The sequence below is a fragment of the Acinetobacter sp. V115_6 genome (genome assembly GCF_031799025.1).
GTDB classification, from domain to species: Bacteria; Pseudomonadota; Gammaproteobacteria; order Pseudomonadales; family Moraxellaceae; genus Acinetobacter; species Acinetobacter pittii.
The window spans coordinates 56,155-113,825 of the sequence record NZ_JAVQNO010000017.1 but is presented as its reverse complement, the minus strand read 5'-3'; the positions used below and the strand labels follow the sequence as shown (position 1 = coordinate 113,825).

The 57,671-nt window shown below is 40.0% G+C and carries 47 protein-coding genes and 1 riboswitch (2 of these 48 only partly in view); of the genes, 33 read left to right on the top strand and 14 right to left on the bottom strand.

Translation table 11 applies throughout. From position 1 onward, the window contains the following. The 3 genes from ftsA to lpxC all read left to right on the top strand — a co-directional run. Positions 1-1,205: the 3' portion of a cell division protein FtsA gene (ftsA, locus tag RMA94_RS05255; RefSeq protein WP_002122057.1), read on the top strand. 58 nt of this gene lie to the left of the window's left edge; the window shows 1,205 of its 1,263 coding nt (coding positions 59-1,263); its start codon lies off the left edge, out of view; it ends in the stop codon at positions 1,203-1,205. A gap of 164 nt (positions 1,206-1,369) precedes the next feature. Further along, positions 1,370-2,545 (top strand): cell division protein FtsZ, encoded by a 1,176-nt coding sequence (ftsZ, locus tag RMA94_RS05250; protein WP_002121912.1) that lies wholly within the window; start codon positions 1,370-1,372, stop codon positions 2,543-2,545. A gap of 110 nt (positions 2,546-2,655) precedes the next feature. Next, a complete protein-coding gene (gene lpxC, locus RMA94_RS05245) occupies positions 2,656-3,558 on the top strand; it encodes a UDP-3-O-acyl-N-acetylglucosamine deacetylase (RefSeq protein WP_311082122.1) in 903 nt (300 codons plus the stop codon). 97 nt (positions 3,559-3,655) lie between these two features. Here the strand turns inward: lpxC and RMA94_RS05240 are convergent, their stop codons facing one another. Beyond that, the gene (locus RMA94_RS05240) at positions 3,656-4,102 is read right to left on the bottom strand and encodes a DciA family protein (protein WP_005804431.1); all 447 of its coding nucleotides are present in this window, start codon (positions 4,100-4,102) and stop codon (positions 3,656-3,658) included. Between the two features lie 100 nt (positions 4,103-4,202). Between RMA94_RS05240 and RMA94_RS05235 the strand changes: the two genes are divergently transcribed. The 5 genes from RMA94_RS05235 to RMA94_RS05215 all read left to right on the top strand — a co-directional run bounded on the left by RMA94_RS05235 (position 4,203) and on the right by RMA94_RS05215 (position 11,076). Next, entirely contained in the window at positions 4,203-4,895 is a 693-nt protein-coding gene (locus tag RMA94_RS05235; protein WP_002121983.1) for a M23 family metallopeptidase, read from the top strand. A 248-nt stretch (positions 4,896-5,143) separates the two neighbouring features. After that, complete coding sequence (gene aceE, locus RMA94_RS05230) at positions 5,144-7,861, top strand: pyruvate dehydrogenase (acetyl-transferring), homodimeric type (RefSeq protein WP_002121885.1); 2,718 nt, start codon at positions 5,144-5,146, stop codon at positions 7,859-7,861. Between the two features lie 2 nt (positions 7,862-7,863). Further along, entirely contained in the window at positions 7,864-9,846 is a 1,983-nt protein-coding gene (locus tag RMA94_RS05225) for a 2-oxo acid dehydrogenase subunit E2 (protein WP_311082119.1), read from the top strand. 146 nt (positions 9,847-9,992) lie between these two features. Then, positions 9,993-10,271, top strand: coding sequence for a hypothetical protein (locus RMA94_RS05220; protein ID WP_213689144.1), 279 nt, complete (start codon positions 9,993-9,995; stop codon positions 10,269-10,271). A 28-nt stretch (positions 10,272-10,299) separates the two neighbouring features. Further along, positions 10,300-10,485, top strand: a riboswitch (yybP-ykoY riboswitch). A gap of 15 nt (positions 10,486-10,500) precedes the next feature. Continuing rightward, positions 10,501-11,076, top strand: a complete 576-nt coding sequence (locus RMA94_RS05215) for a TMEM165/GDT1 family protein (RefSeq protein WP_005804434.1) — start codon at positions 10,501-10,503, stop codon at positions 11,074-11,076. A gap of 60 nt (positions 11,077-11,136) precedes the next feature. On the opposite strand, the gene RMA94_RS05210 is transcribed toward RMA94_RS05215, so the two are convergent. Beyond that, entirely contained in the window at positions 11,137-13,302 is a 2,166-nt protein-coding gene (locus tag RMA94_RS05210; RefSeq protein WP_311082117.1) for a TonB-dependent siderophore receptor, read from the bottom strand. Between the two features lie 227 nt (positions 13,303-13,529). Between RMA94_RS05210 and RMA94_RS05205 the strand changes: the two genes are divergently transcribed. The 6 genes from RMA94_RS05205 to recJ all read left to right on the top strand — a co-directional run bounded on the left by RMA94_RS05205 (position 13,530) and on the right by recJ (position 20,240). Further along, on the top strand, positions 13,530-14,327 hold the full coding sequence (locus tag RMA94_RS05205; RefSeq protein WP_161282666.1) for an MBL fold metallo-hydrolase: 798 nt from the start codon (positions 13,530-13,532) through the stop codon (positions 14,325-14,327). 90 nt (positions 14,328-14,417) lie between these two features. Further along, on the top strand, positions 14,418-14,783 hold the full coding sequence (locus RMA94_RS05200) for a YkgJ family cysteine cluster protein (RefSeq protein ID WP_086264723.1): 366 nt from the start codon (positions 14,418-14,420) through the stop codon (positions 14,781-14,783). 135 nt (positions 14,784-14,918) lie between these two features. Continuing rightward, positions 14,919-16,385: an IMP dehydrogenase gene (gene guaB, locus RMA94_RS05195; protein WP_002121951.1), complete on the top strand. Its 1,467-nt coding sequence runs from the start codon at positions 14,919-14,921 to the stop codon at positions 16,383-16,385. Between the two features lie 149 nt (positions 16,386-16,534). Next, on the top strand, positions 16,535-17,872 hold the full coding sequence (gene glmM, locus RMA94_RS05190) for a phosphoglucosamine mutase (RefSeq protein ID WP_032004989.1): 1,338 nt from the start codon (positions 16,535-16,537) through the stop codon (positions 17,870-17,872). Positions 17,873-17,882: 10 nt separating this feature from the next. Continuing rightward, on the top strand, positions 17,883-18,539 hold the full coding sequence (gene pdxH / locus RMA94_RS05185) for a pyridoxamine 5'-phosphate oxidase (RefSeq protein WP_130173093.1): 657 nt from the start codon (positions 17,883-17,885) through the stop codon (positions 18,537-18,539). Further along, positions 18,540-20,240 (top strand): single-stranded-DNA-specific exonuclease RecJ, encoded by a 1,701-nt coding sequence (gene recJ, locus RMA94_RS05180; protein ID WP_311082112.1) that lies wholly within the window; start codon positions 18,540-18,542, stop codon positions 20,238-20,240. Positions 20,241-20,286: 46 nt separating this feature from the next. On the opposite strand, the gene RMA94_RS05175 is transcribed toward recJ, so the two are convergent. After that, complete coding sequence (locus RMA94_RS05175; RefSeq protein WP_005078653.1) at positions 20,287-21,054, bottom strand: putative porin; 768 nt, start codon at positions 21,052-21,054, stop codon at positions 20,287-20,289. Between the two features lie 336 nt (positions 21,055-21,390). Further along, positions 21,391-22,248: a putative porin gene (locus RMA94_RS05170; RefSeq protein ID WP_068614271.1), complete on the bottom strand. Its 858-nt coding sequence runs from the start codon at positions 22,246-22,248 to the stop codon at positions 21,391-21,393. Positions 22,249-22,456: 208 nt separating this feature from the next. Here RMA94_RS05170 and prfB point away from each other — a divergent pair. The 5 genes from prfB to RMA94_RS05145 all read left to right on the top strand — a co-directional run bounded on the left by prfB (position 22,457) and on the right by RMA94_RS05145 (position 27,317). Continuing rightward, positions 22,457-23,552 (top strand): peptide chain release factor 2 gene (prfB, locus tag RMA94_RS05165; protein ID WP_311082111.1). Its coding sequence is split into 2 segments (ribosomal slippage): positions 22,457-22,528 and positions 22,530-23,552, totalling 1,095 coding nucleotides; the frame shifts between segments, so codons are not numbered across the junction. Between the two features lie 221 nt (positions 23,553-23,773). After that, complete coding sequence (locus RMA94_RS05160) at positions 23,774-24,076, top strand: helix-turn-helix transcriptional regulator (RefSeq protein ID WP_002121891.1); 303 nt, start codon at positions 23,774-23,776, stop codon at positions 24,074-24,076. Between the two features lie 28 nt (positions 24,077-24,104). After that, positions 24,105-25,163 (top strand): alkene reductase, encoded by a 1,059-nt coding sequence (locus RMA94_RS05155; RefSeq protein WP_311082109.1) that lies wholly within the window; start codon positions 24,105-24,107, stop codon positions 25,161-25,163. Between the two features lie 157 nt (positions 25,164-25,320). Further along, positions 25,321-26,613, top strand: a complete 1,293-nt coding sequence (locus tag RMA94_RS05150; protein ID WP_311082108.1) for a 3-deoxy-D-manno-octulosonic acid transferase — start codon at positions 25,321-25,323, stop codon at positions 26,611-26,613. Then, the gene (locus RMA94_RS05145; RefSeq protein ID WP_311082107.1) at positions 26,610-27,317 is read left to right on the top strand and encodes a 16S rRNA (uracil(1498)-N(3))-methyltransferase; all 708 of its coding nucleotides are present in this window, start codon (positions 26,610-26,612) and stop codon (positions 27,315-27,317) included. The genes RMA94_RS05150 and RMA94_RS05145 overlap by 4 nt, the downstream gene beginning before the upstream one ends. Here RMA94_RS05145 and RMA94_RS05140 read toward each other — a convergent pair. Both RMA94_RS05140 and RMA94_RS05135 read right to left on the bottom strand, forming a co-directional pair. Further along, entirely contained in the window at positions 27,297-28,277 is a 981-nt protein-coding gene (locus RMA94_RS05140) for a mechanosensitive ion channel family protein (protein WP_311082105.1), read from the bottom strand. The genes RMA94_RS05145 and RMA94_RS05140 overlap by 21 nt on opposite strands. Positions 28,278-28,389: 112 nt before the next feature. Beyond that, positions 28,390-28,965 carry a DUF805 domain-containing protein gene (locus RMA94_RS05135; protein ID WP_311082103.1) on the bottom strand — a complete coding sequence of 192 codons (576 nt, stop codon included), beginning with the start codon at positions 28,963-28,965 and terminating at the stop codon, positions 28,390-28,392. Positions 28,966-29,259: 294 nt separating this feature from the next. Here RMA94_RS05135 and acs point away from each other — a divergent pair, with 294 nt between their 5' ends. Next, the gene (gene acs / locus RMA94_RS05130) at positions 29,260-31,209 is read left to right on the top strand and encodes an acetate--CoA ligase (RefSeq protein ID WP_017399832.1); all 1,950 of its coding nucleotides are present in this window, start codon (positions 29,260-29,262) and stop codon (positions 31,207-31,209) included. Positions 31,210-31,250: 41 nt separating this feature from the next. On the opposite strand, the gene RMA94_RS05125 is transcribed toward acs, so the two are convergent. Then, entirely contained in the window at positions 31,251-31,793 is a 543-nt protein-coding gene (locus RMA94_RS05125) for a cysteine hydrolase family protein (RefSeq protein ID WP_311082100.1), read from the bottom strand. 105 nt (positions 31,794-31,898) lie between these two features. On the opposite strand from RMA94_RS05125, the gene RMA94_RS05120 reads away from it, so the two are divergent. Further along, positions 31,899-32,312 carry an Lrp/AsnC family transcriptional regulator gene (locus tag RMA94_RS05120; protein ID WP_002121872.1) on the top strand — a complete coding sequence of 138 codons (414 nt, stop codon included), beginning with the start codon at positions 31,899-31,901 and terminating at the stop codon, positions 32,310-32,312. 94 nt (positions 32,313-32,406) lie between these two features. Here RMA94_RS05120 and sfnG read toward each other — a convergent pair whose 3' ends face one another. Continuing rightward, the gene (gene sfnG / locus RMA94_RS05115; RefSeq protein WP_046811789.1) at positions 32,407-33,519 is read right to left on the bottom strand and encodes a dimethylsulfone monooxygenase SfnG; all 1,113 of its coding nucleotides are present in this window, start codon (positions 33,517-33,519) and stop codon (positions 32,407-32,409) included. Positions 33,520-33,563: 44 nt separating this feature from the next. After that, the gene (gene msuE / locus RMA94_RS05110) at positions 33,564-34,301 is read right to left on the bottom strand and encodes an FMN reductase (RefSeq protein ID WP_005066848.1); all 738 of its coding nucleotides are present in this window, start codon (positions 34,299-34,301) and stop codon (positions 33,564-33,566) included. Positions 34,302-34,677: 376 nt separating this feature from the next. Between msuE and RMA94_RS05105 the strand changes: the two genes are divergently transcribed. Further along, positions 34,678-35,328 (top strand): response regulator transcription factor, encoded by a 651-nt coding sequence (locus tag RMA94_RS05105; protein ID WP_002122041.1) that lies wholly within the window; start codon positions 34,678-34,680, stop codon positions 35,326-35,328. Positions 35,329-35,371: 43 nt separating this feature from the next. On the opposite strand, the gene RMA94_RS05100 is transcribed toward RMA94_RS05105, so the two are convergent. Then, on the bottom strand, positions 35,372-36,139 hold the full coding sequence (locus RMA94_RS05100; RefSeq protein ID WP_068564529.1) for a hypothetical protein: 768 nt from the start codon (positions 36,137-36,139) through the stop codon (positions 35,372-35,374). 389 nt (positions 36,140-36,528) lie between these two features. Next, a complete protein-coding gene (locus RMA94_RS05095; RefSeq protein WP_311082095.1) occupies positions 36,529-40,026 on the bottom strand; it encodes a PAS domain-containing hybrid sensor histidine kinase/response regulator in 3,498 nt (1,165 codons plus the stop codon). Positions 40,027-40,208: 182 nt separating this feature from the next. Here RMA94_RS05095 and RMA94_RS05090 point away from each other — a divergent pair, with 182 nt between their 5' ends. From RMA94_RS05090 to RMA94_RS05075, 4 genes are all read left to right on the top strand, one after another. Continuing rightward, entirely contained in the window at positions 40,209-40,541 is a 333-nt protein-coding gene (locus RMA94_RS05090; RefSeq protein WP_016142785.1) for a DUF485 domain-containing protein, read from the top strand. A 1-nt stretch (position 40,542) separates the two neighbouring features. Then, positions 40,543-42,258: a cation acetate symporter gene (locus RMA94_RS05085; protein ID WP_005078627.1), complete on the top strand. Its 1,716-nt coding sequence runs from the start codon at positions 40,543-40,545 to the stop codon at positions 42,256-42,258. 172 nt (positions 42,259-42,430) lie between these two features. Further along, positions 42,431-43,123 carry an ion channel gene (locus RMA94_RS05080; RefSeq protein ID WP_032004975.1) on the top strand — a complete coding sequence of 231 codons (693 nt, stop codon included), beginning with the start codon at positions 42,431-42,433 and terminating at the stop codon, positions 43,121-43,123. A gap of 166 nt (positions 43,124-43,289) precedes the next feature. Then, the gene (locus RMA94_RS05075) at positions 43,290-45,257 is read left to right on the top strand and encodes a choline BCCT transporter BetT (RefSeq protein WP_130173084.1); all 1,968 of its coding nucleotides are present in this window, start codon (positions 43,290-43,292) and stop codon (positions 45,255-45,257) included. A gap of 59 nt (positions 45,258-45,316) precedes the next feature. Here the strand turns inward: RMA94_RS05075 and omp33-36 are convergent, their stop codons facing one another. Then, positions 45,317-46,198, bottom strand: a complete 882-nt coding sequence (omp33-36, locus tag RMA94_RS05070; RefSeq protein WP_130173083.1) for a porin Omp33-36 — start codon at positions 46,196-46,198, stop codon at positions 45,317-45,319. A 1,010-nt stretch (positions 46,199-47,208) separates the two neighbouring features. Here omp33-36 and RMA94_RS05065 point away from each other — a divergent pair. Continuing rightward, positions 47,209-48,918, top strand: a complete 1,710-nt coding sequence (locus RMA94_RS05065) for a GGDEF domain-containing protein (protein ID WP_311082090.1) — start codon at positions 47,209-47,211, stop codon at positions 48,916-48,918. A 39-nt stretch (positions 48,919-48,957) separates the two neighbouring features. Here the strand turns inward: RMA94_RS05065 and uvrA are convergent, their stop codons facing one another. Next, on the bottom strand, positions 48,958-51,789 hold the full coding sequence (gene uvrA, locus RMA94_RS05060) for an excinuclease ABC subunit UvrA (RefSeq protein WP_032004969.1): 2,832 nt from the start codon (positions 51,787-51,789) through the stop codon (positions 48,958-48,960). Between the two features lie 296 nt (positions 51,790-52,085). On the opposite strand from uvrA, the gene RMA94_RS05055 reads away from it, so the two are divergent. The 4 genes from RMA94_RS05055 to RMA94_RS05040 all read left to right on the top strand — a co-directional run bounded on the left by RMA94_RS05055 (position 52,086) and on the right by RMA94_RS05040 (position 54,480). Beyond that, positions 52,086-52,688, top strand: coding sequence for a TetR/AcrR family transcriptional regulator (locus tag RMA94_RS05055; RefSeq protein WP_017387551.1), 603 nt, complete (start codon positions 52,086-52,088; stop codon positions 52,686-52,688). Between the two features lie 3 nt (positions 52,689-52,691). Then, entirely contained in the window at positions 52,692-53,669 is a 978-nt protein-coding gene (locus RMA94_RS05050) for a zinc-binding dehydrogenase (RefSeq protein ID WP_311082088.1), read from the top strand. Positions 53,670-53,733: 64 nt separating this feature from the next. Next, positions 53,734-54,087, top strand: coding sequence for a DUF1304 domain-containing protein (locus RMA94_RS05045; protein WP_311082086.1), 354 nt, complete (start codon positions 53,734-53,736; stop codon positions 54,085-54,087). A gap of 51 nt (positions 54,088-54,138) precedes the next feature. Next, the gene (locus RMA94_RS05040) at positions 54,139-54,480 is read left to right on the top strand and encodes a GlpM family protein (RefSeq protein ID WP_005804458.1); all 342 of its coding nucleotides are present in this window, start codon (positions 54,139-54,141) and stop codon (positions 54,478-54,480) included. A 50-nt stretch (positions 54,481-54,530) separates the two neighbouring features. On the opposite strand, the gene tenA is transcribed toward RMA94_RS05040, so the two are convergent. Further along, the gene (tenA, locus tag RMA94_RS05035) at positions 54,531-55,205 is read right to left on the bottom strand and encodes a thiaminase II (RefSeq protein ID WP_005066884.1); all 675 of its coding nucleotides are present in this window, start codon (positions 55,203-55,205) and stop codon (positions 54,531-54,533) included. 262 nt (positions 55,206-55,467) lie between these two features. On the opposite strand from tenA, the gene RMA94_RS05030 reads away from it, so the two are divergent. Continuing rightward, entirely contained in the window at positions 55,468-56,550 is a 1,083-nt protein-coding gene (locus RMA94_RS05030; RefSeq protein ID WP_005066886.1) for a DUF475 domain-containing protein, read from the top strand. 146 nt (positions 56,551-56,696) lie between these two features. Further along, a protein-coding gene (locus RMA94_RS05025) for an MFS transporter (protein WP_005078603.1) crosses the window boundary here: on the top strand, positions 56,697-57,671 show its 5' portion. Its footprint extends 390 nt past the window's final position; only the first 975 of its 1,365 coding nucleotides appear in the window; its start codon is at positions 56,697-56,699; the stop codon falls past the right edge of the window.

The window sequence follows — 57,671 nt, the reverse complement described above, 5'->3', positions numbered from 1 at the left end:
TTTTGATTGGAAAAATTCATGCGCCGGATAACATTCAAGTTATCGGTATGGCAACTGCTCGCAATCGAGGCATGAATAAAGGAAAAATTGTAAGCCTCGATAAAGTCATTGCTGCGATTAAAAATGCTGTTGCTGAAGCGGAAAATATGGCCGAATGTCGCATTCATAGCGCATGGGTATCTATTCCGAGTACCGAGTTGCAAAGTTTTTATGCCTCTGGTCGAACACCAGTATCTAATCCAGCACATGTGATTACAACAAATGAAGTCGTGCGCGCGTTAGAATTGGCAAAAGCAAGTCATGTGACTTCTGATTACTATTTAGCAAGTGCAGTGCCGTTAGGCTTTGAGTTGGGTGATTCTGCTGAATGGGTGCAGAATCCAATTAATATGACTGCCCATAGTATGACTGGACATTATCAGTTAATGATGATGCCTATAGCGACTATGCAAAACCTTGATCGTGCCATGAAAGGTGCAAATATCGGGGTTGAAAAAATGGTGGTGTCTTGTCTGGCAACCGCTGAGGCAAGCTTGCTGAAAGATGAAAAAGAATATGGTGTTTGTCTGGTTGATATTGGCGCAGGCATTACCAATCTTGCTGTTTATCTAGATGGCCGTTTAGCTCTAGCACGTACATTGCAACGCGGTGGTGAGCACGTTACGCGTGATATTGCTGCTGTATTGCAAACTACGACAGAAGAAGCTGAACGAATTAAAATTCTGCATGGTTGTGTCGATTTAAGTGCTGTTAAGCCAGATCACATGATTCAGGTAGAAGGAATTGATGGCCCTCAAACAATTAGCCGAATTGAGTTGTCAGAAATTATTATTGCCCGTTATGAAGAGATCTTTAGCCAGATTCGCGATGAACTCGAACAAAGCGGTGCAATTCATGGTTTATACCATGGGGTAGTATTGACAGGGGATGCTTGTCAAATAGAAGGTATGGTGAGTTTAGCTCGTCGTATGTTGGGTGTATCTGCACATTTGGGTAATCCGCCGTTACAGGTTTATGCTGATGATCAACATCAAGCAGCCTTACGTCGTTCTATGTATGCAACAGCAGCTGGTTTGCTCATGTTTAGCCAAAGTGAGTTGCAAGATGCTGTTGAAGAGCCTGAAGAGGCAAATGACCGTTCGGTATGGGAACGAATGGTAAATGGCTGGAATGCGTTTAATAGCAAGTTAAAAGCCATTTTTTAGGATGTATGTATTTATTGGTAGAATTGTTAGGAAGTTGTAAGAGAAAACCGCTGTACTTGACAAGGTTGGTATTGCACAGCATTCTTAAAATTAGTTATTTTTGAAAATCAAGGCAGTATACGGGCTGAAGTGACTGCCATAATGTATTAGGAACCCTAAAGGTCATGGCCTCATTTGAATTTATAGAAGATGAACTAAACGATGGCAACGGTCAAGCCCGTTTCACTGTATTTGGTGTAGGTGGTGGTGGCGGTAATGCCGTTCAACATATGGTGCAGTCTGATATTCAAGGCGTTAAATTCGTTTGTGCCAATACAGACAAACAAGCACTGGACTGTATGAATGCACCTTTCAAAATTCAGTTAGGCGAGCAAAGTACACGTGGTCTAGGTGCTGGTGCTAACCCTGAAGTAGGGCAAGTTGCAGCAGAAGAAAGCCGTGAAATCATTCGTCACCACCTTGAAGGTACGGATATGGTTTTCGTTACCGCTGGTATGGGTGGTGGTACGGGTACTGGTGCAGCGCCTGTTGTGGCTGAAGTTGCCAAAGAAATGGGGATTTTGACTGTTGGTGTAGTTACAACTCCATTTAACTTTGAAGGCCGTCGTCGTTTAAAATCTGCTGAACGCGGTATTGAAGCACTTGAAGCACATGTTGATTCATTGATTATTATCCCTAACCAACGCTTATTGAGCGTATATGGCGATATTTCAATGAAAGATGCTTATAAAAAAGCTGATGATGTATTGTTAAACGCTGTACGTAGTATCTTTGACTTGGTTGTTAACCGTGGTCACATTAACCTTGACTTCGCCGATTTGAAAACTGCAATGAGTACTCGCGGTTACGCAATGATGGGTGCTGGTTTAGGTCGTGGTGAAGATCGTGCGCGTCAAGCTGCTGAACAAGCGATCCGTAGTCCATTACTTGATAATGTTAATATTATTAATGCCAAAGGTGTGTTAATTAACATTACGGGTGGTGATGATATTACGTTACGTGAAACAGAAATCATTACTGATGTTGTGAACCAGATTGTTGACCTTGATGAAGGTGAAATCTTCTACGGGACAGTATTTGATCCAGATGCACGTGATGAATTACGTGTAACAGTGATTGCAACTGGTTTAACTCGTAATGCAGCAGACGCTGAACCAAGAAAACGTAATACGGTAAGTCATGCATCGTCTCAATCAGCTCAATCTGTTGATGAAGATGACGTTCCTGCAATTAATAAGCGTCAAAACGCCGATAATGAAGTCAGTAGCACAGCAAGTTCTACTCCGCGTTCTTCTCCAATGAGTATTCAAGATTACTTGAAAAATCAGCAACGTAAGTAAATTATCATTAGATTTAATGAAGGGCAGTGTTTAAACACTGCCTTTTTTTATTTTTGATCAATGACTAAATATGCTAACGTATAGCGGTTTTAAAAAAGAAGTTACAAAGCATGGTGAAACAGCGTACTCTCAATCGTGTGGTAAAAGCGAGTGGAATAGGTCTTCATAGCGGTCAAAAAGTGATGATCAATTTCATTCCACATACCGTGGATGGGGGTATTGTATTTCGCCGTATCGATTTGGATCCGCCAGTCGATATCCCTGCTAATGCATTGCTCATCCAAGAAGCTTTTATGTGCTCCAACTTGGTAACCGGAGATATAAAAGTAGGCACAATTGAGCATGTAATGAGTGCGATTGCAGGTTTAGGAATTGATAACCTAATTGTTGAGGTATCTGCTTCTGAAGTTCCAATTATGGATGGTAGTGCCGGTCCATTTATTTACCTTTTAATGCAAGGTGGATTGCGTGAACTTGATGCACCGAAAAAATTCATAAAAATATTAAAACCAGTTGAAGCACTTATCGATGATAAGAAAGCAATTTTCAGCCCTCACAATGGTTTTCAATTAAATTTCACGATTGATTTTGACCATCCGGCATTTGCTAAAGAATATCAATCTGCGACGATCGACTTTTCGACCGAAACTTTTGTTTATGAAGTCAGTGAAGCACGTACTTTTGGTTTCATGAAAGATCTGGATTACCTGAAAGCAAACAATTTAGCACTAGGTGCAAGCTTAGATAATGCAATTGGTGTAGATGATACAGGGGTCGTCAACGAAGAAGGTTTACGTTTCGCTGATGAATTTGTTAGACATAAGATTTTAGATGCAGTTGGTGATTTGTATTTGCTTGGTCATCAAATTATTGCCAAGTTTGATGGTTATAAATCAGGACATGCTTTAAATAATCAGTTGTTACGCAATGTTCAAAGTGATCCGAGTAATTATGAAATTGTAACATTTGATGACGAGAGTCAATGTCCAATTCCATATGTGAGCGTGACATAAGTCCTTGTCTTTACTTGGCTACGTTATAATGTAACATTTAAAAGTGTGATTATAATCACATAATAATAATGATTCTAATTAAGAAATAGAAAGCTCGTCATTTTTTATTGCTTGCCAAACGTAGTAAAGCTTGGCTAAGCTTAGGGTCGCTCACGAAGTCGGCTGCACTACGTAACATTTCTTGTGTTTCCGGGGGAATGGGTTTAGATGGCTCAGATGAGGGTGCATTTGGAATATTTTTATTTCTCAATCGGACCTGAATTCGTTGTAAGTCTTTTAACCCTTCAAGCTGAGATAATTTAGATACATATTGGTTCTGTAAATAACTGAGTTGACTAATCATCGCTTGATTTTCACCAGTAATGATTAAAGAGCCATTTTGATAACACACGACCTGCCATTGTTCCGGTTGGGGCAATAAGGGTTGGATAATTTTCGTAAGTCTTTGCCATTGCGCGACTTGCGTTGTTAGAAACGTAAGGTTTCCTGTTTTTATGTGTTTTCCGGTTTGTTGAAAAACGTTATCGGGTTTAGACATGGTCATTCTCGGATGGATTCTTGTCTTAATCTTAAGCGTTCATTTCAATCGATATCAAGGAAGAGATCATAAGGAACTTGAGTAAGAACAGTTTCAAGAGGTTTTTATGCACACGCGTCGTATTTTATTAGCGTTTTCACTTGCCGCTTCGGCAGCATCAGTTGCTTTTGCAGATTATCAAACAATTAACCAATCTACTGATTCAGATCGATTGGAACAGCTATCAAAAACATTATCTCAAGGTTCATATACTCATCCCGATGATTTAGATCTTCCGGCGAGTGCGAAAGTTTCAGTGACCTTACGCCAAAAAACAGTTGAACTCAACAATGAGTCGCTCGCAAAGAAGTACGGTAATACAACCGCAAAAAATTCTTTTAATGCTTCTTCTTCAAATTCTTACTCTTGGTTAGTTTCTCACCCTCTTCCTGATACTGTACGAGTTTCTTCAAACTTTGGTGGTCGTACCATGGGTGGCCGTGCAGAACATCATGGCGGATTAGATATGGCTGCTCCGAGTGGCACGCCAATCTATGCTACAGGCCCAGGTATTGTAACTAAATCTGGCTGGGGCACTGGCTATGGTCAATATGTTGAAATTAACCACGGCAATGGTTATTTAACGCGTTATGCTCATGCTTCACGTCTAATGGTGCGTGTAGGCGACCAAGTATCTGCAGGTGAACATATTGCTAATGTAGGGTGTACAGGTCGCTGTACTGGTCCACATTTGCATTATGAAGTAGTAAAAGACGGTCAACGTAAAAACCCAACTACTTACTTGGCGATGCTTCCATAAAAGCATAGTTAAAAAGTAAGGTTATTAAATTTATGAATCTAAAACTAAGCTAAACCTTTTTTAACGCAAAGATTGTATAAAAAAACGCCATTATTGGCGTTTTTTTGTTATTTTGTTTACTGCTCGGTCAATGACTATTCATTCAGAAAATAATAGGGCCCCCTCACATTCACCCGAGGCAATAACTTGAAAGGGGTAAAACGTGGTAAAAATACAAAGTAGATTAGAGAACAAGGAACAGGTGAATTATGGCGTTTTACGGTGACTCCGACGCACAAGAAACCCAAGAATGGCAAGATGCATTCGATTCAGTTTTACAACATATGGGAACTGAACGAGCGGCATTCTTGTTGGAAAAACTTTACCAACAAGCAATTGCTAAGCATGTTCCAATTCAACGTCTCAATACACCTTACTTAAATACAATTTCTGTTGAAGAGCAACCTGCAATGCCAGGCGACCAAGATATGGAACGCCGTATTCGTGCATTGATTCGTTGGAATGCCTTAGCAATGGTACTTCGTGCGAATAAAACAGGTGACGATTTAGGTGGACACTTGGCGAGCTTCGCATCAAGTGCAACATTATATGACGTAGGTTTTAACCATTTCTTCCGCGCAAACAGCAATAGCTTTGGCGGAGATATGATTTATTACCAAGGGCACTGTGCTCCTGGTATTTATGCACGTTCATTCCTTGAAGGACGTTTAACTGAAGAACAGTTAAGTAATTTCCGCCGTGAAGTTGGCGGTAACGGTTTACCAAGCTATCCGCATCCATATTTAATGCCTGACTATTGGCAATTCCCAACCGTATCAATGGGTCTTGGTCCAATCATGTCGATTTATCAAGCACATATTCAAAAATATTTGATGAACCGTGGCTTGATCAAAGAAGAAGATCGTAAAGTTTGGGCTTATCTTGGCGATGGCGAGATGGATGAGCCGGAAAGTACTGGTGCTATTTCACTTGCTGGTCGCGAAAAGCTTGATAACCTTATCTGGGTTGTTAACTGTAACTTACAGCGTTTAGATGGTCCTGTACGTGGTAACGGTAAAATCATTCAAGAACTAGAATCTTTATTCCGTGGTGCGGGCTGGCGTGTAATTAAAGTGGTATGGGGCCGTCATTGGGACCCACTACTTGCAAAAGACAGCACAGGCGCTTTAAAAGCGGTAATGGAAGAGACAGTTGATGGTGAATACCAACGCTATCAAGTGAAAGGTGGTGCATATACACGTGAGAAATTCTTTGGCAAGTACCCAGAAGCTGCGGAACTTGTAAAAGATTTAAGCGATGAAGACATCGATAATCTCAACCGTGGTGGTCACGACCCTTACAAAGTGTTTGCTGCATATGCAGAAGCAATGAAAGCTAAAGGTCAACCAACAGTTATTCTTGCGAAAACTGTTAAAGGTTACGGTTTGTCTGAAGAAATTGAAGCGGTAAACAAAACTCACCAAATCAAAAAAATGCAGATTGACTCTTTGAAATATGTACGTGACCGTTTCAATCTTCCATTTACAGACGATAAGTTAGAAGAGCTTCCATTCTACCGCCCAAGTGAAAACTCTCCAGAAATGAAGTATATGAAGGCGCGTCGTGAAGCGTTAGGTGGTTACCTACCTGCACGTCGTAAAGAGAGTGAAATCTTAGCGATTCCTGAATTATCTGTATTTGATGCTGTATTAAATGGTTCAGGTGGTAAAGAACAATCTACCACTATGGTGATGGTTCGTTTAATTGCTTCTTTACTCAAAGAAAAAGCAATTAAAGACCGCGTAGTACCAATTGTTCCAGATGAAGCACGTACTTTTGGTCTGGAAGGTATGTTCCGTCAGCTCGGTATCTATGCTGCTCACGGCCAAAAATATACCCCAGAAGACCAAGAACAATTAATGCATTACCGTGAAGCAAGTGACGGTCACATGCTTCAAGAAGGGATTAACGAAGCTGGTGCAATGAGTGCATGGGCTGCGTTGGCAACAAGTTATTCAACGAATAACTTACCAATGATTCCGATGTACATGTACTACTCAATGTTCGGTTTCCAACGTATTGGTGACATTGCATGGGCTGCGGGCGATGCACAAGCTCAAGGTTTCTTGTTAGGTGCAACAGCTGGTCGTACAACGTTGAATGGTGAAGGTCTACAGCACCAAGATGGTCATTCACATATCTTGGCGAACACTATTCCAAACTGTGTATCTTATGATCCATGTTTTGGTTATGAATTAGCTGTAATCGTACATGACGGTTTGCAACGTATGTATGTGAACCAAGAGCGTGTGTTCTACTACTTAACTGTAATGAACGAAAACTACGAGCATCCTGCAATGCCTGAAGGCGCTGAGGAAGGCATTAAACGTGGTATGTACTTGTTCGAAAAAGATGAAAAAGCAACTGTCCAATTACTTGGTTCAGGTGTAATTCTTCGTGAAGTAATCAAAGCTGCGAAAATCTTACGTGATGAATATCAAATCCACTCAAACGTTTGGAGTGTAACAAGCTTCAATGAGTTGTCACGTGATGGTATGGCATGTGAAGAATACAACCGTTTACACCCACTTTCTGAAGAAGTGAAAGAGTCTTGGGTATCTAAACAGTTACGTGGTACAGAAGGTATCGTTGTTTCAGCAACAGACCATATGCGTGCTTACAGCGAACAAATCCGTGCTTATCTTCCAGATGGTCGCCCATTTGTTGCATTAGGTACAGATGGATACGGTCGTTCAGATACACGTGCTAATTTACGTAGTTTCTTTGGTGTTGATGCTGCACATATCGTTGTTGCTACTTTGAAAAAATTAGCTGACGAAGGTGAAGTGGACGCACGTTTAGTTAAAGACGCAATTTCTAACTTTGAGTTAGATACTGACCGTCCAGTGGCATGGGCTCCTCAAGCGCATCCAGAAGTTCAGGCAGTTGCTGAATATAATGAAACGCAAACAGGTGAGGGGAACTAAGCATGCAAATTAAGACCCCTGATATTGGTGTAGATAAAGCAGTTGTTGCTGAAATTTTAGTAAAAGTTGGCGACAGTATTGCAGAAAATGACAGCCTTGTTTTGCTTGAGTCAGATAAAGCCTCTGTTGAAGTGCCTAGCACTTCAGCAGGGGTGGTAAAAAGCATCTTAATCAAAGAAGGTGATAGCGTAACTGAAGGTACGGTATTGCTTGAACTTGAAGCTGAGGGTGCTGCACCAGTAGCTCAAGCAGAAGAAGCTCCAAAAGCTGCACCAGCAGCTGAACAAACAGCAGCACCGGCAGCGGCTCAACAGCCTTCAACTGCTGCTCAACCAGCAACGGCAACAACTAGCCAAGTGGTTGAAGTTCAAGTTCCCGATATTGGTGTTGAAAAAGCACTAGTTGGTGAAATTTTAGTAAAAGTTGGTGAGCAAATCGATGTTGAACAAAGCATCGTTGTGGTTGAGTCTGACAAAGCAACTGTAGAAGTACCAAGCAGTGTTGCAGGTACTGTAGAAAGCATTCAAGTTAAAGAAGGCGATACAGTTAAAGAAGGTGTTGTGCTCATTAAAGTAAAAACAACGTCTGCATCTAGTGCACCAGCTGAGGCACCTGCTTCTACAACAGCAGCTCCAGCGGCAGCACCTGCACCAGCTCAAACTGTAGCATCGACTGCTACTCAATCTGGACCGGTTGATATTAACGTTCCTGATTTGGGTGTAGATAAAGCAGTTGTTGCTGAAATCTTGGTTCAGGTTGGTGACAAAGTTGATGTAGACCAAAGCCTTGTTGTTGTTGAGTCAGATAAAGCAACTGTGGAAGTTCCAAGTACTGTTGCTGGTGTTGTGAAAGCAATTCACTTGCAAGCAGGCCAACAAGTTTCACAAGGTGTATTGCTGGCAACAATTGAAGCTGAAGGCCAAGCATCTGCTGCTGCACCAGCGGCGAAAGCAGAATCAGCTCCAGCTTCGCAGGCAGCAGCGCCTAAAGCAGCAGCTCCTGCTGCGACTCAGTCTGCGCCTGTAGCGTCAACATCTGGTGCTGATAAGTTAACGAAAGAGCAAGAAGCTGAAAATGCTAAAGTATATGCAGGCCCTGCCGTTCGTAAGCTTGCTCGTGAACTTGGCGTGATTTTGTCACAAGTTAAAACTTCTGGTGAGCATGGCCGTGTTGTTAAAGAAGATATCTTTGCGTATGTGAAGACTCGTTTAACTGCACCGCAAGCGGCACCAGTTGCTGCGGCTGCACCAGCGGTTTCGGGTTTGCCAAAGCTTCCTGACTTCACTGCATTTGGTGGCGTAGAAGAAAAAGTACTGACGCGTTTGCAGCAAGTATCAATTCCGCAATTGTCGTTGAACAACTTTATTCCGCAAGTCACCCAGTTTGATTTGGCTGACATTACTGAGTTGGAAGATTGGCGTAATGAGTTGAAAGGCAACTTCAAAAAAGAAGGTATCAGCCTGACGATTATGGCATTCATTATCAAAGCGGTTGCGTACTTGTTGAAAGAAGAGCGTGAATTTGCAGGTCATCTATCTGATGACGGTAAATCAGTGCTCTTGCGCAATGAAATCCATATGGGTATTGCTGTTGCAACACCTGATGGTTTAACTGTGCCAGTACTTCGTAACCCAGACCAAAAATCAATTAAGCAAATTGCAGTTGAATTGGGTGTGTTAGGTCAAAAAGCGCGTGATAAGAAATTAACACCGAAAGATTTGCAAGGTGCGAATTTCACCATTTCAAGTTTAGGCGCAATTGGTGGTACAGCATTTACACCTCTTGTGAACTGGCCACAAGTTGCAATTTTAGGTATTTCACCTGCAACAATGCAGCCAGTATGGAATGGTAAAGACTTTGATCCGCGCTTAATGTTGCCGTTGTCATTGTCTTATGACCACCGTGTAATTAATGGTGCAGATGCAGCTCGCTTTACAAATAAACTTACGAAACTTCTTAAAGATATTCGTACTTTATTAATCTAATATTTTAAAATGAATCATTAAAACCTCGCTTCGGCGGGGTTTTATTTTGATATTTAATTTAATTGGTTTTAAGTTAATCTAAAGACGAAAAATGAAGTGTCGAGAGAGGAGAAATTTCTCGTTATTAAGCAAAGGAGAAATACTAAATGACGGGTTTTTTAAAAATCATGGTACCCATCCTATTGATTGTATTTTTATTGATGGGGGTATGGGTGAGTGTTTTACACTTTCCTTGGGGATGGATGACCTACGTTGCAATGGGTTTGGAAGTATTTGTGGCTATGCTTATTTTGCCGTTTGAATTTCAATCTCAGCACGTAACTGGCATTAATCATTTTGGATTTATTAACTTAAGTATTTGTTTAGCTTTACTATTGGGTCTAGGACGCTTGTTGGTTTGGGCATGGATAAAATTTTTTATTTGAAAAATAGAATTGCTCGAATATAATAAGCACATACTTCATTGGGGAGTAGCCGCTATTCATTTCTGAATGAATAGGTGATGATCAACATAATTGTTCAGCAGAACATGGTCATCATAGCTTAAACGTCTCATCGTTTCCGAGTTGGCAAGACCTTTGATTTACCACTCTGCAGATATTTGGCTAGCAGGAGAGGTAGGTCATGGGCATTTATGCTAGCCAGAGAAACGACATGCAAGAATTTCTGATTTCTACTTCAATTGTTGCCCTCGCTGAAATGGGCGATAAAACTCAATTATTGGCCCTTTTACTGTCTGCACGTTTCCGTAAGCCAATCCCTATTCTTATTGCGATTCTTTTAGCTACTCTAATTAATCATGGTATTTCTGCTGTACTTGGACAGTGGATTACGACCGTGTTGAGCCCCGAAATTTTAGTCTGGGTCCTTGCAGCTGGTTTCATTGGTATGGCGTTCTGGATGCTTATTCCAGATAAGCTCGATGATGAAACGGATAGTATTAATAGATGGCAAAAATTTGGTGTTTTTGGTGCTACCTTCATCTTATTCTTCTTAGCTGAAATTGGTGATAAAACCCAAATAGCAACAGTTGCTTTAGCTGCACGTTACGATAGCATTTTCTGGGTGATGTTAGGTACAACCTTAGGAATGATGATTGCTAATGCACCTGCTGTATTTATTGGTAATAAATTGGCTGAACGTTTATCTATCTCGCTCATTCATAAAATTGGTGCTGCTATTTTCTTAATTGTAGGTATCTCTACTTTGGTACAGCATTATTTCTTCTAACACATTTTAAGCTGCCAAAAAAAACGCACTCGAATCGAGTGCGTTTTTTTATAGGTAATTTTAATAGTTAAATTTCACGGTAAAGTTAATTTGACGTGGATTACCTAAAGTCACCATATTTTCATTTAAGGCGCCTGCATAATAATCTTTATCGAATAGATTACGGATCGCAAGTTGAGCACCCCAATGTCCTGCATCATAGCCAGCTTCTGTATCAAATACGGTATAGCCTGGAATATGGACATCTAACTTATCCATAGTTTTATAGGTTTCACCTCGGAATCCACCGCCGACATACCAACCAAGTTTTGAGGCAGGGTCAAATTTATAACGAGCCGACAGGCTGTAAGCATGCTCAGGAATATTGTCGAGTGCTTTTCCTATATTGCTCGCGTTTGCATCTTTACTAATTTCAGCATCAATTGTGTAGGTATAGGCAGCTGTTAATTTTAAACCTTCTAAAATTTCTGCGCTGAGCTCAGTCTCGATACCACGAGTTAATTGTTCGCCACGCTGAACTTTCTCACTCGTATTGATTGGGTCATTAACTACAACATTCTGACGTTTTAGGTCATACCAGGCGATAGCACCTTGAACTCGTTGATCTGGGCTTTGTAATTTCATTCCGACTTCAACCTGTTTCCCTTCTTCAGGTTTGAACGGATTGTTATTTACATCAGTACCACTATTTGGGGTAAATGAAGTGGCATAGCTGACATAAGGAGCCACAATGTCATTAAGGGTATACATGACAGAGGCGCTGCCTGTAAATGCATTGTCTGTTTGTTTACTTGTACTGCCAGTCACCAAACTTGTGGTTTGAGTTTGCGCCCAGTCTTGACGACCAGATAAGCTTAAAAGTAATTGGTCATTAAGCTGAATGCGGTCACGTAAATAAAGCCCTAAATATTTGAGACGGTTGATATCACGAACATTTTGAGTCAATTTTAAATTTTGACCGTAAACGGGGTCGTAGATATTTAAATCGCCAATATCGTATTTATCATTGGTGTAATCACTTTTTTCCTGAAAAGCATCTACCCCAATATTAAGGTCGTGTTGCATGCCATATAAATCAAACTGTTTATTGAAACGGTTATCGATGGCAAAGCTTAAATTATCAATAATTTGGTGGCGGCTATTATTTTTACGGCTAATGGTTGTGTAGTCGATTTCACCTTGTTTGTTTTTTGCCCAAAAGTTGTTACCCGTGCGAGCAAAGACAGCGGTACCATCCATTTCAGTTTTTTGTACGGCAAAGTTCTGATTAAAGTTCCAACCGTTATCAAAAGCGTGTTTAAAGGTATAACCTGTGCGGTAAACATCGGCTTCATATTTACCAAAATTAGGATCGCCAATATATAAACTTCGGTCTATAGCGCCGTTAGGGTTATCTTTTAATGTACCAACTACAGGCAAGCCTTGTTGACGAATGTATTCGCGATGCTGATAGCTTGCGATGACAGAGAGATCAGTGTTATCCCCTACGTCAAAGTTATAAGAGGGGGAGATGTAGTAATTTTTAAAATATACATAATCTGTTGGGTCATCTTGATCCGAGATACGACCATTTAAACGGAAAGCACCTTTTTCACTATTATTAGGGCTATAGTTTAAATCGAACGTTCCTTCTTTAAGGTTGTAGCTGCCATAAGTCATAGTGGCCCGAGCAAAGCTTTCAGCTTGAGGGCGTTTAGTCACTAAGTTGACCATACCTCCTGGAGCAACCAAACCAAAATTAATAGATGCAGGCCCTTTTAAAATCTGTACCTGATCCATACCTGATATTTCAGCTGCTACAGATGGGGTTGGAGAGCTTTGGCCTACTCTTAAACCATCGACATAAACTGAATCAGAAGAAGTTTGTCCTCGAATAATGAAATCATCCCAGCCACGACGACCAAGTTTCCCAGCTCCAACACCCGCAACACCTTCAAGTGCATCTGTAAGTGTCTTTGCTTGTTTTTGGTCAAGTTGCTCGCGGGTCACCACCGAAATCGACTGAGCAGTTTTAAATAAAGGTGCGTCTGATTTTAAGGCAGAGTTTGCTTTCGTTGCGACGTAAGGTGAAGTGCTTTCTTTTTGCGCTTGAACAGAAATCGTGGGGAGAACACTGGTCGAATTTTGTTGTTCTGTTATTTCTTCAGCGTGACTTGCTGTCATCGAAGTAAAAATAGCAACTGCTAACAATGTTTTTGATGTTGAAAAACGGAAGGGTTGATTCATGGGAGGCCTAAGCAGCACAAAAAATAAATTTGATAATGAGAATTATTTTAATTTATTGTGGTTTAATTTTAAATAACATTATGATTCATTTATAAAATAAGAAAAGCAAAATCAATTTTAAAATATTATTAGAAAAATAAAGTAGTTTATTGCAAGAGTTACTGAATCCCTTTATTTTAGTATGGATATAAAAATATCTAATATTTAAAGTTTTTTTGGGGAATTGTATGGGGTTTGAAAAAACAACATCGCAGATATTATTTGATAATGGCGTACATAAATGTATTAGTTTTACCAGTTTGGTTAAAGGGGAAGGCATCCAAGCCAATCAATTTTTAATTATTGATCATGAACGTGCTGCTGTAATCGATCCAGGTGGCGATTTGACCTATGTTCCATTAACGATGGAATTAAATAAATATACACGTTTGAAAAATCTGGACTATGTGATGGCCTCGCATCAAGATCCGGACATTATTACCTCAATGCCACGCTGGCTGGTTTATACCGATGCTAAAGTCGTTGCATCAAAATTATGGGCACGTTTTTTACCACACCTAAATTCCTCATTTATGAGTGAACGTATGAAAGGGAATTGGGAAGACCGTCTTATTGAATTACCCGACCGCGGCCAAGTGATTACTCTAGGAGAATCCAAGCTTGTGGTAGTTCCAGCTCATTTCTTACATTCGGTGGGTAATTTTCAGTTTTATGATCCAGTTGCCAAAATTTTATTTTCTGGCGATATGGGGGCATCGATTGTTGAAGATGCTAATCAGCCTTTAAAAGATTTTGATACGCACGTCATGAAAATGAAGGCTTTTCACCAACGCTATATGTGTTCCAATAAGGTTATCCGTTTGTGGGTTAACATGGTGCGGCAAATGGATATTGAAATGATCGTTCCTCAGCATGGCAGTCCATTTATTGGCAAAGAAATGATTAATCAGTTTTTGGACTGGATTGAGGTTTTACCTTGTGGTGTCGACTTGATGACAGAACAAGTTTTTAGTTGTCCAACTTAAAAAATGAGGTCCATTATCTTGAGTCGGAATTGAAATTTTTTTAGTATTTTTCGTCGCAGAAAAATTTTTGATGACGAGAATTTGAATAAAATGTTATCTCAAGTTGCGACTCCAGATGAGTGCCTACGCTGTGGGGCATGTTGTGCACATTTTCGGGTTTCATTTTACTGGGCTGAGGCCGAGTTAATAGATGAACATCTAGTTGAACCTTTAACACCTGTTTATTCTTGTATGCGTGGAACTAATCGGGTTCAGCCACGTTGTCAGGCTTTGACCGGTGAAATTGGTAAAGAGGTGGGGTGTTCTATTTATGCTGTACGTAGTTCTACCTGTAGAGAAGTGCAGGTGGGAGATGAGCAGTGTAATAAAGCTCGTTTGGCGCACCAGCTTATTCCTCTTATTCGTGTTAATCCAGCCGATTCTGAGAATGATCATGACTATGATCAGGTGAGTTAAATATGAGCTAACACAATAATAAGTGGGAAATATTTAGAGTAGGCAAATATCTATTGCTGAAAAAGGCAAAGATAATATGAAAATTGCATTGAAATTTGTTTATAATAGCTCACGGAATTTACCAGTGAGATTGTTATGCTGACCATCGTTCAAGAAGCGCTAACCTTCGATGATGTCTTATTACTTCCTGCCTACTCTACTGTTCTCCCAAAAGATGTCTCTTTAAAGACACGTTTAACTCGCGGCATTCATTTAAATATCCCATTAGTTTCAGCGGCAATGGATACAGTGACTGAGTCACGTATGGCGATTGCTATGTCACAAAATGGTGGTATCGGGATTTTGCACAAAAACATGGATATTGCTGCTCAAGCTGCAGAAGTACGCCGTGTGAAAAAATTCGAAGCGGGTATGGTGAAAGATCCTATCACTGTAACGCCAGAAACTACAGTACGTGAACTGATTGCAATTACCTCTGCTAATAACATTAGTGGTGTACCTGTTGTTAAAGATGGCAAGGTTGTTGGTATTGTGACAGGCCGTGATACGCGTTTTGAAACCAATTTAGAACAACCTGTTAGCAACATCATGACAGGCCAAGATCGTTTAGTAACTGTACGTGAAGGCGAGTCTAAAGAAAATATTCAAGCATTATTGCAAAAACACCGTATTGAAAAAGTCTTGGTCGTTGGTGAGAGCAACGAACTTAAAGGCTTAATTACAGTAACTGACTTCCGTAAAGCTGAGAGCTATCCAAACAGTTGTAAAGATGATCTTGGGCGTTTACGTGTTGGTGCTGCGGTAGGCACAGGTGCTGATACACCAAGTCGTGTGGAAGCATTGGTTGAAGCTGGTGTTGACGTAATTGTTGTTGATACAGCACACGGTCACTCTGCTGGTGTAATTGAACGTGTACGTTGGGTGAAACAAAACTTCCCTCAAGTACAAGTGATTGGTGGCAACATTGCAACTGGTGATGCTGCATTAGCATTATTAGATGCAGGTGCAGATGCTGTAAAAGTAGGTATTGGCCCTGGTTCTATCTGTACAACACGTATTGTAGCTGGTATCGGTATGCCACAAATTTCTGCGATTGACAGCGTTGCTAGTGCACTAAAAGATCAAATTCCTTTAATTGCAGATGGCGGTATCCGCTTCTCTGGTGATATGGCAAAAGCGATCGGTGCGGGTGCAAGTACGATCATGGTTGGTTCATTACTTGCGGGTACTGAAGAAGCGCCGGGCGAAGTTGAGTTTTTCCAAGGTCGTTACTACAAAGCATATCGTGGTATGGGTTCATTAGGTGCAATGGCGGGAGCAACTGGTTCTGCTGACCGTTATTTCCAAGATTCAAAAGCGGGTGCTGAGAAATTAGTACCAGAAGGAATCGAAGGCCGTGTTCCATATAAAGGCCCAATGGGTAACATCGTTCATCAAATGATGGGTGGTTTACGTTCATCGATGGGTTATACAGGTTCAGCTGTGATTGAAGATCTTCGCCAAAATGCGAAATTTGTGAAAATTACTTCAGCAGGCATGTCTGAGTCACATGTTCATGATGTAACGATTACTAAAGAAGCTCCAAACTATCGTGTTGGTTAGATTTTCGTAACCAAAACAACGAAGAAAGCCGTCATTACACTGACGGCTTTTTGTTTTTGGTGTAAAGTAAATCTGACGAAAAGAGATATGGCGGAATTGCCATATATGAAGTAAGCCACGGCTGAAGTGGCGTAAAAATGAGATAAGCTATGAGTTATTTTGGAACGGATGGTATTCGTGGAAAATTTGGGCAAATGCCTATTACTCCAGAGTTTGCTTTAAAACTCGGTTTTGCTGCAGGGAAGGTATTAAAACGAACGAGTCCAAAAAATAAGCCACTTGTTGTATTAGGAAAAGACACTCGTTTATCTGGTTATATTTTAGAGTCTGCTTTGCAGGCGGGGTTAAACGCTGCTGGCGTATATGTTCATTTACTTGGCCCATTACCAACCCCAGCAATTGCGCACCTTACTCGTGCTTTACATGCGCATGCAGGTATCGTGATTTCTGCATCACATAACCCATATTTTGATAATGGTATTAAATTTTTCTCAAGCGAAGGTAAAAAATTACCAGATGCTCTACAAGAAGAAATTAACCTCGAATTAGAAAAAGATTTGTTTATTGAGGACACGGCAAACTTAGGTAAAAGTGTTCGTGTAAATGATGCGAATGGTCGCTATATCGAATTTTGTAAATCTACTTTCCCTTACCACTTTGACTTAAATAATTTAAAGATTGTGTTGGACTGTGCTCATGGTGCGGCGTATAGCGTTGGTCCTTCGGTTTTCCGTGAGTTAGGGGCAAAAGTTGTTGCTTTATATAATGAGCCAGATGGTTTAAATATTAATGAAGGTTGTGGTTCAACACATCCTGAAAAACTACAAAAAGCTGTAGTTGAGCACGAAGCAGATTTAGGGATTGCCTTTGATGGTGATGCTGACCGTGTCGTAATGGTTGATAAGTTTGGTAACTTAATTGATGGCGACCATATTTTATATATTTTAGCGACTCAGGCTCAAAATAAGCCAGCAGGCGTAGTCGGTACTGTCATGAGTAACATGGCACTCGAAGTTGCACTTGAAAAAGCGAATGTTGGTTTTGTTCGGGCTAAGGTTGGCGACCGATATGTATTACAAGCTTTAGAAGAAAATGGTTGGGTTACTGGTGGGGAACCATCTGGCCATATTTTAACTCTAGACAAGAGTACGACTGGTGATGCCATTATCGCTGCACTTCAAGTTTTAACTGTGATGGTCGAGCAAAATAAGGCTCTTCATGAATTGGTGCAAGACTTTAAACTATTCCCACAAATTCTTGTGAATGTACGTTTAGAACAAATGCTTGATCCATATTCTATTCCTGCATTGGTTGCCGAGTTTGATAAAGCAGAAGCACAGCTCAAAGGACGTGGACGAATCTTGATTCGTAAGTCAGGAACAGAACCTGTGATTCGAGTTATGGTCGAAGGTGATGATGAGCAAGAAGTGAATGCTTTAGCTCAGCATTTAGCAGATTCAGTTCGTTCACAAGCACAAGTCGCATAAGGTGCATGACATGAGTGATGTCATTAAAGATTTAAGTGAATTACGCTTAAGCTACGAGCAAGGAGAATTGCATGAGGGACAGGTTGAATCTAACCCTCATCTTCAGTTTCTTGGTTGGTTTAACCATGCTCTAGCAGCCAATTTACATGAACCCTATGCAATGTCATTAGCGACAGCAAGTGCGAATGGCAGACCTCATGTTCGAACAGTTTTGTTACGTGGGGCTACAGAAGCTGGGTATGATTTTTATACTAACTATGACAGTCAAAAAGGTATCGATTTGGCAGAAAATCCATATGCCGAATTATTATTTTATTGGCCAAGTCTAGAGCGTCAGGTGCGAGTTGGTGGTCATGTAGTCAAAATTGCTGAACAAGAGTCTACAGATTACTATCGTAAACGACCGCGTGATAGCCAGATTGCAGCGCATATCAGTACGCCGCAAAGTGGTAAGATTGAAAGCCGAGAGCTGTTACAGCAACGTTTTCAAGACTTACAACAGCAAGTTACCAGTCGTGAAGTGCTTGATAAGCCAGAGTTCTGGGGAGGCTATCGTCTGCAACCAGATTATTATGAATTCTGGCAAGGGCGACCAAATCGTTTACATGACCGCTTGAGTTATGAAAAAATTGACGGTCAATGGACGTTGCACCGACTGATGCCTTAAATGACAAAAATACAAATCAAACAAAGACCTTTATTGACACGCCCTGAACAGTTTCAGGGCGTGCCTCCGTTTATTGCCGAAATTTTGGCAAGGCGTGGGGTACAGTCTGAACAGGAATTAGAGTTAAAGCTTAAGAACTTATTAGCTCCGCAGCTCAAGGGATTAGAAACTGCTGTGGCATTAATAGATCAAGCTATTGATGAACAGAAAAAAATTGTTATTGTTGGCGACTACGATGCCGATGGAGCAACCAGTACAGCTTTAATGCTATTGGTGCTTCGCGATATGGGGGCACAAGTCGACTATTTAGTTCCAGACCGATTTAAATACGGTTATGGACTTACCCCTGCAATTGCAGAGCTTGCACATCAAACTTATCAACCCGATTTATTAATTACTGTCGATAATGGGATTTCCAGCCATGCTGGTGTTGATGCGGCACATGCACTGGGCATGCAAGTGGTTATTACAGATCACCATTTAACCACTAAAGAAACACCGCTTGCAGAAGCAGTTGTAAACCCAAATCAGTTAGGTTGTGAGTTCCCAAGTAAGGCGCTTGCAGGTGTTGGAGTTGCATTTTATGTGCTGGCCAATTTAGCAAGTTTACGTAACAAGCAAAACAAAAGTACAAGTAAAGTCACTCAATATCTAGACTTGGTTGCTTTGGGAACCTATGCGGATGTTGCTGTTCTAGATTATAACAACCGTATTTTGGTCGATGCAGGTGTAAAACGTATTCAACAACATCAATGCCGAGTCGGAATATTGGCGTTGCTAGATATTGCTGGCCGTGAGGCTTCATCTTTGCGTGCACAAGATTTAGGTTTTGTTTTAGGTCCGCGTATTAACGCTGCTGGTCGCATGGAGAGCATGCGTATAGGCATTGAATGTTTATTAGCTGACACAATGGAATCTGCTTATCCAATCGCGAGACAGTTAAATCAATTAAATATAGAGCGTCGTCAAATCGAAGGGGAAATGAAGCAACAAGCTTTATTTGCTTTAGATGGCTTGCAGCTCTCAAAAGAAGACGTTCCTCCGGCTATTGTACTTTTTGAAGAAAACTGGCATCAAGGCGTGATCGGGATTGTGGCAGGGCGTTTAAAAGAACAGTTTCATCGTCCCACTATTGTGTTTGCACCTGATGAAGATGGTATTCATATAAAAGGATCAGCACGTTCAATTGATGGCGTGCATATTCGAGATACGATTGAACAGGTCGCTGAACAACATCCAGAATTGGTGAGCCATTTTGGTGGTCATGCAGCAGCAGCAGGTTTAACCATACGTAAAGAAAACTTTGAAGCTTTTAAAACAGCATTTACCAATTGCATTGCAGCAATGGAAGAATCTTTGTTTCAAGCAACGCTATGGACGGATGGAGAACTCCCTGCTTCGGCTTTGCAACTAAATACATTAGATTGGATAGAACAGTTGGGGCCTTGGGGACAAAAATTCCCTTTTCCTCAGTTTGAGGGGCATTTTAAAGTTGTTGATTATCGCTGGCTTAAAGAAACGCATTTGAAGCTTAAATTAGCACTCGACCAATACAGTTTTGATGCAATTGCTTTTAATGCAGCAGGCCGTTTTGAATTTGACCCAATGCGGGATTATGTACATTTAGTCTATGAAATAGATCGTAATACATTTAATGGCAATGTGAATTTACAATTACGCATCTTACATTTAAACCAATAAAAAAAATCCGCTCAATTGAGCGGATTTTTTATGACTTTAGGCTTGATTAGAAGCGGTATGCTGCACGAACACCATAAGTGTTGTCGTTATCACCAAATCCAACACGGCCTTCAACACTTACTTGCTGATTTAAGAATTTTTTAGCATTGATACCAAATTCATCTTTGTCAGTTAAGTCGTTGTTGTAGTAATCAGCACCAACACTTAAAGTTTTGTCAATGTAGTAGTCACCACGAACTTTATATTCGTCTAGGTCACCGAACGCACCGAACGCTTCAAGGTTTACGTCATGTTGACCTACTTGAGTTACGTATTTAGCACGAACTGTTGGATCAGCGCCGTCTTTGCCGTCTTTTTCGTCGTAGCCTTTAACACCGAGAGCAAGTAATAAACCTGGAGCTGGTAAATAACCTACTTCAGCTGCATAAGTAGTTACTTTGCTGTCAATATTGGTATTGTCGACTTCACGCTCATTTCGACCTACATCACCACTAAGGTAGAAATCTGAGTTAGGAACGTAATATTCAACGCCTACGCCATATTGAGTATCTTTTGTACCGCTGTTATCGCCATAGTTGATAAGGGCGTTAACGTTACTTGCACGGCTTAAGAAAGCTGCTTCAGCAAGTGGAGCGTTACGAGTTTGAACAGGATTAAAGTAATAAGTCCCGTCAACACCGAATTTACTTACGCTGCTACCGTTGTCTGGATCAAGATAATTGTAAGAACCACCAACTTCAGCTTGGTAAGCGTTTGCTGCGCCACTCACTGCGAGTGCAGATAAAAGAGCTGATGCAATTGCTAGTTTTTTCATGGAATCTCTCCCCTCTAAAAAGCGATTTTATAAATGTTTTGTTACAACTTTTAGTCTAGACGAAAAAGCTTTGTCGTCAATCTTGCGCAAGTAACCGTACTGTAACCGTGTGATATTTATGTAAAGCAATTTAATTTAAGATATTGATTTTAAAATATAAAAACATAATGTTTTATTTTATTAAAATTGAGGAGATTTTGTGTAGATCATAAAAAATGCTGTAAAAGTACCCAATTTTGTATGAGGATGTTACTAATTAATCTTAAGATAAAATGAAAAATGCCCAAGGAAAACTCCCTTGAGCATACATATTTTTTAATAATAGATACTTATGGCTTAGAAACGGAATGTTCCATTAATACCAAAAGAGTCAGCATCATCAACAGTTGTATAAGTTAAGCCTACTGCTACTTGAGGTGTAAAGAATTTCTGTGCGCGAACACTAAAGATTGTATCTGAATCTTCTGCTGTTGAATCTGCAAAAGATGCTCCAATACTTAAAGTAGGATCAAGATAGAGATCTGCACCTAAACGATAAGTGGTTTCATCACCAATATAGGTTTGTCCTTCAAAATTAGTATAAAAACCTGAAATTTGAGTAACATACTTGGCGCGTAAAGTTACGGCAGTATCATCATCTTCACCAGTTACGGCTACGGCATTTGAAACCGTAGTAGTGAAGCCATATTTAGCGGCTTGTATTGGATCAAAGCTTTCAGATAAATCCGTTACACCAGCAGCCAATAACAAGCCATCGGTTGGTAGGAAACCGACCTCTACAGCATAGCCGTTGCCACTATCATCAACCGAACCAAAATCATTTGCAGAGACTTCGGTTTTTGTGCGGTTAAATGCGCCTGATAAATAGAGTGGGGTATTTGGAATAAAGTATTCACCTGTAATGCCTACAGAACTAAATTCGAGTTTTCCAAAGTCTTCATCATCTTCTAGTTTGCTATATGCATATCCTATTCCAATATTTGAAGATTTATTTAAAAAAGCAGCTTCAGCTAAAGGGAAAGTTTTTGCTTCCACAGGATTAAAATAATATTTACCGTTAATCCCGAAGCTATTATTTTCTCCACCATCCATATCTGTAAATTCGTACATTGTACCAACTTCAGTTTGATAGGCATTTGCGTTGAAAGCACATACAGTTGTGACAAGTGCAAACAAAAATTTTGATTTTTTCATGGATAAAGCTCTAGAGTAATATATGTTATAAAGTTATTAAGATTTAAGTTGTTAATTTTAATGCATTTTTAATGGGTAAATCAATAATATTATATTTATTTTTCATTAATGAGATATTGAAAATCAATATGTTTGAGGGCTTTTGTTTGAGTATGGCAAGCTATGCTAAAATAATTGACTGTTTATCTGCTCTTATGGGAACACTCGCGTGGAAATTAATCCTTATCTAAACCAATTGAAAGACTTAACTGATCGTAGCCAAACACTACGGGGGTATCTTTGACTACGATCTGAAAAAAGAACGTTTAGAAGAAGTTTTACGTGAGTTAGAAGATCCTGCGATCTGGAATGATCAAAGCCGCGCTCAGGCGATGGCGAAAGAAAAGGGCGAACTAGAAAACGTTATTAATGTATTGGATTGCTTATCTACACAGCTTGAAGATGCAAAAGCGATGTTAGATTTGGCTGTAGAAGCTGACGATGAAAGCCTGCTTGAAGATGTTCAGGCAGAACTTGGTGCGGCTGAAGATGAACTGGCTAAACTTGAATTCCGTCGTATGTTTAGCAATCCGATGGACCCGAATCCTTGCTATGTCGAGATTCAATCAGGTTCAGGTGGTACCGAAGCGCAAGATTGGGCGTCTATGCTTTTACGTATGTATATGCGCTGGATTGAACGTCATGGTTTTAAAGCAGAACTTATGGAAGTGTCTGACGGTGACGTAGCTGGTATTAAATCAGCAACGATACGTGTTGAAGGTGAATATGCCTACGGTTGGTTACGCACAGAGTCAGGTGTACACCGTTTAGTTCGTAAATCACCATTTGACAGTGGCAACCGTCGTCACACTTCATTCTCTGCGGTATTTATTTCACCAGAAGTTGATGACAATATTGAAATTGATATCAATCCTTCTGATGTTCGTACCGATACGTACCGTGCGTCTGGTGCAGGTGGTCAGCATATTAACAAAACCGACTCGGCTGTACGTTTGACTCACATCCCAACAGGTATTGTAGTAGCGTGTCAGAACCAGCGTTCGCAACATGCTAACCGTGACCACGCATGGAAACAGTTACGTGCACGTTTATATGAATTGGAAATGCAAAAACGTAATGAAGCAGCTCAAGCTCTAGAAGACTCGAAGTCTGATATTGGTTGGGGAAGCCAAATTCGTTCATATGTATTAGATGATTCTCGTATTAAAGATTTACGTACGGGTGTTGAGAACTCTAATACAGGTGCTGTTCTTGATGGTGACCTTGATCGTTTTATCGAAGCGAGTTTAAAACAAGGTTTATAAGAGTCTGCTGAACTTTTAGTTTAAATACAGTTCATCTATGAATATGTAGAACTCTTGGATTTTTAGCGATTAAAACGGCAAAGCAGTTCAGTCTTCGAATGTTAATCGAAAAAAATAGATATGAATATCGAAAAAATTAGATATGAATATCGAAAAAATGCGATATTATGTTTTCGAAATGCTGAACAAAGCTTTGTTCGTTTAAAAGACGTGTTGAGCCTATGGATATTGATGCAATTAGCAAAGCCCTTTCCAATCCGCTCCGTCGGCAGATTTTGCAATGGTTGAAAGAACCTGCGCATTATTTACCGGTGGAAGAGTGTGGTGGTAGTTTTGAGAAGGGTGTTTGCGCAGGTCATATTGAACGTTTGGGTAAAGTAGCTCAGTCTACGATGTCTAATCATTTGTCTGTGTTACAACAGGCGGGGCTTATTCAGGTCCAAAAATATGGTCAATGGTCTTATTTTTCACGTAACGAAGCTTTGATTCAGCAATATATCGAACATTTAAAACAAACACTTTAAATTATTAAAAGTGTAAGTCGAGGCGATTATGGCTGAACTCAATACTCCTTTAACGGTTGGTGATTTTGAAATCAAAAATCGATTGGTAATGGCTCCATTAACGCGTGCGCGTAGTGGTGAAAGCCGAGTGCCTAATGATTTAATGGTTGAATACTATCAACAACGTGCAAATGCTGGTCTAATTTTGACCGAAGCAACAGTAATTGGTTCAAAAACTGTGGGTTACGCAGACACCCCAGGATTATGGTCACAAGAGCAGGTACAAGCTTGGAATAAAATTATTGAGGCAGTTCATGCTCAAGGTTCAAAAATTGTAGCTCAACTTTGGCATGTAGGTCGTATTTCGCATCCTGAACTTTTAGATGGTGATATTCCTGTTGCACCAAGTGCAATCCAACCTGCGGGTGAAGTGAGTTTATTGCGTCCTAAACGTCCGTATGTAACACCGCGTGCACTTTCAATTGAAGAGATTCAAGAAGTTATTGCTCAATACAAACATTCAGCAGAACTGGCTAAAGCAGCAGGTTTTGATGGTGTTGAATTACACGCAGCGAACGGTTACTTAATTGACCAGTTCCTTCAAAGTAATACCAACCAACGTGATGACGAATACGGTGGTCCTGTTGAAAACCGTGCACGTTTATTATTAGAAGTCATTGATGCATTTATTGAAGTGTGGGGCGCTGGCCGAGTAGGTGTTCATATTGCACCGCGTGGTGATTCACACGATATGGGAGATGAAAACCCATTAGCAACTTTTGGTTATGTAGTTGAACAACTTAACCAACGTAATGTTGCTTTCATTTTCTCTCGTGAATATGAAGCTGCTGATAGTATTAGTCCTAAACTTCGCGAAAAATTTAATGGTGTATGGATTGCCAATGAGAACCTAACACCAGAATCAGCAAAACGTATCTTGCGTGAAGGTCAGGCAGATGCCGTATCTTTTGGTAAAGCATATATTGCTAACCCAGATCTTTTACAGCGCTTAGAACAAGACTTGCCATTAAATGAACTTCAACCAACGACTTTATACGCTAAAGGTGCTGAAGGGTATACAGACTATCCAACGCTGGAAGCGTCATAATATCTTTGAGATTTCGATTTACTGAACTATTTCATTTCTTAAGTCAGTAAATCGCTTTTCTTGTAATGGTAGAGTTTAGGTATCGAAACTCTGCCATTTTTTCTATCTATGTTATATTTTCCCCAGTTTAAAACTTTGACTATTTGAGGCAAACCGCTTGGCGACCCCTTTTTGGTATAACACCGCACTCCATTTATTAAAACCTTTTTACCAATGGCGGATAAAAAGACGTGCAGAAAGCCAGGAATTATATAATCAGGAATGTCTTGAAAGATTTGGGCCGTTTGAGTCTCCGAAAAATGTAAGAGCAATTTGGTTCCATGCTGTTTCGGTTGGAGAAACCAATGCTGCGCAGCCTTTAATCGAGCATTATCTTAAACTCGGTCAACCTGTATTAGTTACGAATACAACAAAGACGGGGCAGGCGCGTGCCAAATCATTATTTTTAAAAGCACCTTATTTAGACCTATTTCAAGCAGTTTATTTGCCTGTTGATCAAAAGCATCTTTTAAAACAATTCTTTGAGTTGTATCAGCCAAAACTTTTAGCATTGGTTGAAACTGAACTTTGGCCAAATTTAATTGATCAAGCCAAACTACAACAGGTTCCTTGTTTATTATTAAATGCGCGATTATCAGAAAAATCAGCAAAAGGTTATAGCCGCGTTTCAGGTCTAACGGCAGGAATGCTGAAACAAATTGACTGGGTGCTGGCACAAGATAATGCGACTCGACAACGTTATGTAGAACTTGGTTTAGATCAACAAAAAAGTCAGGTGGTTGGAAATATTAAATTTGATATTCACGCACCAGAAGCTTTTATAAATCAGGCTAAGCAATTACAACAACAATGGTATTTGGGGCAGCGTAAAGTCCTAACAATTGCCAGTACACATGCGCCAGAAGAACAACAAATTTTGCAGGCACTTGCACCTTATCTAAAGTCAGATCCAGATTTAGTTTGTATTGTCGTGCCTCGACATCCTGAACGTTTTGATGAAGTATTTGAAATTTGCCATAACCTAGATTTAATTACTCATCGTAGAAGTATGAATCATAGTATCCATGCCAGTACACAGGTTTATCTGGCGGATAGTATGGGTGAGCTTTGGTTGTGGTATGCCTTAAGTCAGGTGTGTTTTGTGGGTGGATCACTTAATGAGCCAGGTGGTGGGCATAATATTTTAGAGCCTATGGTTTTAAATGTACCGACCGTAATTGGACCTCGTTACTTTAATTTCCAAACCATCGTTGATGAATTCATTGATGAAAATGGGGTGCTCATTGCTCAAGACGCTGAGCAAGTTGTAGCAATCTGGATGGCATGCTTAGCCGAGCCGGAAGAAGCAAAGCAGGTGGTTGAGCAGGCGCATAAAGTTTTGCAGCGTAACCAAGGTTCATTACAGAAACATATTGGAGTAATTAACCGGTATTTAGCCGAAAAACCATGAATATCGTTTTACTAGAATCTGAAGATGTTCAGTCAGAGTTGTGGTCAATCCGTTCAAAGCGCCAATTACAGCATTTGCGTGAACACCTTGATATTACGGTTGGCCAAAATCTAAAAGTTGGTATTCGTAATGGTGCACGTTATACCACTGAAATCGTTTCGATGAATGAGCAAGAAGTTTGTATACGGCCTATTCGTGATGAAGCAGTACCTGCAAAGCTTCCAGTACATTTAATCGTAGCTTTGCCAAGGCCCAAAGTTTTACGCCGTTTAATTATGGACAGTGTGACTTTAGGGGTTGAAAGAATTAGTTTGATTCATAGTTACCGCGTAGATAAAAGCTATTGGCAAACTCCATTTTTACAACAACTTGATAACTATGTGACTTTAGGTCTCGAGCAAGCAGGTGACACCATTGTCCCCGAAATTCAATTATATAAACGCTTTAAACCTTTTGTTGAGGATATCCTACCAAGCTTAATCTCAGAGGAAAGCCCTGCTTATGTGGCTCATCCTTATGCCGAGCAGAGCATGCCAGTTAATATTCCACATGCTTGTAGTGTAGTCGTTGGACCCGAAGGCGGCTTTATTCCGTATGAAGTTGATTTGCTCACAAAAAACGGCTGCCAAGCTGTGAGCTTAGGCAACCGTATTTTAAGAACTGAAACGTCTATTTCTTATATTTTAGGTCGTCTCTTTACTTGATAGTTCAGGGTTTAACGGTGGCTGATTTGCAGCCATTTTTAATTCCTGAATAGGGTAAGGGATATTAATGCCATTTGCATTGAACGCTTGTTTGACTTGAGCTTGGATTGTGCTTGTAGATGAGGACATATCAGTTTCAGTGGTATCAACCCACCAACGTACAGTCAGGTTAACCGAGAAATCTGCTAAAGCTGTAACGTTAACCGAGAAGGCTGGCTGACTCAGTACATTTCGGTCATTATTAAGAATATCTAAAATAATCTGTTTAGCTTTTTGTTCATCGTCGTCATATCCAATGCCAACTACAAACTCACAACGTCGTTGTTGATAGGCAGTATTTACAGTTAATGCACTTGTATAAACAGTTGCATTTGGAATAACAATACGACGGCCATCTGGTGAACGTAAGAATGTTGCACGAATTTGAATATCTTCAACAGTTCCTTCAAGTGAATTGACCACGATTGAATCGCCAATACGGAACGGTTCGCTCAATAAAATCAAAATACCTGAAAGCAAATTTTGGAAAATATCTTTAAATGCGAAACCAATTGCGACCGAACCGATCCCTAACGCGCTCATAAGTTGTCCTGGGGTAAAACCCGGGATCATGATGACAAGTGCAATTAAGAATCCAAAAAATAAAATTGTCGTACTTCCCACACGGTTTAGAACCAACACTAGGTTTTGGCGCGTATAAGAGCGATTTTCTAAGGTTTTACGAACAAAGAACTTAAATAATTTGGTGAGTAGCCAAAAAATAATAAAAACGATAATCGCAATACAAATATAAGGCACACGTTCCCAGAAGCTATCCACGATTTTATCAATAGTGGTATAGGCATCATGATACTTTTCGGTATGGGCTAAAACCGTTTGAGTGGTTTTAGTACCTGCTTCTTGCAAAAGTTCGCCTGTATTTTTTGCAACATCCGTTAAGGAGTTTTGTTCATCAGCCACGACAAGTCTCTATTTAAAAAATGATGAAAGCGATGATCGGCTTTCATTATAGTAGGAGATAAAATGTGCGCCTACTATAATGAGTTCATCTAAATAATAAAGTGTTTTTTAATTAAAAGTATTCCGTTCCTTTTTGTAAGATTTGTGTCGGCGTTTCTATAGTATCGGTACCAGAGAAATAGTAAAAAAAGCCTGCGGTAGAAATAAGGCTAATTAAAATAGCGAATAAGATAAACCAAGCCATTAACTTTTCGATGAACGTTGATGATCGAGCTGGACCATATTGATTTGGACCTGCTGTACCTGAGGCAAGCAGTAAATAAATCATAAAAAAGAATTGAACAATAGGAATGAATAACAGCAACCCCATCCAGCCACTTTTATTTAGATCGTGCAAACGTCGCACGACGAGAACAACATTTAAATAAATCAGGAACAGCCAAAAAGCCCATACCACCAAAGCACTGAGGCCAGAAAGAGAGCTATAAAACTCAAAATTAAATAAATTACTTGAAAGCTGAAAACTTCCAAGAAGTGAGGTCAAAATAAAATAGCCCACGATTGTGACTAAATAAATCAGTCCATACCCACCTAAATAACTCGTGCGGTTAAAACGGCCATGAATTGAAAAAGGGCTATCTTTTAAAGGGAGTTGTGGTGGACGTGAGGAAGTCGTTTGGGCAAACATATTATTTTATTCCTAGGTTGCATATGAGAGACAAAATAATCTTTGTTGATGATCAAAACCATCAAATATTGAAAAAATTATAAAAGTAAAAGCTATAGACAAATGTTTTAAATCAACTTAATTTTATAAAAATGTTCATAATTTCGTATGCTTGAGTAAGTGGTTAATATATGACCAAAGTCGCATTGTCTAGGCTTTGAAAGAGTCATCATACTGAAAAGGCATACAAATAAGATCCAGTAAAATAATAGCCACAGTCTCGAGATGGGATGCACAAGATCAAGGAAGTTGCGTATGAATGAGATCTATCCAGTACCAGAGGAATTTAAAAAGACAGCTCGTACTGTTGAAGCAGACTACTTTAAACGTTATCAACACTCTATCGAGAACCCGGATGAATTCTGGGCAGAGCAAGCTAAAATTGTCGATTGGATAAAGCCATTTACCCAAGTTAAAAATACCAGTTTTGACAAAGACAATTTCAAAATTGAATGGTTTGCTGATGGTGAGTTGAATGTATCAGCAAACTGCCTAGACAGGCATCTTAAAGAACATCCGCATAAACCTGCAATTATTTGGGAGGGTGACCATCCTTCTCGTCATAAAATTGTCTCTTATAAAGAATTACACGATGAAGTCTGCCGTTTTGCTAACGTTTTAAAGAAATATGGCATTGGTAAGGGTGACCGCGTTGTGCTGTATATGCCGATGGTGACTGAGGCTGCAATTGCCATGTTAGCCTGTGCACGTATTGGTGCTGTTCACTGTGTAGTGTTTGGTGGGTTCTCGCCAGATTCTTTGGCTAGTCGTATTGAAGACAGCCAAGCTAAACTGGTGATTACCGCAGACTCAAGTCTACGTGCCGGAAAACTATTACCACTTAAAGAAAATGTTGATTTGGCTTTAGCATTGCCGGGTACCGAGTGTGTTGAAAATGTGATTGTGGTTTACCGTAATGCAAACCCAATTGAAATGAAGCCGGGCCGTGATTTGTGGTATCACCTCATTATTATGGAAGTGGATGCAGACTGTCCTCCAGAACCAATGAAGGCAGAAGATCCATTATTTATTCTCTATACCTCGGGCTCAACAGGTAAACCGAAAGGTGTGTTGCATACTACAGGTGGTTATTTAGTTTATGTAACCAGTACCTTTAAAGAGGTATTTGATTTAAAACAAGACGATGTGTACTGGTGTACAGCTGATATTGGCTGGATTACAGGGCATAGTTATTTGATTTATGGACCGCTAGCAAATGGCACCACGACCCTAATGTTTGAAGGTGTGCCTCAATATCCAACATGGGCTCGTCTTGGTCATGTGGTCGATAAACATAAAGTTTCTATCTTATATACAGCACCAACTGCGATTCGCGCCATGATGCGAGAAGGCGATTCGTATGTACGCGAAAGTAACCGTAGCAGTTTGCGTTTACTTGGTTCGGTTGGTGAACCAATTAACCCTGAGGCTTGGAACTGGTACTACAATGTCGTGGGTGAAGGCCGCTGTCCAATAGTCGATACATGGTGGCAAACTGAAACAGGTGGTATTTTGATTGCGCCATTACCGGGGGCAACAGCGTTAAAACCGGGTTCGGCAACGCGCCCATTATTTGGTGTTCAGCCAGCGATCGTAGATGGTGAAGGAAATGAGCTAGAGGGTGCGGCTGAAGGTAATCTTGTGATTAAAGATTCATGGCCGGGCCAGATGCGTACTATTTGGGGTGATCCAGATCGCTTTATTGAGGCGTATTTCTCGACCTTTAAAAATACTTATTTTACGGGTGATGGTGCTCGCCGTGATGAAGATGGTTATTACTGGATCACAGGGCGTGTTGATGATGTCTTAAACGTTTCAGGCCACCGTTTAGGTACTGCTGAAATTGAAAGTGCTCTTGTTTCACATGAATCAGTAGCAGAAGCAGCAGTGGTAGGCATGCCGCATGACATTAAAGGGCAGGGTATTTGTACTTTTGTGACCTTGCAAGCGGGCGTTCCAGAGTCGGAAGAACTGCGTAAAGAATTAATTAATTGGGTACGTAAAGTGCTTGGGCCTGTCGCCTCACCAGATGCATTACACTGGGCACCAGCGTTACCTAAAACGCGTTCCGGTAAAATCATGCGCCGTATTTTAAGAAAAATTGCAGCGAATGAGCTAGATAGTTTAGGTGATACCTCAACCTTGGCTGAGCCAGCAGTGGTAGATCAGTTAATTACAACGGTTTATCCTGATAAGCAGAACTAATTTTAAGAAAGCCCCATCTGGGGCTTTCTTATTGCTTTCTATTAAGAGCTTGCTAAAAAGTCAGCAGTATTTTGTACATTTGCAAACGTACTAAGCGCAGTTAAAAAAGCAGTTTGTACGTCTTCAGCTTTTACAGTTTTTCCAGCATGGCTTAAATCGCGAGTTGCGGTTGCATCTGCAATTAAGATGGGTTGATAGCCAAGTTCTTTGGCTGCACGTGTACCTGAATCAATACACATATGAGTCATCATGCCTGTAATAATAAGTTGCTCAATTTGATGTGCTTTTAAAAGCTCGTCTAAATTGGTTTCTAAAAAACTGTTTGGATAATGCTTTGTCACGATTAATGAATTACTGCCAGCACTGAGTTCAGGATGAAGTAAAACCCCATCTGTATTTTCTTGGAAGAAACTCGCTTGTGGTGGATTAATATGTTGTACATAAATAATGGGTAAGTTTTTCGCGTTAAAATATTGTTCAAGCTGCTTTATTTTTTCTAGCGCTTGCTCTGGTCCGACTAATTCCATTTTGCCATTTTTAAAATAATCATTTTGAACATCGATAACTAACAGTGCTTGTTTCATGAGGTCACTCTTGTTGATATGAGATAAAACAAGATTATTCTCTGCTTGAAAAATCGGCTATAGTCAGATGAAAGCATTACCGCCAGTTTTCTTTCACCATGAAAAATGAATATTGAATTAGACCCGATTGATCTAAAAATTATTGCATTACTCAAACAAGATTCTCGTCTGACAAATAAAGACATTGGGCAGCGCGTCCATCGAACAGGACAGGCGGTGGGTGCTCGAATTGCTCAGTTAATGGATGCAGGTGTTATCAAAAACTACACCATTGCCGTGCAATATTCGCATAAGCAATTTATTCACTTGCATTTAAATGAACAACGCGCATTTGAAGAAATTGAAAATTTGGTTAAGCAATATGAACAAATCGATGAATGCTTTAAAGTCATGGGTAATGCTTGCTATATGATCGTAAGCCATTTTGAACCAGCAGCATTAAATGAATTTATCGAGAAACTTTCACAATGGTGCCGTTACTCAGTTGAAACTGTGATTCGAGAAGTCGAGAAATCTTAAAAAATAAAGGCTCCAAGCCGAGTCTTGGAGCCAATAAATTCTTTATTTTTAATTTATTGTTTTTATTATCTTGCGCTGTTTTAACTGGGGTTTTTTAGGCTGATTTAGCTTGGATTTCTACCTCCTTTTCCTGTTGAAGTTCTAACTGACGAACGAGCGGCAGAACTTTTTCTCCGAAATATTCCACCTCTTCAATAAAGTGTAAAAATCCGGAAAGAATCAAATCAACACCTACATTTTTGAGTGCCACAATACGCTCTGCAATTTGCTGCGGCGTACCAATTAAATTGGTTTTAAAGCCATCGTTGTATTGCACTAAGTCTTCAAAAGTTGATTTTGCCCAGTTACCTTGTTGCTCTGGTGAAGCAGCACCTGCTTCACGTGTAGCATCTCCAAACGCATTTACCGCTTCAGTGTTGGCTTTATCAATAATTTCTTGAAGTACCGCTTTTGCTTCTTCTTCGGTATCTCGGGCAATAATGAAAGCATTTACCCCAATTTTGACATGATGGTTATTGGCTTTTGCTTTAGTACGAATATCTTCGACTTGTTTTTGAATTTCTTCCACAGTATTGCCGTTGGTGAAATACCAGTCAGACACGCGAGAAGCCATGTCACGTGCAGCACGTGAGCTACCGCCTTGAAAAACTTCGATATAAGGCTTTTGCAGAGGTTTTGGTTTAAGTGTGTAATTCTGAAATTGGTAATATTTACCATCGAAACTATAGTTATCGGTGGTCCAGATTCCTTTTAGTGTACGAATAAATTCTTCGGAGCGAACATAACGTTCATCATGCTCTGGCCACTCTTCACCAATGGCATCAAACTCACCTCTGAACCAGCCACTCACTACGTTAATCGCAATACGGCCTTGAGTTAAATAATCAATCGTTGCAAGTTGTTTAGCGGCAAGTGCCGGTTTCCAAGGGCCGGGCAGAATAGCCGCAATGACTTTAAGTTTCTCAGTTTTTGCTAGTAATGCATGACTGAAACTTACCGATTCATGTTGGTTTTCTGCCCCGTACCCAGCTGTAAAACGAATTTGGGTGAGCGCATATTCAAAACCATTGTTTTCGGCAGCCTGTGCAAGTCGAACATTGTAGTCATAACTCCAGTCTGTACGCTGTTCGATGTTACTCACTACAAGGCCACCGCTTACGTTTGGTACCCAATAAGCAAATTTAATTGGTTGTTGTAATTGCGTCATGGTTCGCTCTCCCCATTCGTTCTTTTTATTTAGCGATATTGCGCTTAAGCAACATGCGTTAATGATTTGCCAGACTTGTGATGCAAACGAGATTCTGCCGCATCAAGGTCTGGTACAGCCGCTGAAGGTAATACTTCTTCTTGTTCAATTTGCTTGTTAATACCAAGCTCTTGATTTGCTTGCTGTGATTTAGATTTAACCACTTCAGCACGTTTACCTTTCGCTGGCGCCCATTCTAAAATTGGTAATGCGCGTGCCACTGCTAACGTAATACGATCTGATAATTGCTCGCTTTTCACCGTATATTCCGGAGTAAAGTCACGATCTGTCGCATATACGCCAATTGGTAAAGTTTGTGCTTGGAAGAAACTGAACAATGGGCGAAGTTGATGTTCAAGTACGAGTGCATGACGATCACTACCGCCCGATGCTGCTAAAAGTACAGGCACATCGACTAAAGCAGTCTGTTCAACAAAATCGAAGAAATGTTTGAAAAGACCTGTAAAAGAAGCACGGTAAACGGGTGTACCTACAATTAAAGCATCTGCTGCTTCAACTGCTGCAAGGTCATCTTGCACGCGCTGTGGAAGTTGGTTGCGATAAAATGCGCCGCCTAATAGAGGCCCGATTTCGCTTAATTTAATAAAGTGAACTTTAATATCGATTGCTTCTGATAATTCATCAAGAATGGCTTGAACCAGACTTTCCGTTTTAGATGGGGTATTTAATCCACCAGAAACAGCAACGATATTTAAAGGTTTTGGTGATGTGATACCAGTCATAATTTGGTTCCTAAGCCTAAAACAAGAGATTGGACTTATTAATCAACAATGACGGTGAACTGTAAAATAACGAAATTGGTCAACCTTATCAGTTTTAAATATAAAAGATAAATAGTGGATTTTTATACTTTGCTTTTTTATTAAGTTGCTGTTTTTATTTTATATAATTATAGGTGATATATTTCTTATAATAAAAAAGAAGCTTATATAAAAAACAGATTAATTTTGATTAAAAGTTAAAAAACATCTGAAAATATGGGCTAAGTTCTGCATTTATCAACATTTTGCATAAAAATGGATAAGATGAACGTATCTTTCATCTAAATAGTATGGTTACAATAGGCCATACTTATGCTCAAGATTACTTTAATCGCTTATGAATATTTTAATCGTTGATGATCATCCTTTGTTTCGTCATGCTTTAATTCAAGCAGTACGTTATAGCCTGCCACAGGCACAAATTCATGAAACAGCCTCGGTTGATGAGTTTTATGAGCGTTTGGAAAATGGGGCAGAACCTGATCTAGTATTACTCGATTTAAATTTACCGGGTGCTTCAGGCTTTTCGGCTCTGGTTTATGTAAGAGCACAGTATCCATCTATTCCGATTATTGTGGTTTCTGCACATGAAGAAACTTCAATTATTCAGCGTGCAATTGCACATGGTGCAATGGGTTATATTCCTAAGTCGGCTCATCCAAGCCATATTGGTGAAGCGATTCGTCAAGTCTTAGAAGGCGATATCTGGTTACCACCTAACTTGCCATCTAATCTTAACCTTGACCCAAGAGCAGCAGATGAAACTGCTTTAGCCGAACGTATTCAATCGTTAACACCTCAGCAATTCCGTGTTTTGATGATGGTTGCGGAAGGCTTGTTAAACAAACAGATCGCATACGAGCTCGATGTTTCAGAAGCAACGATTAAAGCTCACGTAACGGCTATCTTTAGAAAATTAGGTGTACAAAACCGTACACAAGCCGTATTGGCCATTAGCGCACTCAATATTGAAGATAAGAAAATTTAAAAGAAAAAAAGACCTCGATTGAGGTCTTTTTTATGGGCGCTACTTAAGCAAGGCAATCTTGCTTTGGTGTTAAGCTGTCGCAGTACAATGGATTAAGCGCGCATTGCAAATCATCAATTTGTTCCTGAGTCACATAGCGTTTCATTTTTAAATATTCAGCCACGCGGTCATCACGCAAGCTTAAGAACGCCGCATCATAAACACCTAAATCAACAAATAGAGCAGCTGTTTCTAGGCTGTTGAATCGATCAAGGAAAATATCGTTGCCATACATTAAGAAGATGTGGTCGAGTTTTGCTTTTTCATCAACATGTAGACGTTCAGCAAGTTGATCTGGGTGCGTTTTAATAAAGAGTAAATCAGACAATTCATCAAACTGCGTCATATCTAACTGATTCTCGCCGAGTTTGACATGACCAAGCCAAGCTTTGAAAACGAGTACAGCACCACCACGAAGTAGCATACTCCAGATTTGATGGCGTGTGTCATGGTCAAGATTTTCACTTTCAGCACTAAGAACTTTTAAGAAATTTTCTTCTTGTTGGGCTAATTTATCAAATAAACCTAAACCTTGAGGATGATAAGCTGCAGGTGCAAATACATCAAAATTTAGATCATGAAATACATTAAGTGCGAGGGGGACAGCACACTGATAAATTGTATTTAACGCTTTGATATGTGCTTCATTGAGCTTGCTGTGGGGAAAAATACTTTGCCAATCTAATTCAGGAAGTAAAGCATTGGCACTGTATTGACGATAAAACTGTTGAGACGAAAGTTGGCCTTGCGGGCTGTTATCAGAAATATTCATGGCAATTGTCCTTTGCATTAATTCGTGAGCAGGGGTGCTTAATATGGAAATGGGTTATAAAAATGACTGTACATTTAAGAAATAGGTTTTGAATATTTATGTGCCAGGAAGAATGCAAGTAGAATACGACTAAAGTCGTATACGGTTGTTTTTATCTAATTATAATTTTAAAAAACATAAATTTATGAAATTGTAACTAAGTATACAAGTGTTCACTTACAAAAAAGGTGAGCTTTGCCATAGAAAAAGGGCTATTGGAAAGTTTGGCCAATTATTTAATCAACAAAAGTAGACTTTTTGAGCAGTTCTGCCTATTGGCTTAAATTAGACCAATAATTTTTGCCAAAAATCTTTCCCAAACTTATTAAAAGGTTTGGGAGAGAAAATATTTAATCTACCTCACTGGCAATTTTAAGTCCCGATAACCATGCTCTTAGAGAGGCTGGCTTAAGCGGTTTTTTGAGTAAAACAATATTCAGTTCTTTCAATTGTTGAGGTAACTCAGGATGAGAGTCAGCAGTAATTAAAGCAACAGGAACATCATGTTGACGATTTTGCAAAATAAAATCGACACCGAGTTGGTTGTTATTTAAATGCTGATCGATAAGCCAGACCTGAATATTTTCATTTTGAATAATTTCAAGTGCTTGTTCTGGTTCAGTGGCTTTAAAAACTTCATAGCCCCATCGACCTAATAAGCTACTCATGCCCTCAAGAATGGTTTCATCATTGTCTAAACATAAAATCCGATAGGCTTTGGTTTTTAAAGGTATTGCCTGTACGGTTGGGGTTATCACTTTTGGAGCTTCTACCACCGGAACCTCAATCATAAAGCAGGAGCCTTTATCGAGTTGCGAATAGACATGGACTGGATAATTCAACAAACCTGTCATGCGTTGCACAATCGCGAGACCTAAACCGAGACCTTGCTCACCCCAAGGTGATAAATGGCCACAGCGTTCGAATTCTTGAAATAGTTTAATACGTTGTTCTTCGGCAATTCCGGGACCTGTATCCCAGACTCCAATTCGAATGTGTCCAGGTTTTTGTGCTGAACGTAATACCCCCACAATCACTCGGCCTTTGGCTGTATATCGCAAAGCATTACTTACAAAGTTTTGAATAATGCGTCGTATCCACTGTGGATCTGTGTCAATCCAGAATGATACATCGTGAACTTTTAATGAAATATTTCGCTGAGCAGCAATCGACTTAAACTGTAGTTCGAGGTCGCTTAATAAGTCGTGTAGAGGATAAGGCTGTCTTTTTGGCTGTATGGTACCGCCTTCCAAACGTGCAATATCGAGCAGGGCAGAGAGCATACTTTCTGCACCATATAGAGCACGGTCAAGTTGTTGCAAAGTTTGACGGTCTTCTTCGGTCGCAATGCTTTGCTCAAGAACTGTACTAAACAGACGAGCAGCGTGCATAGGCTGTAATAAGTCATGACTGGCCGCGGCAATAAATCGGCTTTTTGACATATTGGCCATATCGGCTTGTTCACGTGCAAGCTGTTGTTCGGTTAAGGCATCGGCAAGTTGTTGGGTGCGGTCTTTTACGCGGGCCTCAAGTATTGCCTCATTCGCACGGAAAGCCGTAATGTCGGCAAAGGTAGTTACAAAGCCACCACCTGAAATAGGATTACCGCGCATTTGAATAACGCGTCCGTCTTTACGGATTCGTTCAAATTCATGCGCACTTCCGACTTTCATCCAGTGCAAACGTTTGCGGACGTGCTCTTCGACTGAACCGGGACCGCATTCGCCACGTTCAGCGTTATAACGAATCAGATCAGCAATTGGACAACCCACATAGACTAAATCTTTAGGGTAGCCAAACAGTTTTAAATATTGGTTATTCCAAGCCACTAAACACATATTTTTATCGACCACACTCACACCTTGGGTCATGTGGTCAATCATGGTCATTAGCAAGTTTTGATTAAAACGTTGCCACTGTGAGGCTTGGTCTAAAATATTGGCGACTTGCCCTAAGGCGAGGCCATTGTTAATCATTGCCGTAGTCAGCAACGTACGTGCAGAAGCGGCCCCGATAATACCTGCAAGATATTGCTCGGTGAACCGCCACCACATGCCATTGGCGATAGTATTTTGGTTGAGTGTGAGATGATTTTGCTCGCAAAAGTTTTCGAATGCTTGAGTTGTGGGTTGCTCACCTGTAATTCTTTTAGCAAGCGCAAATAAATCGCCTACTTTTAAACGTGCGGCATCATGTGGTAAATAAGTTAAATCGGTAGAAGTATGGGGTGATGGCAAAGGCTTAGTTTCATAGTAGAAAAAGCTTTCTGCCTGAATTTGTTCTGCCACACTTGGGCGGTAAAGTTTAGAAATCCAAATATATAAAAGAATATTTAAACCAAGCGACCAAATAACGCCGTGCGTTAAAGGTGCAAATGACTCAAAGCCAAAAAGTGACTCTGGCCGTAATGCATTAATTCCCAAAGGGCCAAAAAGCAAAATACTTTGGGCAGTTTCCTGATAGGCTTCCGGCAAGCTACGTAAGATGGTTGGAAATAGTAATGTGTAGCTCCACATTAAAAATCCAACGATGAGACCTGCATAAACGCCTTGGCGACTTCCGCCTCGCCAATACAATCCCCCAATCAGTGCAGGAGCGAATTGAGCAACTGCACTAAACGCTAATAAACCAAATACTGAAAGCTGGTTAATATCATTAAAGAAATGGAAGAATAAAAAGCCAAGTAACATCACCGCGACAATACTAATACGACGGCTGAATTTAAGAACTTTAGGTAAATGTTTATCGTGACGTGATAGCAGCTTAAAACGCCAGAGTGCGGGCATAATCAAGTCGTTACTGAGCATGATAGACAGGGCAACAGATGAAACCAGTAACATGCCTGTTGAGGCAGAGAACCCACCTAAAAAGGCTAGTAGGGCTAACCACTCTTGGTTATAACTCAATGGTAATGAGAGTACTGCCACATCAGGCACAGTTAGGAATTTTGGCGCTGCATGCAAAGCCCAGCTTGCAATCGGGATAATAGCTAAAATCGTTAAAATGAGATAAGCCGCAAACCATTTACGTGCACCGCGAATGTGCTTTTCATCGCGTAATTCGACAACAGCCACATGAAATTGACGGGGTAAACAGATAATTGCGAGACCTGCCAATAATGTCTGAATCCAGAAAGTTTCAGGGACCCCAAATAATTGAACTTCCTGAAAAGTTTGGTTTACGTCGGCTGTAACTTGAACTAAGTTCGCGGGTGCCTCAAAAATAAAAAATAAAGCGACACAAATCAGCGCGAATAATTTTACAAAAGATTCAAAAGCGACAGCTAACATGAGGCCGCCATGCTGTTCGGTATTCGCAATCTGCCTTGTGCCAAAAATCATGGCCAAGATCGCAAGGACACTGGTTAAAAGCAAAACGCTATTGGTGGTCGTATGAATATGAGCATTTTGCTCCAATATGACTGATGTACTTAAGGCAATTGCACGTAACTGTAGGGCGAGGTAGGGAATAATCGCAATAACTGCCAAGATCGTAACCAGCGATGCCAATACCCCGCTTTTGCCATAACGCGCAGCAACAAAGTCGGCAATTGAGGAAATCGCGTGGTGCTGACGTACTCGGCCTAAACGTCGCCAGATATCGTAACCAAACCAGACAAATAACAGTGGACCTAAATAAATAGGTAAAAAAATGACGCCTTCTCGGACGGCAGCTCCGGTTGCACCATAAAATGTCCAAGATGAACAGTAAACACCTAAGGTCAAACTAAACAGGAACATCCGACCACGTGTACTCAGGCGACTAGCATGCTTCTCGCCAAAAAAAGCACAAATGAATAAGAGTGCTATATAAAGTGTGAGTACCCCAATAATCAGCCAGCTGTTCATATGACCTACATGATTAAAACCTTGTGCCTATCATACCCCAAGCAGAAACAAAGCTATAAATTGATTAAATTTTAACGACCAAAGTCTAAGTTACGAATTACACGTAATTTTGCTAATTTGAATAATGAGAAACTACTATTAAAAAAGTGGCCAAGGTTGGGCACAGGGCAAGGAGTTTGGTTATGGATCAAAGCCAAGTAGAAAAGATTCTACACAATCCAAAGTTTCAGAAAATGGTCAAGAAAAAAAGTGCATTAAGCTGGACGCTCACAATCATTATGTTAGTGCTTTATGTGGGCTTTATGCTACTTGTTGGCTACAACAAAGAATTTTTGATGAGTTCATTTAGTGGTGGTGTAACGACATGGGGTATTCCACTAGGCTTAGGAATTATCGTTTTATCTTTCCTACTGTGTGGCGTGTATTCCTATATCGCAAATAATACCCTTGACCAGTTGAGTGAAGAAGCGTTGAAGGAAGTTGAAGCCATCACGCATGAGAAAGGATTACACTAATATGAAATGGAATTCATTAAAAGCGAAAGCCTTATTGGCAGCAGCATCGCTATATTCAACTGTTGCTATGGCAAGCCCGGACTTAGGTGAAGCGGAGCAACAAGCCACTAACTGGCACGCTATCATCATGTTTGTCATCTTTGTTGGTTTCACTTTGTTTATTACTAAGTGGGCTGCAAAACAAACTCAATCAGCACAAGATTTCTATACCGCAGGGGGCGGAATCAGCGGTTTCCAAAACGGATTGGCAATTGCCGGTGACTATATGTCAGCAGCATCTTTCCTTGGTATTTCCGCGATGGTGTTTAGTTCGGGTTTTGATGGCTTACTTTATTCTCTTGGGTTTATGGTAGGTTGGCCAATCGTTTTATTCTTGGTTGCAGAGCGTTTACGTAACCTCGGTAAATACAACCTTTCAGATGTAGTGTCATTCCGTCTCGAAGAAAAACCGGTCCGTACTTTAGCTGCCTTAAGCTCGCTTGTGGTTGTGGCATTCTACTTGATCGCTCAAATGGTAGGCGCGGGCCAGCTCATCAAATTACTATTTGGTTTGAACTATAACATCGCTGTTGTCATCGTTGGTCTATTAATGATGGCATACGTAATTTTTGGTGGCATGTTGGCAACGACATGGGTACAGATCATTAAAGCGGTTATGTTGCTTAGTGGTGCGACTTTCATGGCATTCATGGTAATGAAAGCGGTTGGTTTCAGCTTCAGCAACATGTTCACTCAATCAATTGAAGTATTCAGTAAAGTTCACAGCGTAAGCTTTGAAGAAGCTGCAAAAATTATGGGTCCGGGTAAACTTGCCGCAAACCCGATTGATGCATTGTCTCTTGGCTTGGCACTCATGTTTGGTACAGCGGGTCTTCCACACATTCTTATGCGTTTCTTCACTGTAAAAGATGCAAAAGAAGCGCGTAAATCGGTTGTGGTTGCGACAGGTTTCATTGGTTACTTCTATCTTTTAACTTTCATTATTGGTTTCGGTGCGATCCTTTTCGTATCAAACAACCCACAGTTCCTTGATGTTGCGAAAATGGCAGTATCAGGCAAGCTTGAACTTGTTGGTGGTAACAACATGGCAGCCGTGCATTTAAGTGATGCTTTAGGCGGTGACTTATTCATGGGCTTCATTTCAGCAGTAGCGTTCGCAACGATTCTTGCTGTTGTTGCTGGTTTAACACTTTCAGGTGCATCTGCAATCTCACATGACTTATACGCTAACGTATTCAAGAAAGGTCAAACGACTCCAGCTTCAGAACTTCGTATGTCAAAAATTGCGACACTTGGTTTAGCAATCTTTGCCATGATTTTGGGTATCTTGTTTGAAAAGCAAAACGTAGCATTCATGGTGGGCTTAGCGTTCTCTGTGGCATGTTGTGCAAACTTCCCAATTCTTGTTCTTTCAATGTTTTGGAAAGGTTTAACTACTCGTGGAGCAGTTATCGGTGGTGTGGTTGGTCTTGTAACAGCGGTAGTACTTATTGTTCTGTCTAAAGCGGTTTGGGTAGATACTTTAAAAATCTCTGATACACCAGTTAACCCATTCAATGGTCCTGCATTATTTGCGATGCCATTGTCATTCCTTTGCTGTTGGTTCTTCTCGGTGACTGACAACTCTGCACGTGCTAAAAAAGAGCGTGCTGCATTCGATGCCCAATATGTTCGTTCAATGACAGGTATTGGTGCTTCTGGTGCATCAGATCACTAAAATCAAAATGGATTAAATATCTATCTCATTAAAAGCCTTGCGGGGCTTTTTTTGTTGATCGGAGACATTAAAGTGAAAGAAGCTCTTTAATAAAGAACAACTTGTTTGTCCTATTTTTTGTACAGTATGATTTCCTATAATTCAAAACATAATGAAAAAGGAAAATAATTAAATGCGATCTATCATGGACTTCTGGGCGAGCTTTCGACTGCTACCTTCTGCATGGTTGCTGCTTGTGCAATTTATCCTACTCATTTTGGCCATGCTCACTTTTCATGATGTATTTTACCGGACCCTAACGTGGGCTTTAGGAGTGCTTGCCCTACTTATTATTGCTAAGGTCATTCGTCAAACCCCAATGTTTACTTTTCTGGGATTAACTTTTGTCAGTGGAGCGATTATATCCTCCGTCTTTATTTTATTAGGCTATAACAATTTAACGATTCAGATTTTTGCCCATAGTTGTGAAGCGCTGGCTTACTTTTCGGCTGCTTACGGTTTATTTCGTTATATGTTTGCTGATCGATATTTAACAAGAGATGAATTATTTGCAGCCGCCGCGGTTTTTACTTTGCTTGCTTGGGGCTTTGCATTCCTCTACAACATTTGTCAGCTATTGATTCCTGCTAGCTTCCAAAATCCAAACAATGTTCATCATTTGCAGACTTGGTTAGATCTACTGTTCCTGAGCTTTAGCTTACAGTCAGCAACAGGTTTATCTGATTTAATGCCGCTTAGTCCACCAGCACGCGTTTTAGCCATGCTACAAATGTTTTGTGGCGTGATGTATCTCGCTTTGATTGTCACACGTTTAATTGCTCTACAGTACATTGCCCATCCAACAAAAAAGGATTCTGACAAATAAAGGAGAAGGTGTTTTAATTTTTTACACCTTTGTAACTGCAATATTATTTAAGTTTATTTAAAGTATTATCGGCTTTCTCTATTGAAAGATTTAACTTTGTTCATTCTGTGAATGTCTTTATTGGCTTTATGCCTGTCACTTTTCATTAAAATAACATGGAGGAGTTATGCCTTCCAAACAACCAGGTTGGTTCGCAAACGTTAATCCTAACGTATTTTTTGGTACGGTCATTATCATTGCTTTGTTCTTGGCAGTTGTGGTGATCGCCCCGAGTTCTTTTGAACTTCTAACGCAGCAATTAAAACAATGGATCACCGATTCATTTAGCTGGTTTTATGTTTTATCTGTTGCTTTCTTTCTCATTTTATTGATTTATATCGCCTGTTCATCAATAGGTCGGATTAAATTAGGACCTGACCATAGTCAGCCTGAATATAATAATGGGTCTTGGTTTGCCATGCTGTTTACAGCAGGGATGGGTATCGGTCTCATGTTCTTCGGAGTTGCCGAACCTGTCATGCATTATGTTAATCCACCAAGTGGAGATGCTCAGACTATTGAGGCAGCACAGCAAGCATTAAGGGTGACCTTCTTCCACTGGGGCTTGCATGCGTGGGCTATTTACGCAGTGGTCGGATTGGCATTGGCTTATTTTGCTTATCGACATAATTTACCCTTAAAGACTCGTTCAGCCCTCTATCCACTGATTGGTAAAAAGATTTATGGGCCTTGGGGCGACAGCATCGATATATTCGCAACCATTGGTACAGTATTTGGTGTAGCAACTTCTCTCGGGTTTGGCGTTACCCAGATTAACTCTGGTTTACATTATTTGTTCGGTGTCGAGCAAAGCACCCATATTCAAGTATTACTCATTATTTTTGTGAGCATTTTAGCTTCCTTGTCTGTGTTCTTAGGTCTAGATAAAGGGGTTAAACGTTTATCAGAGCTAAACTTAGTCTTAGCCTTAATATTATTAGTCTTTGTTTTTATTGCTGGTCCTAGTATTTATTTACTCCAGACTACTATTCAAAATACTGGTCAATATATCTCTAATCTTTTTACCATGACATTCAATTTATACGCTTATCAGCCAAATGGATGGATTGGTGGTTGGACAATTTTATATTGGGCTTGGTGGATTTCTTGGTCGCCATTTGTGGGTATGTTTATCGCAAGGGTTTCACGTGGTCGTACCATTCGAGAATTTATTGTAGGGGTTCTCCTCATCCCGACAGGCTTTACCATTATCTGGATGGGCTTTTTAGGAAACGCTGCATTATTTAGCATTATCCATGAACATCAAACCACTCTTATTCAGGCTGTTCAGCAGGACTCATCAGTAGCTCTATTTGAGTTTTTAGGGCATTTGCCGTGGTCAGGCGCCATGAATATTCTGGCTACCATTTTAGTGGTTTTATTCTTTGTGACCTCTGCTGATTCGGGAGCATTGGTAACAGACTACTTAACTGCAAAAACTGAAAATTCACCAACTTGGCAGCGTTTGTTCTGGACAGTACTGATGGCTGTACTCGCCATTATTTTATTGTTAGTCGGTGGTTTGGCTGCACTTCAATCTTCAATCATTATGAGCGCATTGCCGTTTACTGTGGTTATGCTGTTCATGAGTTGGGGATTAATCAAAGCATTGCATCTTGATGTCACGAAAATGCAAGCTATTCAAGAAGCACGTATTACCCCACGTGCCATTCATAATCCAAGAAGCTGGCAACAGCGGCTAGGTTTAATCATGCACTATCCTCATAGTGAAGAAGAAGTAAGAGAATATATCGAAAAACAAGTGGCTCGTGCGTTTGAAAATATCAAACATGAATTTAGACGCCGCCATTTAGAAGTTTCAATTACTCAACTTGAGGATGGGATGCAGCTTCGGGTCGATCATCACAATGAAATTAATTTTATTTATAAAGTTGTTTCACGTGAAACAGTGCCACCAAGTTTTTTAATTGGGCGTACTGAAGCCGAAGATGGGCAATATTTCCAAGCCGAAGTATTTTTAAGAGAGGGTGGGCAGAACTATGATGTAATGGATTGGACCCAAGAAGATTTAATTCAGGACATTATCGATCAGTATGAACGTCATCTATATTTTTTAAATATTGTACGAAGTTAAATTTAGCTGTAAAAAAAGGACTCAATTGAGTCCTTTTTTAATTCGATTTCTAAATTAAATTAGAAACGGAATTTAGCATTTAAGCCGATAGTTTGTGTATCACGTGGGTTGCCATCTTTCGCATTTGCTTTAACGAAGTCAGCACCAACTGCTACAGCAGGAGTGATGAAGTATTGAGTGTGACCACCCCAAACATGATCGTAACCAGAATTAAATGCAGACACATCAGCAAAAGATGCACCAACACTTAACTTAGGAGTTACGAAAAGATCAGTTTTCATGCCGTAAGCATTGTCTTCAGCAAATACACCAAATGCTTCAAAACCAATAGCCATGTTAGTGCCATCGATGTTGCCAACATATTTAGTACGAGCAGTTACAGCATCTTGTTTGTCAGCAATAGCTGCTGATTCACCAACTGCTTTAACGATACCGTATTTATTAACGCCAAAAGCATCCAATGATTCTTGGTCAGCTACACTTGTATAACCAACAGCAACTAAGAAGTTAGGTAACAACATTGCACCAGCTTCTAATGCATAACGGTCACCATTGTCATCGCTTACGCCATCTTTATAATCATTGATAGTATGATTGTAAGATGCGCTAGCATAAACTGGTAAGTAAGGAGTTGGAAGGTATGCTTCACCCTTAACACCATAAGTATGAGATTCAACGTTTACAGTATCTTTCTCATCATATTTGATATAGTTATAAGCAACAGAAACGTTAGATGCTTGGTTTAAGAAAGCTGCTTCAGCTAAAGGACCTTTAGAAGCATCTACATTTTTTAGGTAATAAGTACCTTGAGCAGTACCAGTGAAGTTTTTATCGTTTGCAGTTGTGTCAACATATTCAGATTGACCTTGAACTTCAAATTGATAAGCATGAGCACCGGTCATGGCTAATAATACAGCAGTGGCTAAACCAAGTTTTTTCATAATCATTTCCAGCATTAACAAGAGATAAAGCTGGGGTCATTGTATTGTAACAATTTATGAAGTCAATAATCTAGAAAAGGTAATGTTAAAGATATTTGACACTTATGTTAAAATTGGTGAAAAACTAATCAAATGAAAAGTGGTTTGTCAACCTGATAAAAAAATGAACATTTACAATAAGCTAATAATTATATTTCATTAAGAATTAAGAAGTAAATGTTAAAAAGATATTACAATTGTGATTGGAAAAATAGATTGCATTAATCGGTTTTAACATTAACAAAAATATAGCTGTGTTTACAATGTGAATAAAAAACCGCCATTTTATTGTCAAATTCGTTTTATTTTGAGGAATAGTTAACAATATTTGGATTAGTTTAACTAAAAAATTTAACTATTCTTAATTATTATATAAGTGAATAAAATAAAAGAAATCTCTATTTTAAGTTGAAAAAACGATTAAAATTTTAATCCTGATTAATTTAATCAACTTTACAAAGGTAGAAGTAAATCACATAATTCGATTGCAAAGTTCACTGCCTAACGCTTTTTAGGATTTAAAGTGCTTGCCCAGATACGATGTGTAGAACACATCAGATTTTACGAGCTCAGCTTTCCCCAAGGTTGAGCTTTTTTTTATCTGTAAGAAAATCTAAAAATTAAAATAAGAGTTATGTGAATTTTATTGAAAAAATGAGAGGCTAAAAAGAGCCCAGCTTAAAGCTGGGCAGCGGATGCTGGGAGAGGCATCCAAGAGGACAAGTAAATACTGTTTTTACTATCATGATTAAAAATCTTTAATCTGTAAAATAGAGTTTTTTTATAAAAAGCATTCAATTTTTCGATTCATTTTGTTATTTAAGCTGACAAAATTTAGGGATCGTATAATTATTAAAAAAGAAATGAAGGGGTTAATGATGAAATTTTAGTTATTAAAATGCTAGGATGGATTTAAGCCTAATTTATATCGTATTAAAAATGGCAGGACATTTACGGAGTACCAGCTAGAAATGTCAGGATTACGTTCAGAGCATATTAGTAATCGACTGTTCTTTTTTATGCTGGTTATTATTTTATCCTTATTATTCATGGCAGTACCTCTTATTGTAGGAAGCTATCAGGATTATATAAAAACTAGACAAGCCCTAGCTGAAATAAAAAGTTTAAGAGCAGTAGCCGATATTGCCTATAAAGTTTCTAAGGAACGTGCTCCTGCTAATAAAATGATGTCGAGTGGTCCTCATGATTTAGTAAAAAATCAGCAAGAATTAAAAAAATTTCGTTTAATTGTCGATGCGCAAATTGATACAAGCATTTTAATTTTAAAACAAGCTGGTTATGTTTCCTTAGCCAATGAGCTGCAAACCAATTTTAAAGAAAATCTTAGACAAGCCCGACATGTGGTTGATTATTACGGTGAAACTCCATACACAGCAAGAACTTCTGTTCAACTGGATAATGCCATTTTAGGGATGTTTGGCGCATGGGATAATTGTAGGGAAATACTGCAAAAACTAATGTTGCAGTTAAAAAGTAAAGATAGCCGTATCTCTAATTATTTTACGCTTATTATTGTGCTGACTGATATGCGTGATCAGGCTGGGCGTATGGCCTCTAACATTATTGCTCCCGTCAGTTTTAATGAAGAGATTCCAAGTAATAATCGTGCACGTTCATTACAAACTCAACACCAAGCTAGATATTTATGGATTTTGGTCGATACCTTACAGCCTGAACAGGCAAAAACTCCAGAATACCGTCGGTTATATTCTAGAGTGAAAACAGAGTTTATAGATCAGGGTATTCCGATTGTAGAAAGGCTATTAGAAGAAAGCCAAAAGAGCGAACCATATTTTTTAAGTGGTACACAGTTAACCGAAGCAATTGTAGGTAAATTTACCACTGTGGTTGATTTGCAGAGTTATATTCTTAATGAGAGTGTGGTCATTGCCACTCAAGAAAATGCAATTGCTCGAAATGGTTTCTTTTTAACTTTATTTATTTCTCTAATTTCTTTAGCAACAGCATTACTTACTCTGATATATGCGCAAAGACGAGTATTTTCGCCTTTAATTAAAGCGAGAACTTTAATTTTAGATTTATCGCATAGTTCTGATGATTGTAAAGATGAGATGAATGTCACCACCAAAGGTGAATTTTTTTCCCTATTTGAAGCAATTGACCGATTACAACGTATGTTGCAACAACGGGACGCTTTTGAATTTCAGTTAAAGAATATTGCCAATACTGATCCACTCACTGGAGTCTCCAATCGTTTAGCTTTATCTGAATATTTAAAAATTGTTGAAAGTTACCCTCAAAAATTTACGCAAACCTGTTTAATGATTATTGATATTGATCGTTTTAAACAGGTGAACGACCAATATGGGCATATTGTAGGTGATCGCGTCATTGTCAGTATTGCCGAGCAATTAAAGCAAAATATTCGAAGTTCGGATTTAATTGTTCGTTATGGGGGAGATGAGTTTTTAATATTGCTAGAGCAGGTGCAATTTATAGATGCTCGTCTTTTAGCAGAGAAAATTCGGATTGCGATTTCTTTAGAAGAAATTTGTTTATCTGGTTCAGATGAAAAATTGCATGTCTCTGTCAGTATTGGTTTTGCCATAGGAGCGGCGAGTTGGATAGAGCTTTTAGAGAAAGCTGACCGTTCGCTATTAAGAGCAAAAGCCCGAGGACGAAATGCAGTTGAGGGATAAAAAAGCCGGAAATAAATTCCGGCTTTTTTATTCAATAACTTATTTCAACATCGGTTTTAAGAAACGACCTGTGTGGGAAATCTCAACCTCAGCCACTTGTTCAGGTGTACCTTCGGCAATGATCATACCACCGCCCGAACCACCTTCTGGACCTAAGTCGACAACCCAGTCTGCTGTTTTAATCACATCAAGGTTATGTTCAATCACAACAATGGTATTCCCCTTGTTACGTAGCTCATGCAAAATGTCGAGTAATTTGGCAATATCATGGAAATGTAGACCTGTTGTTGGTTCATCCAAGATATATAAAGTTTTACCCGTATCTCGTTTTGCTAACTCACGTGCGAGTTTTACACGTTGTGCCTCACCACCAGAGAGAGTGGTAGCAGCTTGACCTAAACGAATATAACCTAAGCCCACCTGAGTTAAGGTTTCTAAGCGGCGGTGGATGACTGGAATGGCACTAAAGAATTCAGCAGCATCTTCGACAGTCATTTCTAGAACATCAGAAATGTTTTTGCCTTTATAGCCGACTTCAAGCGTTTCACGGTTATAACGTTTGCCATGACATGCATCGCAAGGCACATACATATCTGGTAGGAAGTGCATTGCGACTTTGATCATACCGTCGCCTTCACACGCTTCGCAGCGTCCGCCTTTTACGTTAAACGAGAAACGACCAGCACTATAACCACGGGCTTTTGCCTCTGGGGTTTGAGCAAATAACTCACGGATTGGCGTAAATAACCCTGTATAAGTCGCTGGGTTAGAACGCGGTGTACGTCCAATTGGGCTTTGGTCAATATCAACAACTTTATCTAGATGTTGAAGTCCATCAATCGAGTCAAACTTTTCAGCGGTTAAAGTTGTTGCACCGTTGAGTTGTGTAGCTGCTAATGGAAGCAAAGTACGGTTAATCAGGGTTGACTTACCTGAACCTGAAACGCCAGTCACACAAGTCATAATGCCGAGCGGAATTGTTAAGTCGACATTTTTTAAGTTATGACCTGCTGCACCTGAAAGTTTGATGACTTCATCTGGACGTGGTGATTCAGTACGCTTTTTTGGCACTTCAATTTTGAGTTTGCCCGAAAGATATTGACCTGTAAGTGAATCGGCATGTTTAGCCAGTTCATCATAAGTCCCTTCAGCAATAATCACACCGCCGTGTACACCGGCACCTGGACCGATATCAATAATATGGTCAGCAGCACGGATTGCATCTTCATCGTGTTCAACAACTAATACCGTGTTACCTAAATCACGTAAGCGAATGAGCGTTTGCAATAAACGATCATTATCGCGTTGATGTAGACCAATTGAAGGTTCATCGAGCACATACATGACGCCCATTAAACCTGCACCAATCTGCGAAGCTAGACGGATACGCTGCGCTTCACCACCAGATAAGGTTTCTGCAGAGCGAGCCAGACTTAAATAATTCAGTCCAACACTCACCAAGAAATGTAAACGCTCTCGAATCTCTTTAAAGATTTTATCTGCGATTTCGCCTTTAGCACCTTCAAGGTTTAAGCCTTGATAGTAGCTTTCAGCATCACCAATCGACATGCGGGTAATGTCAGCAATGGTTTTGTCTTTCACACGAACATGACGTGAAATTTCATTAAGACGTGAACCATCACATGCATCACACGCTGCATTAGAAAGGTACTGAGCTAAATCATCACGTACATAGTTACTTTCAGTTTCACGGTAACGACGTTCAAGGTGCGGCAAAATTCCTTCAAATGGTTGCACGCGAGTGTGTTTACGGCCACGTTCGTCGATATAGCTTAAATCAACTTTTTCTTTGCCCGTACCTTGTAAGAATTTCTTTTGAGTGTCTTTATCTAGCTGGTTCCAAGGTGTATCAAGTTGAAAACCAAAATGGTCGGCAACTTTTTGCAGCATGGAATAATAATATGGACGCTGACGATCCCATCCACGAATAGCCCCTTCACTAATTGCAAGGTCAGGATTTGGAATGAGCTTTTCAGAACTAAAATGACTACGGGTACCTAAGCCATCACAAACAGGGCAGGCACCGAACGGGTTGTTAAATGAAAACAAACGTGGCTCAAGCTCTGCGACAGCGCGATCACATTCAGGACACGAGTGCTTTGCAGAAAAAACGCGATCAGGATGTTCACCATTCATCCATGATAAAACTGCAATATCGCCACCTAAACGTAGTGCGGTTTCAAATGATTCTGCAATACGGTTACCTAAGTCTTCACGTACTTTGAAGCGGTCAACAACGACTTCAATGGTATGTTTTTTCTTTTTGTCGAGTTCTGGTGGTGTATCAATATCAATGATTTCACCATCCACACGGGCACGAACAAAACCTTGACCTTGTAGCTGCTCGAACAAGTTACTGTATTCACCTTTACGCTCACGAACGACAGGAGCAAGCAACATGAGTGCTGTGCCTTCCTCAAGGGTTTTTACTGCATCGACCATTTCAGAAACAGTTTGCGCAACCATTGGTAAGTCATGTTCTGGGCAATATGGTGTACCGACACGTGCATAAAGCAAACGCAAATAGTCATAAATTTCGGTAATCGTACCGACGGTTGAACGTGGGTTATGACTGGTAGATTTTTGCTCAATGGCAATCGCTGGTGATAAACCCTCAATCGAGTCGACTTCAGGCTTTTCCATTTGCGATAAAAACTGGCGGGCATACGCTGAAAGTGATTCGACGTAACGGCGTTGTCCTTCGGCGTATAGGGTATCGAAGGCAAGAGAAGATTTTCCTGAACCTGATAACCCCGTAATTACCACAAATTTGTCGCGTGGAATATCGAGGGACACATTTTTTAAATTATGGGTGCGTGCGCCTCGAATACGGATATGACTTTGGCTCATAAAACATCTCAATTATGTATTGATGAAAATTTAGGTGTTGATTGCTCAGTCGCAGAGAGGTGTGACTGGTTATAAACAACAGACCCTATATATGATAACGATTTAAAATTGTTCAAGTGGTACAAAATGATTTAAAGCGACAAATTGTGACGGTTAAACGACAATCGACAAAATTTGTTTAATTAAGCAGATTGTATTTTTAACATTCCTCACTTCAGATTTCTACTCTAAGCAAATTTTAACCAGCAACATAACTTTACTAGACGACTGGTCTAATAGTTGTTTATGATGTATGCATGAAACGATTAAATAAAAGTGAAACCACACGACAGCACATTTTAGATACCAGCTTTGAGTTGGTGCTACGAAAAGGGTTTGTCGGTGTTGGTTTGCAAGAAATTTTAAAGGCTTGTGACGTACCTAAAGGTTCGTTCTATCACTACTTTGCTTCGAAAGAGGCATTTGGCTGCGCATTGCTAGAGCAATATATGGCTGACTATAAAGTGCGTATGGAACAACTTTGGCAACATAGCGAGCAAAGTGCTCATGCCCGTTTAATGGCTCTATGGCAGGCATGGATTGATGATCCGGTAAACGGTAGCTGGGCTGAGAACTGCCTGATTGTGAAACTGGCAGCCGAGGTTTCTGACTTATCGGAAGATATGCGTCAAATTCTCAATGACGGTGTGCACAAACTAACGCAGCGTTTGGCTTTGCTACTCAAAGAAGGGCAACAAGAAGGATCAATTCCAAAACACGTTGAGCCTTTAAAAACTGCGCAAGTCATGTATCAGTTATGGTTAGGTGCTGCTTTACTCACAAAATTGTCGCAAGACAAAGCACATCTACATCTAGCTTTAGAAACCACCCAACAACTCTTAAAACCGATAGAGGAATAAAGCATGCGAAGTATTATCCATCGTAATTTTGGCGAACCTATAGACGTTTTAGAGCAGGCGGATATGCCAAAGCCGGAACCGAAAGCAGGCGAAGTACGTATTAAAACCATCATGTCTCCGATCCATAACCATGATGTATGGACAGTACGTGGAAGCTATGGCTACAAGCCGACCTTACCTGCAATTGGTGGTAGTGAAGCAGTTGGTATTGTTGATGCGTTGGGCGATGGGGTCACTCATTTACAAGTAGGGCAGCGTATTGCAGTTGCGGCTGTGCATGGCAGTTGGGCTGAATACTTTATTGCACCAGCACAAGGGCTTATTCCGCTCAATGATGAAATTGATGATGAGACAGCAGCGCAGCTGATTGGTATGCCAATTAGTGCTCTCATGCTATTGGACTTTGTAAATGTTCAACCGGGTCAATGGCTCATTCAAAACACGGCGAATGGCGCAGTAGGTAAAACGGTTGCCATGATTGCGCAGGCACGTGGTTTACCTGTCATTAATTTAGTTCGTCGTACTGACGCAATTGCAGAGATGCAAGCATTAGGTATTCAGCATATTGTTGCAACTGATCAACCTAACTGGAAAGAGCAAGTTAAACAAATTCACGGCGACCAACCTCTGATTGCTGGTGTGGACTCGATTGGTGGCAGCGCAAGTGGTGAAATGCTTAATCTGCTCAGTGAAAATAGCCTGCTTGTTTCATTTGGCAGTATGACTGGTGAAACTATGCAGATTTCATCTGGTGATCTCATCTTTAAACAAGCGACAGTAAAAGGTTTCTGGGCGAGTGTGGTCAACAAAGAAATGCCGGCAGCGCGTAAAAAGGAACTGATTGTTGAGTTATTAACGTTAGCAACTCAGAAAAAATTAATCCTTCCTGTAGAAGGTGTGTTTAGTTTTGATGAGATTAAAACAGCTGCCCAAAGAGCAACGCAAGGTGCTCGTCAAGGCAAAGTGTTGTTAAAGCCCTAACACATAAAAGATCAGTCGAGAGACTGATCTTTTTTCATATCTTTAAAATAAAAAGGAAAATTGTATGATCGGACAAGTTTTAGTGGGTTTAATTGCAATATTACATGTCTATATTTTAGTGTTAGAGATGTTTTTGTGGGACAAACCCTATGGCATGAAAGCCTTTGGAAATAATGCAGAAAAAGCAAAACTCACCAAAGTCATGGCACAAAACCAAGGTCTTTATAATGGCTTTTTAGCTGCGGGTTTATTCTGGGCTTTATTGGCAGATGCACCGTTTGCAACATCAATTGCCAACTTCTTTTTAGGCTGTGTGCTCATTGCGGGTATTTATGGCGGACTGACAGCCAGCAAAAAGATTATTTATATTCAGGCAGTTCCAGCTTTGATTGCATTGGTTGCTGTTAATTTTCTTTAAAAAGCGCAAAATACAGCGTTTTGGGCTGGAATGACCAGATAGGATCAGCGCATGTGGGCGTTATTTTTAAAATGTATGTTGGGGGCTGGGGTTGTCCTCATTATTTCGATTTTATCGAAAAGTAAGGCATTTTATATTGCAGGCTTAGTCCCGCTTTTTCCTACATTTGCTTTGATTGCTCACGTGATTGTTTTTCAGCAAAAAGGGGCGGAGGCGTTACAAAAAACAGCTCTGTTTGGTCTATGGTCACTTATTCCCTATGCCATTTATTTAATTGCTGTTTATGTGCTGGCAACGCGTATGTCGATGTGGTCTTGTCTAGGACTGGCAACTTTATGTTGGGTGGTGGCCGCGGCAGGTTTGATTTACGGTTGGCAGTTGTTTCAAAGTTAAATTTAAGGCTGACCATTTAAATAATTAAATGGTCGAAGCCTCATCTTGATTTAGATATGATCTAAACCTAACCATTGTCTTTGATGGTAGGCGCTATCCCAAAACAACCATTCAAGTTTTGCACCCATGGTGTAAGCAGCATGCATTTTTTCTAAAGTGTCTGCATCACAACGTGCAGCAACTTTATCTACTGTCGCAATCACATTACGAACGGCGGTATGGAACTCTTCACCTGCGTAAGTATCAATCCATGCTTGGTAAGGATTATTAGGAATTGATTTGTTCACAATATCTTTACCGACTTCGGCGTAAATCCAGAAGCAAGGTAAAAGCGCAGCGAGTACAACAGGATAGCTTTCAGACCAAGCAGTGGCTGTCAAAAATGAAGTGTAATGGTGGCCTGCTAATGTTAATGGGGTATTTTTAAATTCTTCTTTAGTTACACCAAAATTTTTCATGAAGTCATCATGCAAACTACGCTCCACTACAATTGCAATTTTAGCTGCATCTGAAAATTGCATAATATCGTCAGCCTCAAAGGCCTTTGCTGCTGCAACAGCAAGCACACGACCATAGGCCACTAAATATTGAGCATCTTGAATAACATAATGACAAAAAGCTTCTTTATCTAAAGTACCGTTAGCAAGTTCCTGATTAAAAGGCAGGTCGAGAATTTTTTGATATAAATTTAAATTGCGTTGCCAAAGTTCTTGAGAAAAAAGCATAAAAACATTCCATTTAAATTAAGACAGCTGAACCAGATTTTAAATCAATTTTAAAATACAAAAATAATAATGATAGATATATCGAAAGAAAATATTTAATACGATTAATGAGTTAATTAAATATTATAAATTTCTTTATTAAACAGAGAGATAAAGTAAAGGGAATCACGGCACAAAACAACATCGTTTTGTGGTTAATTATCGATATAATAGCGGCGGTTTTTAAGAAAGATTAAATTTATTCTTGGTATAGGTCTGATCCATGAAGCATTTCCGATTTTCGATATTTTTTACGGTGGTGTGTTTAGCACTATCCGCGTATTGGGGTTTTACCCATGGACCTGAAGCGGGCGTGTCTACCATGCTTAAAGCTTTAACAATTACAGCCATTTTAGCTGTAATGGAGGTCTCTTTATCTTTTGACAATGCTGTCGTAAATGCATCGGTTCTACGTAATTGGGATCCGTTCTGGAAAATGCTCTTTTTAACGGTAGGTATTTTAATCGCCGTTTTTGGTATGCGTTTAATTTTCCCGGTGGCGATTGTTGCCGTGACTGCGGATATGGGAATGATTGAAGTAGCTAAATTGGCACTCAATGATCCGAAAACCTATTCTGAACGTTTAATGGCACATCACGCTGAAATTTCGGCTTTTGGTGGAACATTCCTATTACTGGTGTTCTTAAACTTCTTCTTTGATGAAGAAAAAGAAACCCATTGGTTCAGATGGCTTGAAGCTAAACTTTCTAGTTTAGCAAGCGTGCCAGCAATGTCTGTCTTTATTGCTCTAATTGCGATGTTAATTATGGCAGCAAATGTTGATGAGTCGCAGCGCCTTGTGGTGACTATGGCAGGTATTTGGGGCATTGTGGTTTATATTGGCGTTGAAGTATTAAGTCATATGTTAGGTGGTGAGCCTGAAATTGACGAAGATGGCAATGCTATTATGAAAGATGGATCGGGCGCGGCTTCTGGCGTAGTTAAAGCGGGTATAGGTGGTTTCTTATATCTTGAAGTATTAGATGCATCATTCAGTTTTGATGGCGTGATTGGTGCTTTTGCAATTACTAGCGATGTTGTCGTGATTATGCTGGGCCTTGCGATCGGCGCTATTTTTGTCCGTTCAATGACAGTTTACCTTGTTGAAAAAGGCACACTAGATGCCTATGTGTTCTTGGAACATGGCGCGCATTATGCGATCGGTGCTTTAGCATTCATTATGATTGCAAGTGGTACTGGCGTACATGTACCTGAAGTTGTTACTGGTTTAATTGGTGTAGCGTTTATTGTTTGGGCTGTTATTGCTTCAATTCAATATTCAAAGCGCGAGCAACAGTCGCCTTAAGCTAATTTTCAGTAAAGTTCGATAGAATAAAGAGGCTAAATGCCTCTTTATTTTTTTAAGCCCAAATCGTTATTTTAAATAAGGTGTTCCGTATTTTTAGAAACGAATCGGCTTATAATTTACCTAGTTTGATAACGTGTATTGATATGATGAATGCTTTGGAACGTCGCTCAACTTTTGCCTTAAGTAGTATTTTTGCGCTACGCATGTTGGGCTTGTTCATGATTATTCCTGTCTTTTCTGTAGTTGGGCAGTCATATCAATATGCGACTCCAGCACTCATTGGTTTGGCTGTAGGTGTCTACGGCTTAAGTCAGGCGATTTTACAAATTCCATTTAGCTTACTGGCTGACCGTTTTAGCCGTAAACCACTTGTGGTCTTTGGTCTATTACTGTTTGCGATTGGTGGTGCAATTGCTGGTTTATCTGACACGATTTATGGCGTGATTATTGGCCGTGCCATAGCAGGTGCGGGTGCAGTTTCAGCAGTCGTGATGGCACTTTTGGCCGATGTGACGCGTGAAGAACAACGTACTAAAGCCATGGCTGCGATGGGCATGAGTATTGGTCTGTCTTTTGTGGTGGCGTTCAGCCTTGGGCCTTGGCTCACAAGTCTTGTCGGCATTTCTGGCTTATTCTTTGTCACGACCATTATGGGCTTAATTGCGATTGCGATGTTATTGCTTGTACCTAAAGTCACTCGTCATCATCGCAATTATCAGCAAGGCTACATGGCACAGCTTAAACAAGTCATTCAAATGGGTGATTTAAACCGATTACACGTTTCGGTTTTTGCACTGCACTTATTACTGACCGCCATGTTTATTTATGTGCCTTCACAGCTCATCGAGTTTGCACATATTCCTTTAGCAAGTCATGGTTTGGTGTATTTACCCCTGTTAGTCATTAGCCTGTTCTTTGCATTCCCAAGCATTATCATTGCTGAAAAATATCGCAAAATGCGCGGGATTTTCTTAACAGCAATTACAGGCATTATTGCAGGTTTGCTGCTGCTCATATTTGGTTATCAATCCAAATATGTTTTGCTTGCTGGCCTAGGAATTTTCTTTATTGCATTTAATGTGATGGAGGCTTTATTGCCTTCTTGGTTGTCGAAGTCT

Excerpts from the sequence above, each read along its gene's own strand:
- RMA94_RS05050 (WP_311082088.1), top strand. The coding sequence starts at position 52,692 with ATGCGAAGTATTATCCATCGTAATTTTGGCGAACCTATAGACGTTTTA.
- RMA94_RS05080 (WP_032004975.1), top strand. The coding sequence starts at position 42,431 with ATGCGATCTATCATGGACTTCTGGGCGAGCTTTCGACTGCTACCTTCT.
- glmM (WP_032004989.1), top strand. The coding sequence starts at position 16,535 with ATGAGTTATTTTGGAACGGATGGTATTCGTGGAAAATTTGGGCAAATG.
- RMA94_RS05220 (WP_213689144.1), top strand. The coding sequence starts at position 9,993 with ATGACGGGTTTTTTAAAAATCATGGTACCCATCCTATTGATTGTATTT.
- RMA94_RS05205 (WP_161282666.1), top strand. The coding sequence starts at position 13,530 with ATGGGGTTTGAAAAAACAACATCGCAGATATTATTTGATAATGGCGTA.
- RMA94_RS05160 (WP_002121891.1), top strand. The coding sequence starts at position 23,774 with ATGGATATTGATGCAATTAGCAAAGCCCTTTCCAATCCGCTCCGTCGG.
- pdxH (WP_130173093.1), top strand. The coding sequence starts at position 17,883 with ATGAGTGATGTCATTAAAGATTTAAGTGAATTACGCTTAAGCTACGAG.
- acs (WP_017399832.1), top strand. The coding sequence starts at position 29,260 with ATGAATGAGATCTATCCAGTACCAGAGGAATTTAAAAAGACAGCTCGT.
- recJ (WP_311082112.1), top strand. The coding sequence starts at position 18,540 with ATGACAAAAATACAAATCAAACAAAGACCTTTATTGACACGCCCTGAA.
- RMA94_RS05095 (WP_311082095.1), bottom strand. The coding sequence starts at position 40,026 with ATGAACAGCTGGCTGATTATTGGGGTACTCACACTTTATATAGCACTC.
- RMA94_RS05215 (WP_005804434.1), top strand. The coding sequence starts at position 10,501 with ATGCAAGAATTTCTGATTTCTACTTCAATTGTTGCCCTCGCTGAAATG.
- msuE (WP_005066848.1), bottom strand. The coding sequence starts at position 34,301 with ATGACTGGTATCACATCACCAAAACCTTTAAATATCGTTGCTGTTTCT.
- RMA94_RS05135 (WP_311082103.1), bottom strand. The coding sequence starts at position 28,965 with ATGTTTGCCCAAACGACTTCCTCACGTCCACCACAACTCCCTTTAAAA.
- uvrA (WP_032004969.1), bottom strand. The coding sequence starts at position 51,789 with ATGAGCCAAAGTCATATCCGTATTCGAGGCGCACGCACCCATAATTTA.
- RMA94_RS05040 (WP_005804458.1), top strand. The coding sequence starts at position 54,139 with ATGTGGGCGTTATTTTTAAAATGTATGTTGGGGGCTGGGGTTGTCCTC.
- sfnG (WP_046811789.1), bottom strand. The coding sequence starts at position 33,519 with ATGACGCAATTACAACAACCAATTAAATTTGCTTATTGGGTACCAAAC.
- RMA94_RS05090 (WP_016142785.1), top strand. The coding sequence starts at position 40,209 with ATGGATCAAAGCCAAGTAGAAAAGATTCTACACAATCCAAAGTTTCAG.
- RMA94_RS05105 (WP_002122041.1), top strand. The coding sequence starts at position 34,678 with ATGAATATTTTAATCGTTGATGATCATCCTTTGTTTCGTCATGCTTTA.
- RMA94_RS05065 (WP_311082090.1), top strand. The coding sequence starts at position 47,209 with ATGTCAGGATTACGTTCAGAGCATATTAGTAATCGACTGTTCTTTTTT.
- RMA94_RS05210 (WP_311082117.1), bottom strand. The coding sequence starts at position 13,302 with ATGAATCAACCCTTCCGTTTTTCAACATCAAAAACATTGTTAGCAGTT.
- omp33-36 (WP_130173083.1), bottom strand. The coding sequence starts at position 46,198 with ATGAAAAAACTTGGTTTAGCCACTGCTGTATTATTAGCCATGACCGGT.
- RMA94_RS05175 (WP_005078653.1), bottom strand. The coding sequence starts at position 21,054 with ATGAAAAAACTAGCAATTGCATCAGCTCTTTTATCTGCACTCGCAGTG.
- RMA94_RS05055 (WP_017387551.1), top strand. The coding sequence starts at position 52,086 with ATGAAACGATTAAATAAAAGTGAAACCACACGACAGCACATTTTAGAT.
- tenA (WP_005066884.1), bottom strand. The coding sequence starts at position 55,205 with ATGCTTTTTTCTCAAGAACTTTGGCAACGCAATTTAAATTTATATCAA.
- RMA94_RS05240 (WP_005804431.1), bottom strand. The coding sequence starts at position 4,102 with ATGACCATGTCTAAACCCGATAACGTTTTTCAACAAACCGGAAAACAC.
- RMA94_RS05085 (WP_005078627.1), top strand. The coding sequence starts at position 40,543 with ATGAAATGGAATTCATTAAAAGCGAAAGCCTTATTGGCAGCAGCATCG.
- RMA94_RS05030 (WP_005066886.1), top strand. The coding sequence starts at position 55,468 with ATGAAGCATTTCCGATTTTCGATATTTTTTACGGTGGTGTGTTTAGCA.
- RMA94_RS05120 (WP_002121872.1), top strand. The coding sequence starts at position 31,899 with ATGAATATTGAATTAGACCCGATTGATCTAAAAATTATTGCATTACTC.
- RMA94_RS05155 (WP_311082109.1), top strand. The coding sequence starts at position 24,105 with ATGGCTGAACTCAATACTCCTTTAACGGTTGGTGATTTTGAAATCAAA.
- ftsZ (WP_002121912.1), top strand. The coding sequence starts at position 1,370 with ATGGCCTCATTTGAATTTATAGAAGATGAACTAAACGATGGCAACGGT.
- RMA94_RS05045 (WP_311082086.1), top strand. The coding sequence starts at position 53,734 with ATGATCGGACAAGTTTTAGTGGGTTTAATTGCAATATTACATGTCTAT.
- RMA94_RS05170 (WP_068614271.1), bottom strand. The coding sequence starts at position 22,248 with ATGAAAAAATCAAAATTTTTGTTTGCACTTGTCACAACTGTATGTGCT.
- RMA94_RS05125 (WP_311082100.1), bottom strand. The coding sequence starts at position 31,793 with ATGAAACAAGCACTGTTAGTTATCGATGTTCAAAATGATTATTTTAAA.
- aceE (WP_002121885.1), top strand. The coding sequence starts at position 5,144 with ATGGCGTTTTACGGTGACTCCGACGCACAAGAAACCCAAGAATGGCAA.
- guaB (WP_002121951.1), top strand. The coding sequence starts at position 14,919 with ATGCTGACCATCGTTCAAGAAGCGCTAACCTTCGATGATGTCTTATTA.
- RMA94_RS05200 (WP_086264723.1), top strand. The coding sequence starts at position 14,418 with ATGTTATCTCAAGTTGCGACTCCAGATGAGTGCCTACGCTGTGGGGCA.
- RMA94_RS05235 (WP_002121983.1), top strand. The coding sequence starts at position 4,203 with ATGCACACGCGTCGTATTTTATTAGCGTTTTCACTTGCCGCTTCGGCA.
- lpxC (WP_311082122.1), top strand. The coding sequence starts at position 2,656 with ATGGTGAAACAGCGTACTCTCAATCGTGTGGTAAAAGCGAGTGGAATA.
- RMA94_RS05100 (WP_068564529.1), bottom strand. The coding sequence starts at position 36,139 with ATGAATATTTCTGATAACAGCCCGCAAGGCCAACTTTCGTCTCAACAG.
- RMA94_RS05225 (WP_311082119.1), top strand. The coding sequence starts at position 7,864 with ATGCAAATTAAGACCCCTGATATTGGTGTAGATAAAGCAGTTGTTGCT.
- RMA94_RS05145 (WP_311082107.1), top strand. The coding sequence starts at position 26,610 with ATGAATATCGTTTTACTAGAATCTGAAGATGTTCAGTCAGAGTTGTGG.
- RMA94_RS05075 (WP_130173084.1), top strand. The coding sequence starts at position 43,290 with ATGCCTTCCAAACAACCAGGTTGGTTCGCAAACGTTAATCCTAACGTA.